Source organism: Streptomyces sp. P9-A2 (genome assembly GCF_036634175.1).
In the GTDB taxonomy this organism is placed as follows: domain Bacteria; phylum Actinomycetota; class Actinomycetes; order Streptomycetales; family Streptomycetaceae; genus Streptomyces; species Streptomyces pratens.
The window spans coordinates 3,947,693-4,004,291 of the sequence record NZ_JAZIFX010000001.1; the positions used below are offsets into that span (position 1 = coordinate 3,947,693).

Annotated in this window: 48 protein-coding genes and 3 pseudogenes (1 of these 51 only partly in view); 27 read left to right on the forward strand and 24 right to left on the reverse strand. The window is 70.9% G+C overall.

Translation table 11 applies throughout. The annotated features are described in order from the left end of the window. Positions 1 to 128: 128 nt before the first annotated feature. Positions 129 to 500 (forward strand): DUF6479 family protein, encoded by a 372-nt coding sequence (locus tag V4Y04_RS17915; protein ID WP_332429182.1) that lies wholly within the window; start codon positions 129 to 131, stop codon positions 498 to 500. 46 nt (positions 501 to 546) lie between these two features. Here V4Y04_RS17915 and V4Y04_RS17920 read toward each other — a convergent pair whose 3' ends face one another. Next, entirely contained in the window at positions 547 to 2,298 is a 1,752-nt protein-coding gene (locus V4Y04_RS17920; protein ID WP_332429183.1) for a glycoside hydrolase family 13 protein, read from the reverse strand. 305 nt (positions 2,299 to 2,603) lie between these two features. Here V4Y04_RS17920 and V4Y04_RS17925 point away from each other — a divergent pair, with 305 nt between their 5' ends. After that, positions 2,604 to 3,572: an LAETG motif-containing sortase-dependent surface protein gene (locus V4Y04_RS17925; protein WP_332429185.1), complete on the forward strand. Its 969-nt coding sequence runs from the start codon at positions 2,604 to 2,606 to the stop codon at positions 3,570 to 3,572. Positions 3,573 to 3,677: 105 nt separating this feature from the next. Here the strand turns inward: V4Y04_RS17925 and V4Y04_RS17930 are convergent. Then, positions 3,678 to 4,699, reverse strand: a pseudogene (locus V4Y04_RS17930) (nucleoside hydrolase). 276 nt (positions 4,700 to 4,975) lie between these two features. On the opposite strand from V4Y04_RS17930, the gene V4Y04_RS17935 reads away from it, so the two are divergent. Beyond that, on the forward strand, positions 4,976 to 5,779 hold the full coding sequence (locus tag V4Y04_RS17935) for a hypothetical protein (protein WP_332429187.1): 804 nt from the start codon (positions 4,976 to 4,978) through the stop codon (positions 5,777 to 5,779). Between the two features lie 63 nt (positions 5,780 to 5,842). Here V4Y04_RS17935 and V4Y04_RS17940 read toward each other — a convergent pair whose 3' ends face one another. Continuing rightward, entirely contained in the window at positions 5,843 to 6,112 is a 270-nt protein-coding gene (locus tag V4Y04_RS17940; RefSeq protein WP_332429189.1) for a hypothetical protein, read from the reverse strand. A 163-nt stretch (positions 6,113 to 6,275) separates the two neighbouring features. Here V4Y04_RS17940 and V4Y04_RS17945 point away from each other — a divergent pair, with 163 nt between their 5' ends. Beyond that, complete coding sequence (locus tag V4Y04_RS17945; protein ID WP_332429191.1) at positions 6,276 to 6,443, forward strand: hypothetical protein; 168 nt, start codon at positions 6,276 to 6,278, stop codon at positions 6,441 to 6,443. Positions 6,444 to 6,496: 53 nt separating this feature from the next. Here V4Y04_RS17945 and V4Y04_RS17950 read toward each other — a convergent pair whose 3' ends face one another. The 5 genes from V4Y04_RS17950 to V4Y04_RS17970 all read right to left on the reverse strand — a co-directional run bounded on the left by V4Y04_RS17950 (position 6,497) and on the right by V4Y04_RS17970 (position 13,526). Then, positions 6,497 to 7,948 carry an extracellular solute-binding protein gene (locus V4Y04_RS17950; protein ID WP_332429192.1) on the reverse strand — a complete coding sequence of 484 codons (1,452 nt, stop codon included), beginning with the start codon at positions 7,946 to 7,948 and terminating at the stop codon, positions 6,497 to 6,499. Next, on the reverse strand, positions 7,945 to 10,629 hold the full coding sequence (locus V4Y04_RS17955) for a substrate-binding domain-containing protein (protein ID WP_332429194.1): 2,685 nt from the start codon (positions 10,627 to 10,629) through the stop codon (positions 7,945 to 7,947). Before V4Y04_RS17955 ends, V4Y04_RS17950 begins: the two co-directional genes overlap by 4 nt. Positions 10,630 to 10,633: 4 nt before the next feature. Beyond that, positions 10,634 to 10,996, reverse strand: coding sequence for an effector-associated constant component EACC1 (locus V4Y04_RS17960; RefSeq protein ID WP_332429195.1), 363 nt, complete (start codon positions 10,994 to 10,996; stop codon positions 10,634 to 10,636). Positions 10,997 to 11,103: 107 nt separating this feature from the next. Beyond that, positions 11,104 to 12,270 (reverse strand): hypothetical protein, encoded by a 1,167-nt coding sequence (locus V4Y04_RS17965; protein ID WP_332429196.1) that lies wholly within the window; start codon positions 12,268 to 12,270, stop codon positions 11,104 to 11,106. Positions 12,271 to 12,341: 71 nt separating this feature from the next. Continuing rightward, entirely contained in the window at positions 12,342 to 13,526 is a 1,185-nt protein-coding gene (locus V4Y04_RS17970) for a PP2C family protein-serine/threonine phosphatase (RefSeq protein WP_332429197.1), read from the reverse strand. A 309-nt stretch (positions 13,527 to 13,835) separates the two neighbouring features. On the opposite strand from V4Y04_RS17970, the gene V4Y04_RS17975 reads away from it, so the two are divergent. The 3 genes from V4Y04_RS17975 (at position 13,836) to V4Y04_RS17985 (ending at position 16,569) form a co-directional block, all read left to right on the forward strand. After that, the gene (locus V4Y04_RS17975) at positions 13,836 to 14,279 is read left to right on the forward strand and encodes a hypothetical protein (protein WP_332429198.1); all 444 of its coding nucleotides are present in this window, start codon (positions 13,836 to 13,838) and stop codon (positions 14,277 to 14,279) included. A 230-nt stretch (positions 14,280 to 14,509) separates the two neighbouring features. After that, a complete protein-coding gene (locus V4Y04_RS17980) occupies positions 14,510 to 15,442 on the forward strand; it encodes a hypothetical protein (protein ID WP_332432894.1) in 933 nt (310 codons plus the stop codon). A gap of 98 nt (positions 15,443 to 15,540) precedes the next feature. Next, complete coding sequence (locus V4Y04_RS17985; RefSeq protein WP_443080043.1) at positions 15,541 to 16,569, forward strand: endonuclease/exonuclease/phosphatase family protein; 1,029 nt, start codon at positions 15,541 to 15,543, stop codon at positions 16,567 to 16,569. Between the two features lie 174 nt (positions 16,570 to 16,743). Here V4Y04_RS17985 and V4Y04_RS17990 read toward each other — a convergent pair whose 3' ends face one another. Beyond that, positions 16,744 to 18,840, reverse strand: a complete 2,097-nt coding sequence (locus tag V4Y04_RS17990; protein ID WP_332429200.1) for a PhoX family protein — start codon at positions 18,838 to 18,840, stop codon at positions 16,744 to 16,746. A gap of 255 nt (positions 18,841 to 19,095) precedes the next feature. On the opposite strand from V4Y04_RS17990, the gene V4Y04_RS17995 reads away from it, so the two are divergent. The 5 genes from V4Y04_RS17995 (at position 19,096) to V4Y04_RS18015 (ending at position 24,887) form a co-directional block, all read left to right on the forward strand. After that, positions 19,096 to 21,156: a VWA domain-containing protein gene (locus V4Y04_RS17995; RefSeq protein ID WP_332429201.1), complete on the forward strand. Its 2,061-nt coding sequence runs from the start codon at positions 19,096 to 19,098 to the stop codon at positions 21,154 to 21,156. A gap of 182 nt (positions 21,157 to 21,338) precedes the next feature. Then, on the forward strand, positions 21,339 to 23,066 hold the full coding sequence (metG, locus tag V4Y04_RS18000) for a methionine--tRNA ligase (protein ID WP_332429202.1): 1,728 nt from the start codon (positions 21,339 to 21,341) through the stop codon (positions 23,064 to 23,066). Positions 23,067 to 23,193: 127 nt separating this feature from the next. Further along, the gene (locus tag V4Y04_RS18005; protein ID WP_332429203.1) at positions 23,194 to 23,559 is read left to right on the forward strand and encodes a PH domain-containing protein; all 366 of its coding nucleotides are present in this window, start codon (positions 23,194 to 23,196) and stop codon (positions 23,557 to 23,559) included. A gap of 102 nt (positions 23,560 to 23,661) precedes the next feature. Further along, complete coding sequence (locus V4Y04_RS18010; protein WP_332429205.1) at positions 23,662 to 24,621, forward strand: hypothetical protein; 960 nt, start codon at positions 23,662 to 23,664, stop codon at positions 24,619 to 24,621. After that, positions 24,618 to 24,887 (forward strand): hypothetical protein, encoded by a 270-nt coding sequence (locus V4Y04_RS18015; protein ID WP_332429207.1) that lies wholly within the window; start codon positions 24,618 to 24,620, stop codon positions 24,885 to 24,887. The genes V4Y04_RS18010 and V4Y04_RS18015 overlap by 4 nt, the downstream gene beginning before the upstream one ends. A gap of 80 nt (positions 24,888 to 24,967) precedes the next feature. On the opposite strand, the gene aspS is transcribed toward V4Y04_RS18015, so the two are convergent. Then, the gene (gene aspS, locus V4Y04_RS18020) at positions 24,968 to 26,731 is read right to left on the reverse strand and encodes an aspartate--tRNA ligase (RefSeq protein ID WP_332429208.1); all 1,764 of its coding nucleotides are present in this window, start codon (positions 26,729 to 26,731) and stop codon (positions 24,968 to 24,970) included. A 155-nt stretch (positions 26,732 to 26,886) separates the two neighbouring features. Here aspS and V4Y04_RS18025 point away from each other — a divergent pair, with 155 nt between their 5' ends. Continuing rightward, a complete protein-coding gene (locus V4Y04_RS18025; RefSeq protein ID WP_332429211.1) occupies positions 26,887 to 29,103 on the forward strand; it encodes a SpoIIE family protein phosphatase in 2,217 nt (738 codons plus the stop codon). A gap of 85 nt (positions 29,104 to 29,188) precedes the next feature. Here the strand turns inward: V4Y04_RS18025 and V4Y04_RS18030 are convergent, their stop codons facing one another. The 3 genes from V4Y04_RS18030 to V4Y04_RS18040 form a co-directional block, all read right to left on the reverse strand. Next, positions 29,189 to 30,286 (reverse strand): AI-2E family transporter, encoded by a 1,098-nt coding sequence (locus V4Y04_RS18030; protein WP_332429213.1) that lies wholly within the window; start codon positions 30,284 to 30,286, stop codon positions 29,189 to 29,191. Positions 30,287 to 30,481: 195 nt separating this feature from the next. Next, positions 30,482 to 31,462 (reverse strand): pirin family protein, encoded by a 981-nt coding sequence (locus tag V4Y04_RS18035; RefSeq protein WP_332429214.1) that lies wholly within the window; start codon positions 31,460 to 31,462, stop codon positions 30,482 to 30,484. Between the two features lie 213 nt (positions 31,463 to 31,675). Continuing rightward, positions 31,676 to 32,170: an SseB family protein gene (locus V4Y04_RS18040; RefSeq protein WP_332429216.1), complete on the reverse strand. Its 495-nt coding sequence runs from the start codon at positions 32,168 to 32,170 to the stop codon at positions 31,676 to 31,678. Between the two features lie 271 nt (positions 32,171 to 32,441). On the opposite strand from V4Y04_RS18040, the gene V4Y04_RS18045 reads away from it, so the two are divergent. From V4Y04_RS18045 to V4Y04_RS18060, 4 genes are all read left to right on the forward strand, one after another. Continuing rightward, the gene (locus V4Y04_RS18045) at positions 32,442 to 34,268 is read left to right on the forward strand and encodes an acyl-CoA dehydrogenase (RefSeq protein ID WP_332432895.1); all 1,827 of its coding nucleotides are present in this window, start codon (positions 32,442 to 32,444) and stop codon (positions 34,266 to 34,268) included. 138 nt (positions 34,269 to 34,406) lie between these two features. Continuing rightward, on the forward strand, positions 34,407 to 35,750 hold the full coding sequence (locus tag V4Y04_RS18050) for a M18 family aminopeptidase (protein WP_332429218.1): 1,344 nt from the start codon (positions 34,407 to 34,409) through the stop codon (positions 35,748 to 35,750). 182 nt (positions 35,751 to 35,932) lie between these two features. Next, on the forward strand, positions 35,933 to 36,181 hold the full coding sequence (locus V4Y04_RS18055; protein ID WP_332429219.1) for a DUF6458 family protein: 249 nt from the start codon (positions 35,933 to 35,935) through the stop codon (positions 36,179 to 36,181). A 145-nt stretch (positions 36,182 to 36,326) separates the two neighbouring features. Continuing rightward, on the forward strand, positions 36,327 to 36,818 hold the full coding sequence (locus tag V4Y04_RS18060; protein ID WP_332429221.1) for an LURP-one-related/scramblase family protein: 492 nt from the start codon (positions 36,327 to 36,329) through the stop codon (positions 36,816 to 36,818). A 275-nt stretch (positions 36,819 to 37,093) separates the two neighbouring features. Here the strand turns inward: V4Y04_RS18060 and V4Y04_RS18065 are convergent, their stop codons facing one another. Further along, positions 37,094 to 37,912 (reverse strand): carbon-nitrogen family hydrolase, encoded by an 819-nt coding sequence (locus V4Y04_RS18065; RefSeq protein ID WP_332429223.1) that lies wholly within the window; start codon positions 37,910 to 37,912, stop codon positions 37,094 to 37,096. Between the two features lie 218 nt (positions 37,913 to 38,130). On the opposite strand from V4Y04_RS18065, the gene V4Y04_RS18070 reads away from it, so the two are divergent. After that, positions 38,131 to 38,955, forward strand: coding sequence for a maleylpyruvate isomerase family mycothiol-dependent enzyme (locus tag V4Y04_RS18070; protein ID WP_332429225.1), 825 nt, complete (start codon positions 38,131 to 38,133; stop codon positions 38,953 to 38,955). Between the two features lie 80 nt (positions 38,956 to 39,035). On the opposite strand, the gene V4Y04_RS18075 is transcribed toward V4Y04_RS18070, so the two are convergent. Both V4Y04_RS18075 and V4Y04_RS18080 read right to left on the reverse strand, forming a co-directional pair. Continuing rightward, the gene (locus V4Y04_RS18075) at positions 39,036 to 40,352 is read right to left on the reverse strand and encodes an MFS transporter (protein ID WP_332429227.1); all 1,317 of its coding nucleotides are present in this window, start codon (positions 40,350 to 40,352) and stop codon (positions 39,036 to 39,038) included. Then, complete coding sequence (locus V4Y04_RS18080) at positions 40,349 to 41,002, reverse strand: GntR family transcriptional regulator (RefSeq protein WP_332429230.1); 654 nt, start codon at positions 41,000 to 41,002, stop codon at positions 40,349 to 40,351. Before V4Y04_RS18080 ends, V4Y04_RS18075 begins: the two co-directional genes overlap by 4 nt. Before the next feature lie 282 nt (positions 41,003 to 41,284). Here V4Y04_RS18080 and V4Y04_RS18085 point away from each other — a divergent pair, with 282 nt between their 5' ends. Next, a complete protein-coding gene (locus V4Y04_RS18085; RefSeq protein ID WP_332429232.1) occupies positions 41,285 to 42,184 on the forward strand; it encodes a D-alanyl-D-alanine carboxypeptidase family protein in 900 nt (299 codons plus the stop codon). Positions 42,185 to 42,243: 59 nt separating this feature from the next. Here the strand turns inward: V4Y04_RS18085 and V4Y04_RS18090 are convergent, their stop codons facing one another. Both V4Y04_RS18090 and V4Y04_RS18095 read right to left on the reverse strand, forming a co-directional pair. Beyond that, a complete protein-coding gene (locus V4Y04_RS18090; protein WP_332429234.1) occupies positions 42,244 to 42,882 on the reverse strand; it encodes a DUF6518 family protein in 639 nt (212 codons plus the stop codon). A 98-nt stretch (positions 42,883 to 42,980) separates the two neighbouring features. Continuing rightward, positions 42,981 to 43,982, reverse strand: a complete 1,002-nt coding sequence (locus tag V4Y04_RS18095; RefSeq protein WP_332429236.1) for a GlxA family transcriptional regulator — start codon at positions 43,980 to 43,982, stop codon at positions 42,981 to 42,983. A 101-nt stretch (positions 43,983 to 44,083) separates the two neighbouring features. Between V4Y04_RS18095 and V4Y04_RS18100 the strand changes: the two genes are divergently transcribed. The 4 genes and pseudogenes from V4Y04_RS18100 to V4Y04_RS18115 all read left to right on the forward strand — a co-directional run bounded on the left by V4Y04_RS18100 (position 44,084) and on the right by V4Y04_RS18115 (position 48,052). Continuing rightward, positions 44,084 to 44,722, forward strand: a complete 639-nt coding sequence (locus tag V4Y04_RS18100) for an HD domain-containing protein (RefSeq protein ID WP_332429238.1) — start codon at positions 44,084 to 44,086, stop codon at positions 44,720 to 44,722. A 162-nt stretch (positions 44,723 to 44,884) separates the two neighbouring features. Then, entirely contained in the window at positions 44,885 to 46,171 is a 1,287-nt protein-coding gene (locus V4Y04_RS18105; RefSeq protein WP_332429240.1) for an amidase family protein, read from the forward strand. A 168-nt stretch (positions 46,172 to 46,339) separates the two neighbouring features. Next, a pseudogene (locus tag V4Y04_RS18110) lies at positions 46,340 to 46,645 on the forward strand (BRO-N domain-containing protein); the annotation flags it as partial. Positions 46,646 to 47,053: 408 nt separating this feature from the next. Beyond that, positions 47,054 to 48,052, forward strand: a complete 999-nt coding sequence (locus V4Y04_RS18115) for a BRO-N domain-containing protein (protein ID WP_332429242.1) — start codon at positions 47,054 to 47,056, stop codon at positions 48,050 to 48,052. 209 nt (positions 48,053 to 48,261) lie between these two features. Here the strand turns inward: V4Y04_RS18115 and V4Y04_RS18120 are convergent, their stop codons facing one another. The 3 genes from V4Y04_RS18120 to V4Y04_RS18130 are packed head-to-tail and all read right to left on the reverse strand — an operon-like array spanning position 48,262 to position 50,007. Further along, the gene (locus V4Y04_RS18120) at positions 48,262 to 48,894 is read right to left on the reverse strand and encodes an HAD family hydrolase (protein WP_443080185.1); all 633 of its coding nucleotides are present in this window, start codon (positions 48,892 to 48,894) and stop codon (positions 48,262 to 48,264) included. A 39-nt stretch (positions 48,895 to 48,933) separates the two neighbouring features. After that, positions 48,934 to 49,119, reverse strand: a complete 186-nt coding sequence (locus tag V4Y04_RS18125) for a DUF397 domain-containing protein (protein WP_332429246.1) — start codon at positions 49,117 to 49,119, stop codon at positions 48,934 to 48,936. A 6-nt stretch (positions 49,120 to 49,125) separates the two neighbouring features. Then, positions 49,126 to 50,007: a helix-turn-helix domain-containing protein gene (locus V4Y04_RS18130; protein WP_332429248.1), complete on the reverse strand. Its 882-nt coding sequence runs from the start codon at positions 50,005 to 50,007 to the stop codon at positions 49,126 to 49,128. 223 nt (positions 50,008 to 50,230) lie between these two features. Here V4Y04_RS18130 and V4Y04_RS18135 point away from each other — a divergent pair, with 223 nt between their 5' ends. From V4Y04_RS18135 to V4Y04_RS18145, 3 genes and pseudogenes are all read left to right on the forward strand, one after another. Beyond that, a complete protein-coding gene (locus V4Y04_RS18135) occupies positions 50,231 to 50,677 on the forward strand; it encodes an ATP-binding protein (RefSeq protein WP_332429250.1) in 447 nt (148 codons plus the stop codon). A gap of 64 nt (positions 50,678 to 50,741) precedes the next feature. Further along, on the forward strand, positions 50,742 to 51,089 hold the full coding sequence (locus V4Y04_RS18140; RefSeq protein WP_332429252.1) for a hypothetical protein: 348 nt from the start codon (positions 50,742 to 50,744) through the stop codon (positions 51,087 to 51,089). A gap of 13 nt (positions 51,090 to 51,102) precedes the next feature. Beyond that, positions 51,103 to 51,444, forward strand: a pseudogene (locus V4Y04_RS18145) (BRO-N domain-containing protein); the annotation flags it as partial. 89 nt (positions 51,445 to 51,533) lie between these two features. Here V4Y04_RS18145 and V4Y04_RS18150 read toward each other — a convergent pair. Genes V4Y04_RS18150 through pdhA form a run of 3 tightly spaced genes read right to left on the reverse strand, consistent with a single transcriptional unit; the run spans position 51,534 to position 55,398 of the window. Continuing rightward, complete coding sequence (locus V4Y04_RS18150; protein ID WP_332429254.1) at positions 51,534 to 53,069, reverse strand: dihydrolipoamide acetyltransferase family protein; 1,536 nt, start codon at positions 53,067 to 53,069, stop codon at positions 51,534 to 51,536. A gap of 15 nt (positions 53,070 to 53,084) precedes the next feature. Then, on the reverse strand, positions 53,085 to 54,077 hold the full coding sequence (locus V4Y04_RS18155; RefSeq protein ID WP_332429256.1) for an alpha-ketoacid dehydrogenase subunit beta: 993 nt from the start codon (positions 54,075 to 54,077) through the stop codon (positions 53,085 to 53,087). 1 nt (position 54,078) lies between these two features. Continuing rightward, positions 54,079 to 55,398: a pyruvate dehydrogenase (acetyl-transferring) E1 component subunit alpha gene (gene pdhA / locus V4Y04_RS18160; protein ID WP_332429257.1), complete on the reverse strand. Its 1,320-nt coding sequence runs from the start codon at positions 55,396 to 55,398 to the stop codon at positions 54,079 to 54,081. A gap of 545 nt (positions 55,399 to 55,943) precedes the next feature. Between pdhA and V4Y04_RS18165 the strand changes: the two genes are divergently transcribed. Continuing rightward, positions 55,944 to 56,599: the 5' portion of a phosphotransferase gene (locus tag V4Y04_RS18165; protein WP_332429259.1), read on the forward strand. 376 nt of this gene lie beyond the right edge of the window; the window shows 656 of its 1,032 coding nt (coding positions 1-656); the start codon lies at positions 55,944 to 55,946; its stop codon lies beyond the right edge, outside the window.

A 56,599-nucleotide genomic window follows, 5' to 3' on the forward strand; every position in this document is an offset into this window, starting at 1 on the left:
GACCCGTCCCGGCCTTCCCTCCGCTCGCAATCTGTCACGGCGCGAGGGCCCTCGCCCGCCGGTGCAGCCGAATGAACCATTAGGACATTCCGGGCGCTTTATCTCATTTTCTCGGCCATACTCAGAACATGAGTACGGCAACGTATGAACTGCTGGCCGCAGACCAGCAGATACTGCATCTACTCGCGGCCTTCATCGGCGGGCTGGTCGTGGCCGGCGCGCTGATCTGGGCAGTAAGCGTCGGCATGAAGGTCATGGACCAGGAGGAACGCCGCCCCCGCCCCGAGGAGCAGCCAAGACTGCCGGAGAGCGGCGCGGTCCACGAGATGCGGGAGATGCGGGAGCCGGACGAGATGCCGACGGCACCGAGGGACGGCGAACGGCTCATGCCCTACCAGCTCCATCACTCCTCCACCAGAACAGGGAAGGACCAGCAGCGGAAGCGCTGGCTGCCCGGGTCGAGCGGCGCCTTCGGCAGTGGGGGCCCGGGACACGTGTGACCGGTGGAACCGGAGTCGGACCGGAGACGGACCGGCTCCGAGTTCGTCAGCGGCTCAGCCAGGCCGTCGTGTCCGGGGCCAGACGGCCGTCCGTCAGGGGTGCGCCGGCCAGCAGAACCTCACCCGGGGGCAGGGGGACCGGGGCGGTCGACAGGTTGGTCACGCAGCGCCAGCCGTCGGTGCGGTCGAACTGCAGCACCCCGGCGGGAGCGTCCTCCTCCCAGGTCAGCGTCTCGCCCTGCTGGAGTTTGCGGCGCAGGCGCAGGGCCGTGCGGTAGAGCTCCAGGGTCGAGCCCGGCACGCCCTCGCGTGCCTCGACCCCGTCCTGCGCCTCGACGGCATACGCGGCGAAGCCGGGCGGCTGCGGCAGCCAGGCACCGCCCGCGCCGAAGCCGTACGACGGTCCGGTCGTCGTCCACGGCAGGGGCACCCGGCAGCCGTCGCGGCCCTTGCGAACATGGCCGGTCTGCTCCCAGACCGGGTCCTGGAGGACCTCCGTGGGCAGGTCGGCGACCTCGGGCAGGCCGAGTTCCTCGCCCTGGTACAGGTAGGCCGAGCCGGGCAGTGCCAGCATCAGCAGGGCCGCCGCGCGGGCCCGGCGCAGCCCGGCGGCGGTGTCGACGGCCGGGGCGCCGCCGCCGGACAGCAGCCAGGCGTTGTCGTCGGTGTCCGGTGGGAGCATCAGGCGCGAGGCGTGGCGTACGACGTCGTGGTTGGAGAGCACCCAGGTCGCCGAGGCGCCGGCCGCTCGGGCGGTCGCGAGCGAGTCGGTGATGACCTGGCGGAGCGCTTCCGCGTCCCAGGGAGCCTGCAGGTACTCGAAGTTGAAGGCCTGGCCCAGTTCGTCCCGCCGGGCGTACAGGGCGCGCCGGGCGCCGGGGACCCATGCCTCCGCGACGGCCGTGCGGGGCGGGGAGTAGGCGTCGAGGATCTTGCGCCAGTCGCGGTAGATCTCGTGCACCTCGTCACGGTCGTAGAACGGGTGGGTGCCGGGCGGGAACTCGGTGAGGGCGGCCTCGCCGCTCAGTTCGGAGGCGCCGAGGTCGCGCAGCGGCTCGCTCAGGTCCTTGGCGAGGGCATGCGCGACATCGACGCGGAAGCCGTCCACCCCCCGGTCGGCCCAGAACCGCAGGGTGGTGCGGAAGTCGGCGCGGACGTCCTCGTTCGCCCAGTTCAGGTCGGGCTGTTCAGCGGCGAAGAGGTGCAGGTACCACTGTCCGTCGGACACTCGCCGCCAGGCGCTGCCGCCGAAGACGGACCGCCAGTCGGTGGGCGGGTGTTCGCCCCGCGGGCCGCGCCCGTCGCGGAAGACGTAGCGCTCGCGGGCCGCGGAGCCGGGGCCGGCCCGCAGCGCCTCCTGGAACCAGACGTGCTGGTGGGAGGTGTGGTTGGGGACGATGTCGACGATCACCTTGAGGCCCAGGCGGTGGGCCTCGGCGACCAGCGCGCCGAAGTCGTCGAGGGTGCCGAGGCGCGGGTCGACGTCACGTGGGTCGGCGACGTCGTAGCCGCCGTCGGCGAGCTCGGAGGGGTAGAACGGGCTCAGCCAGAGGGCATCCACGCCCAGGGCGGCGAGGTGGGTGAGGCGCCGGGTGATGCCGCACAGGTCGCCAAGACCGTCGCCGTCGGCGTCGGCGAAGCTGCGGGGATAGACCTGGTAGACGACGGCCTGCCGCCACCAGTCGGGGTTGCGCGAGGAGAGGTCGGGCGCGGCGTCGGAGAGAACGTCTGTGCCGGGTGTGACGGGTGCAGTGGAGGCGGAGGCCGACGGGGCGGGCGGATTGATGCGGTCGGTCACGCGGTCTCCTCCGGGCGGGTGCGGATGACAGCATGAATCTGTCCAGAACACCGTAAAAATGAACACATGAGCGGAGCGGAGGCATTCCTTCCTTGCGTGAAGGAGGCGTGAAGGGTGCGCAACTTCCCTTACTCCGCCGCAGGTTGACAGGGTGATGTGGCGCGGCCACCATGAAGGCGCACTGAGGCACATGTGACCAATGAGCTTCGTGTTCCTTCGACCACTCATACCCGGGCCGGCCGGCCGCCGCGTGCTGTCCTGCCGCCGTGCCCCGGTTTCCGGCACACGCCAAGAATGGGATCCGCATGTCCATAGCGAGACGTGTCCTCACCCGCCGCCTGCTGGGGACGGGCGCCGCGACCCTCGCCCTCTGCGCGGCCACCACCGTCGCCGCGACCTCCGCCTCCGCCCACGGCAACCCCGGCGGCGACGGCTGGAAGTCGGGCGGCGACTACCGGCCCGGGACCGGTGCCGGCACGGTCACCGAGACCGACCGCTGCCAGTTCTCGCTCGACGGCGCGAACTTCTTCGACTCCGTCAAGGTCGACGACCAGAACCTGCGGCCCAGCGAGGACGGCAAGGTGCACATCAAGGTCCGCGCCGCCGGCGACGCGACCACCTGCACCGCCTCGCTCGCCTCCTACCTGGCGCACGGCGCCACCTTCGCCTCCTCCGGCGAGCAGGTCTTCGTCGACTTCGCCACGGTGACGGTCAAGCCCGGCAAGACCGACTCCCTCGACATCGCCATCCCGGACAAGGGCTGCTTCGCGCAGATCGACCTCTACCGGGGCGCCGTGAAGTTCGACGGCAAGCTGGACGCGAACGACGGCTTCGAGCACGGTGAGCTGCCGAAGGGGCCGGACCGTCCGGTCATCAAGGACAAGCTGATCGCGGCCTGGAACGGCGGCACGAAGGACTGCACCGCCGACACCCCGCCCGAGGAGGAGACCCCCGAGCCGTCCGCCCCCGCGCCGTCCACCCCTGCGCCGGAGCCGTCCGAACCCGCCGAGGACACCACTCCGCCGGCCTCCGAGACGCCGGGCGAGCCGTCCACGACGCCCAGCACCGACGCACCCGCCCAGTCCCCCTCCGAGCCGGCCACCGAACCGGGGGCCTCGCCGAACGGCGGCAGCGACAACCTCGCGGAGACCGGCGCCGACAGCAACACCGGCCCGTTCGCGATCGGCGCGACGGTCCTGCTGGCAGGCGGCGCGGCGCTCGTCGTGGCCACCCGCCGCAAGCGCGCCGGCACCAGCAGCAGCAACAGCCAGTAGCCAGTAGCGCCCCCATACGCGCCCGGCCCGTCCCGCGGGCCGGGCGTTCGGGTTCCGGGGGCAGCACCGCGGGGGCGGCAGAGATGTCCGCGACGGACAGCGGGCCTACTGCCGTGTCCCGGGCCCGCCTCCCTCGACGGTCGCCGGATAGAGCGCCACATAGCGCTGTTCGTCCACGTCCAGCCCGACGTCCACCAGGCACTGCTCGCGCACGCCCTCGTGGAGTTCGGGCTCGCCGACGCGGGAGCGGCGGTCGACGACGGTCTGTCCACGGGCCGGGCCCGGGGCCAGGGAGACCTCGACGGGGAGCCGGTAGGTGGTCAGGCCCTCCGGGTCGACGACCGCGCACAGCGCGCCCGCGTCGCCGAGTCCGCCCGCCTCCTCGTCGGGGCCGGCCACGCAGGCGGGGCCGTCGGTGCCGTCGGCGGTGGCGCCCGGGGCCGCGGGGCGGTGGGCGAGCAGATCACCGGCCAGTCGGACGCCCGGTTCGGTGCTCGCGCGCAGCCTGCGCACCTCGGCCGCCGGGACGACGACCCGGTTGAACACGTCCAGGCCGTACATCGTGATCGGCACTCCGGCGGTGAGCAGGATCGCGGCGGCCTCCGGATCGTGCCAGACGGTGAACCCGGCGACCGGGGTGGCGTTGCCGGCGCCCGCCGCGCCGCCCATGAACACGATCCGCCCGATGGTGCGGGTGACCTCGGGATGCGTCCGCAGCAACAGGGCGATGTCGGTCAGCGGGGCGGTGGGCACCAAGGTGACCGGGCGCGGGGAGGCGAGGATCTCGCGGCGCAGCAGGGTCACCGCGTCCACGTCGGCGGGGATGCGCCGCGGAGCGGGCAGGCCGAGGTCGCCCATCCCGTCGTGGCCGTGTACGTGGGCCGCGGAGCGCGGGGCCTCGATCAGCGGGCGCTCGGCCCCCGCGCGACAGGCACGGCGGGCGCGCCCGCCGTCTCCAGCACGGTGAGGGTGTTGCGTACCACGCCGTCCACGTCCGTGTTGCCGGCCACGCAGGTCACCGCGCGCAGGTCGATCCCGGGGTGACGGACGGCGAACAGCAGGGCGAGGGCGTCGTCGACACCCGTGTCGCAGTCGATGATCACCGGAATGGGCGGACCGTACGTCACGGGGAGGGCTCCTTCGGGGCGTGGCGCAGAGGGCGGGGCAAGGGTGCGGTACATGGGGGTGGGCGCGGGGCGAGAACATTTTCCCTCGTCGTACTCACCCGGACGGACCGCCGCACTGGCGGGGCAGGCGGCACGATGGTGCCGTATGAGCACGTGTCGCTGCCCCGGACCGGCCCCGGTCCGGGGCCGGTCCTGTCCCGGTCCCGGTCCCGTGCCGGACGGCCAGCGCGCGGTCGCAGCCACATCCACAGTCCGGCTCCACCAGGAGGCACCCCGATGACGCATGCCCCGGCCGCCGCCCGCGCCCTTCTCGCCTCCGTGCTGTCGGTGTCCGCGCTGCTGACCACGGCAGCCTGTTCCGTCCTCGGGAGCGACACGGCCGGACCGGCGGCCCCGGCCTCCGCCTCCGCCTCGCTCTCCACCGCCACCCCGGCCGCCGAGCAGTCCTCGTCGGCGACGCCCGAGCCGGGTCTGAGCGAGGAGCAGCTGCGGGCCGCGCTGATCACGGAGACGGACCTGGGGCAGCCCTGGGTGCCGACGCGGGGCGCGGCGACCTGGCGGGACGGGCTGCTCAAGTCGAGTACGAAGAACGCCGACTGCCGGCGGCTGCTCGACGCCCTCTACACCGAGGAGCTGTTCGGTGCGCCGGCCGGGCCGCGGGCCGTGGTCGCCCTGGACGACGCCTACAGCGGCGCCCAGCTGCGGTACCAGGTGGCCGCGTACCGGTCCGCCGACGTGGACCGCACGCTGAAGTGGCTGGGCGGTCTGCCGAAGAAGTGCGGGGAGTTCACCGCCACGGCCAAGAAGGACGGCGTCCAGAAGGTCGAGGTCGACGCGCTGACGCTGCCGGAGACCGGGGACGCCCGGCAGGCACTGCGGGTCACCATGACCGGCGAGACGCCCGACCACCAGCTGACGCGCCTCACCCTGGACGTGGCGGTGGTCCGGGTCGGCGAGGACACCATCACCCTCACCAACGGCGGCTTCGGTGACGTGGCGTCCGAACTTATTCAGGTGGTCGTGGAGTTCGGGGTGAACCGGCTGACGGAGATCCAGAAGCAGGGCCGGGTCCGGGTCTGACCGTCACGGGCCGAACCGGCACGACCCCGGCCGGCACGACTCCGACCGGCACGGCTCCGGCCGTCACGTGAGGCGGTCCACGGCCTGCTTGGCTTCGAGCAGACCGGCCCCGGTGGCCTCGCGGTAGGCCTTGACCGCCTGGACCGTCCTGCCCTCCCGCACGAGCGCGACGATCGCGTCCTTGCCCGGGATCTCCTCATGCAGGTCCAAGTGCTGGAGCACCAGGTCGAGTTTGCGTTCGACGCGCGCGGCGGTGCGCTCTGCCCGGGAGACGTTTTTCTGGACGGCCCAGATACCGAGAATCACAAGGCAGGCGAGGAAGAGTATGTCCATGGCCGACAAGCGTAGGGACCGAGGAGCACCCGCCCGACACCCTGCCCGGACCGTGATGCTCGCACGGCCAACCCTCCTTGTGCCCCTTGCCGTTCGAGTCCGGCAGCCCTTAGGTTCAACCGCGGATTCACCGTGTCCACCCCATCGCTGCTGCGAGGTCGCCGTGCCGGAACGCATTCGCACCGCCAGGCGTTACGCCAGAGGCCTCGTCGCGGCCGTCGCCGCGGTCACCGCACTGGTCCTGGCAGCCAACGCGGGCCCTGCCAAGGCCACCCACCCCGAGAAACCGGACCACCGCACCACGAACCCGGTGGAAGCCGCTGTCCGCTAGGGCGTGTCCGCGGCCCCTCCGTGCAGCCCCCTCCGCGGTCAGCACCGCCGGGCCTAATGCGGGAGGGCCTTGCGCAGGGCCTTGTCCAGTTGTTCGGCCAGGGCCTCGTCCGACTGCACGTCGTCGCCGTGCAGCGGGCCGAGCCGGGTGGTGAACGTCTGGGTGAACGCGCCGTACAGCGGGGTCCTCGGCCGGTGGACCGCGTTGCGCAGGGCCGGCAGGAGGATGTCACGGGCGTAGGCGGGGCGGCCACCCTCGTCGCGCGGGACCGGGTCGGCACCCTCGCCTGTGGGGGACGCCGAGGGCCCGGGGCCGACCGCGGTGCACCGCTCGCCGTCCGCGTCGCCCTCGTAGGCCGAGGTGCGGGTCGCCGCGAAGCCCGCCTCCAGCAGGCAGCGCTCGCTCTCCTTCCCGGTGAGGAACCGGATCAGCTCGGCCGCCTTGTCCTTGCGCTGCGACACCCCGGTGACCGCGAGGTTCTGCCCGCCGAGCACCGCCCGGCCGGGCATCGGGACGACCTCGAGCTGCTTCTCGGAGAAGGTCCGGTACAGGGTGCGGTACTCCGACGGCCAGTGCCGCAGGAACGCCGTGCGGCCCTCGACGAAGTCGCTCAGCGACGCGGCCTCGTCGGAGGAGTGGGCGTCCTGGAGGGTGTACGCCGTCTCCGTGCGGCGGCGCAGCTCCGCGATCCCCTCGGTCAGCTCGTCGACGTCGCCGGTGTAGCGGCCTTTCTCGTCAACCAGCTCGAGGCCCGGCACCGCGGACGCGAACGCCTCCACCGCGTTGACCGTACGGCCCTCGTAGGCGGCGAGCTGGGTGGTCCAGCCCTTCTCGTAGGTGCCCGGCGCGAGCTCGGCGTCCAGCTCGTCGACGAGGCCCCGCAGCTGGTTCCAGGTGAGGCCGGCGCCGAGGTCGGGCTGCTCGACTCCGGCGTGCTTCAGGTAGTCGCGCCGGTAGTACAGCAGGCCGACGTCGCTGTTGAACGGCACCGCGTACACCTCCCCGTCCCACCGGGCCGTGCCGGCCACGGACGGGATGATGTCGTCGTCGACCAGGTCGCGGGGCAGCGGTTCGATCAGGCCGGCGGTGGCGAACTCGGGCACCCAGGTCACGTCCAGGTTGACCACGTCGTAGGCGGCGCTGCGGGACTGCAGGGCGCCGAGCAGCTGGCTGCGCTGTTCGTCGGCGCTGCCCGGGAGCTCGACCAGGCGGGCCCGGAAGTCGGACTTCTTCCGCTTCTCACGCAGGTTCCAGGCGTCGATGAGCTGCTGGCGTATGCCGTTCTTGCCGGTGACGTCCCGGCCGCTGGCGATCACGATGGGGCCGGTCACGTCGCCCGGGGCGGTGGATCCGGCGGAAGCACCGGCGCCGTCCCCGCCGCCTGTACCGCGGGAGCCTCCGCCGGTGCAGGCGGCGAGGACGACGACCAGCAACAGGGCGAGCGCCAGGGCGAACCGCGGGGCCGCCGGCCCGCCGGTGAGCCGGCGGGGCCGGGCCGTCGTCATTCATCCCCCGTTCCGGTGCGGGCGACCTCGTCGCGCAGGGCCGTGCCGGGATCGTCGCCGCTGTCCAGGCAGCGCCCCTTACTGGCGTCGGTGATCTGACGGTCCGGTCTGCCCGGGTCGCAGCCGCCGTTCTTCAGGGACACCACGGTCACCGGCACCTCGGCCCGCCGCGCCCCGGAGAGGATGTCCCCCAGACGGTCCCGGGTGAGCTGGTCGCTGTCCTCGCTGTCGGTGATGTACACGATCAGCCGCCGGCGGTTGTCGCCCTCGGACCGTTCCATCTCCTCGAACGCGGCGTCCAGGGCGTCACGCGGATCGGCCCCGGCGTCCCGTACCCGGGCGCGGGCGTCGAGGGCGCGCTCGGTGTCGGCCCGCCGGTGCGAGCCGGACTTCAGCAGTTGCTCGTACGACCGGTCGCCGGTCTCCGCCACCGCCCACACGCCGTACTCGTCCTGTCCGCCGAGGCCGCCCAGCGACTGCTTCAGCAGTCCGGGGGCCCCGCTCGACCCCTTCCACACATTCCCCATCGAAAGGGAACTGTCCAGCAGATAGAGCACCCGTCCCGGGCCGCCCGCCGCCCGGTACTCCTTCAATGCCTCTTCCATCTTGTCCTGCCGGGCGAACCGGTCGAGAGCGGGGGACGCGACCAGCACGCCGTCGACCTTCGTGTCCCGGTCCAGCAGCTCCCACTTGTACGGATTGCGGAAACCTTTCTCGGCGAACACCGCTTGACCCTCCTCACCGGTCAGCCAGTCCTGGAAGGAGGCGGCCGACGCGTCGCGGGCTTCCTTGTCCCGGTCCGCGCCCTGCCAGGCGACCCGGACGAACACCGGGGCCACGCCGGGGACGTCCTTGGGGTACTGGGCCGTGCGGCGGGTGCGCGTGGTGCTGTCGCAGCCGACGCCGCTGCGCATCAGGAACTCGGGGACCAGGGCGGCCGTCTGGTTGTCCACATCGTCGCGGTCGGGCAGCGTGCACAGCAGTTCGGCGGCGGTGGGGGAGGGCGGGCCCGTCTGGTCGACCAGCTGTTCGGCGGCGGCGACGGACTCGTCACCGGCGTACAGACCGATCGTGGCGAGCAGCCCGACGTCGGTGAACTCCGGGTCGGGGCGCCGCACCTCAGCCTTCTCGTTCCGTTCGGACAGGTCCTCGATCATGCGGTTCAGGGTCAGGCCGGTACGGCTCTCCATGGTGTCGGCCGCGATGGCCCGCGGAACGGCCAGTACGACCGGGGAGTAGGCGAGCGGCTCGTCGGCGGCCTTCAGGACGGCCCACGCGTCGGTGTCCCGCTCCTTCATGACCCGGGCGAAGTCGGCGCGGGAGGCGGGAATCCAGATGTCCGGCTGCGGACCGATGTCCCGCTGCGGGTTGACGTCCTCGTCCGGGGGCTCCCGCCAGGCGGCGGTCTGCCTGTGCAGCGCGGTGACCACGTCGGAGGAGCCCGCGCTGTAGACGGTGATGCCGGTGCGGCGGCAGCCGTCGTCCAGGGTGTTCGCCGCCGAGGTCAGGTAGGCGTCGGCGGCGGCGCGGATCGTCGGCTCCAGGTCGGGGTCGGTCAGGACGCGCTGCTCCAGTGCCGGGGCACAGACGGTGGCGGTGTCGTCCCGGAGGTGCCCGACGAGTCCGATCACTCCGTAGGTGCCGGCGGTGAGGACGGTGAGGGAGAGGAGGCCGAGGAGGGGGACGGCCCAGGGGGTGCCCCGCCACCCCGCTCCACCCGTCGTGCCTGATTGGTCTGATCGGCCCGTCCGGCCCCTTCCGCGGAGGCCGCGAAGACGGCCGAGGAGCCGGACCGCGAGCGAGGTCCGTGGCACGTCGGCGTCTGTGCCGTCGGGCGTGGGCGCGGGCGTGGTGACGGGCGCGGGCGTGGTGACGGGCGCGGGCGTGGTGACGGGCGTGGGCGGATCTACGCCAGTTTTCTTCGGCTGCGGGGTCGGGGCCGGAGTCGGCTTCGCCACCAGCAGGACGTCCTCGCCGGGCTCCGCGCGGCACAGCGGCTCCCACGCTTCGCGACGCACGGTGCTGAGGTCGCGGACGGCCATCCGCTCCCGTATCCGCTCGGAGAGGTCCAGGAAACCCGTCTCGCCCTCCTCGTCGAGGAGCCGGACGAGTTCGGCGGTGTACGGCGTCGGCGTCCACGGATCGCCCGCGTCGATGCGGTGGTTGGCCTGGACGCTCATCATCAGCAGCAGGCGGTGCTTGTCGTCGAGGGTCTCCCGGACCCAGGCCGCGTTGCCCGCGAAGCAGCAGTCCAGGATCACCACGATCCGCCGGGCCGGGCTGGTGGCCAGCATCGTCAGCACGGTGGTGAAGGGCGCCGCACCCGGGAACACGGCTTGCCCGCCCGCGACCACGCGCGCGTTGCGCATCTGCAGGAACAACTCGTCGCCCGCGCTGGGGATGGCACCGTGCCCGGCGAAGTAGAGCAGCAGCACCCCCTTCGCCTCCGCGGCCAGGAGCAGCGCCTGCTCGAAGTGCTCCAGGGACGGTGAGTGGGCGACCGTGATCTCGTGCTCGTCGAACACCTGCCCGCGCGCCAGTACCTCGCGCAGGCGGTTCACGTTGTGCTCGGTCGCCGGGATGGGACCGGGCACGCCGTGCGGCGGCTCCGTGTGGTCGTACTCGGACACGCCGACCAGCAGCGCCCTGTTGGACTTCCCCCGTGGGTCGAAACGGATCACCGGCCTACCTGTCGTCGAGGTTCACCGATTCGACTCTGCCCTGGGGCGGTGCGCCGTCCTCGACGTCACGCCGGTTGGCCCGCCAGGCCGACACGGCCTTCTTGACCTGGTCCAGCAACTCCGTGGCGATCGCGCCCGCACCCGCACCGACCATCAGGACGACGATGTCCATCCCGACCCCCATCGGGGTGCCGGACTCGTCCGTCCTCGGCCTCTCCTGGATCCGCAGATCGCCGGCGCGCACCCGCTCGTCGAGCGGTTTCTCCCGCTCCAGCCACTTGCGCAGCGCGCCGATGTCGCTCGTGCTCGCGGTGTCGTCCAACCGGATCCGAATGCCCTGATCGGCCACACTGTCCCCCTCAGCCATAACTCACCATCATGGCACCGCCGTTGCTCCACGGGGAGGGGTCGACAACAGTCACTTCCTCCCGGTCGGAAACGGAAGGACACGGGCGGATCCGGTCGGGCGCCGGTTCAGTTCTGCGTCTGCAACTGATCGAGCTGCCGCCGCACATGGTCCAGGGCGCCCTCCCGCCGGCCGGGCACACGACTACGCAACTCCGCCAGCGACAAGCCGAGTTCGCGGGCCCGATCCGGGTCGCCGATCCGGCCCCACTGGTGGTGCGCCCGGTCCACCGCGGTTTCGACGGAGGAAGCGTCCGCCGCCTGCCCGGTGTTGAGCCGTGCGGCGGCCACCGCCAGCCAGATGTGGCAGCTGAGTGCCGCGTCCCCGGCCAGCATCGCCAGATCCGCGCGCACCTCGGCCCAGTGCAGCGCCTCCTCGGAGGCGGGCCCGTGGGCGAGGGCGGCGCTCCGCTCGTGCCGCGTGGCGAGCGCGTGGGCATCGGCGTGGCGGCCGGACCGTACGGCCTGGGTGATGACCGTGTGCGGGTCTCCCGGCACGGGTCCGGTTCCGCGCCGCGCCAGAACGAATCCGGGGTGCGCGCCCTCCGCGGCGGCCCGGACCAGCGCCTGCTGGTGCAACTCCTCGTCCGGCGGGCGCCGTCCACTGCGCAGCAGCGTCCCGACCGCTTTCATGTACACCGGTTCCGCGACCGTACGACGGGAGCGGGAGGGCGGCGGCGCGATGCGGCCGTAGACGGCGGTGTCGCGACCGGAGTCGAGCGCGGGCGGGAGCGCGAGCGGGACCGAAGCCGGCGCCGGACCCGGCGGACCCGGCGGTTGCGTGATCCCCAGTGCCTGCCAGGTCTCCTGGTCCGCGTGCAGGTCGAGGATCAGCGTCGTGACACCCGGGGGACGCAGTCGCAGCTCGTCCCGGAACCAGTGCCACGGGAACGCCGTGTAGCGCACGGTCGACGCGGTGGTGCGGGCCAGCGCCAGATGGGGCAGCCGCTGGCGGCGGTCGAGCAGCAGTTGCCCCACGACGTACAGGGTGAGCGGTCCGGGTGCGATCGCGGCGGCGCGCAGCCGGGTCAGGACCGCCTGCGGCTCCAGCGGGTCGGCGAGCTCGACGACGTTCGCGGTCTCCGTGCCGGACAGGACGGCGGGCGGCACGGCCGCGAGGACGGGAAGCACGGACGCCGCGTCCACCAGCCGCCCCCGCCCGGACGGCGAGGCCGCCAGCAGCAGCACGGTTCCGGGCGCGGCCCCGGGCGCGCTTCCGGGTGTGGTCCCGGGCATGTTCCCTCCCCCTGTCGATCACGACCCAGAGCAGCACCGTAACCGCTGCGGCTCCCACAAGGGGCCTCGGATCAATGAACGTCCCCCTTCGAGGCGTTCGCCCTCGGCCCACCGGTCCGGCGCACCGCGAAGACCGTGGTGTCGTCGTCCAGGCGGCCGCCGCTGTGCCGGAGCGTCCCGTCCCGTACGACGACGGCCAGCCGGGCCGGTTCGGCGGCGCGCGCGTCCCGTGCGACCGCCCGCGCCACGTCCTCGGCGAGCGGGTAGAACGTCCCGGCGGCATCGCGCGCCTCGGTCACCCCGTCGGTGACCACCAGCAGCGTCTCGTCGGCGGCCAGCGGCAGCCGGTGCACGCGCACCGGTGCCGGATCCAGCTCGCGCAGGCCCAGCGGAAGCCCACCGGTCGCCGGCAACGGCCGTACACCGCCGGGGCCGACGGCCAGCGGCGGTTCATGGCCGAAGACCACGGCCTCCACCGTACCGGGACCCGCCGGGGCCGAAACCGCCGTGCCGGGACCCGCCGTGCCGGAACCCGCCGGGGCCGGGCGATCCGCCGGGAAGCCGAGCAGTACGGCGGTGGCGAAGCGGTCGCCGTCGGCCCGGCCGAGGGCCGCGGTGTAACCCCGGTGCCTCAGCATCCGCTCCTCCAGGCGCTCGGCCACGGCCGCCAGTTCCGGCTCGTGAAAGCCCGCCTCGCGGAACGTGCCGAGCAGTACCGCCGCCGTCTCCACCGCACCCAGCCCCTTGCCCTGCACGTCCCCGACCAGGACCCGGGTGCCGTACGGGCTCGGCTGGATGTCGTAGAAGTCGCCGCCGACCCGGGCACCGGCGTCCGCGGCGAGATAGACGCCGGCGTGCTCCAGACCGCCCCAGGACGGCGGCAGGGGGCGCAGCACCGTACGGCGGACCGTGTCGGCGACGTTCCGCATGTGCAGCGCGCGACTCTCGCCGCGGACCCGGACCGCGCATGCCAGCGTCGCCAGGACTCCGCCGACGGCGACGAGGATGAAGTCGGGCAGCCCTGTCTGGAACTCGTGCGGCCAGGCGTTGTCCATGATCGTGAAGGCGGCGAGCGAGAGCGCCGCGAACGCGGCCGTGCCCCACACCCCGCAGATCGCGGCCGCGATGCCCGGGACCAGCACGATCCAGGAGATGATCCGGAACTCGCCGGTGGTGTGGTAGCCGATCACCACGATGGCGACCAGCAGCAGGAGCGGCGGCACCCACGCGACACTGCGCCCTTTCACGTACAGCATTTCGTGCCGGTACGTGATCTTCCGGCGGCCGGCCCGGGGGTACCGCCGGCCGTGCGGGCCGAGTCCCCTGTTGCCCTGGCGCACCGCCCCAGCGAAGCACGCGGACGCACGGCCCGCATCCGGCCTGTACGGAATGCAGGGCGGGAGCAGGGCAGGAGCAGGGCAGGAGCAGGGCAGGAGCAGGGCAGGAGCAGGGCAGGAGCAGGGCAGAATCGAGAATATGTTCGAGATAAGTTCGGGCGGCCGAGTTGCCGGGTGACCCGCACAGGTGTGCGCTGGAGGCGGGGGCGAGGAGAGAGGAGTGCGCTCATGGCTCATGCGGCACCCAGACCCCGGATCATGCCCAGGCAGCGGCCGGACAGGATCCGCGTCTTCAGTGAGCGGGCCCACGCCGTCGCCAAGCTGGCGGTGCCCGTCGCCCTCGGGCTCGTCTACGGCTACTGGGCGGCGGCCAACCGGCGTTATGGCGGTCCCGTCACCGGTTGGAACATCCTGTTCGGCTTCCTCACCGCGCTGGCGTTCGCCGCCCTGTGCATGGCCCTGCTGAGCATCGGGCCGAAGCTGCGGCGCGAGGTGCACGCCGTGCTGTGGGGCGCCTTCTCCGGCGCCGCGGTCGGCTTCCTGGTCAGCCAGTCCAACATGAGCGTGATGCGGTCGACCGGGCTGGGAGTGGCGGCGGCGGCGGGCGTCTTCGCCTTCCTGTTCTACCGGTACTACACGCACGAGGACGCGCAGGGCCACCGCATCGAGTGACGCGATCGTTCCGCCGGGCTGACGGCCTGCCGTCCTGACCGGCTGATGGCCTGACGGGCCCACGACCTGACGGGCCGTCAGGTCGTGGGCATCCGGACACCTCGGGTACTCCGGATGCCCGCCCTGCGCTCGCGTACATGTCCCCCCGCGCCTTGGCTGAAGGGGTGCCGCCCCACGCCGTACCGCCGGAACCGCCGAAACCGCCCCGCCGCGAGCGGACGCCCGCGCGCCTGCGCAACGCCCTGTCGGCGGCGCTCGTCACCCTGGCGTGCCTGCTCGTGCCCTGTGGCGCGCTCGCGGCCTGGGCGGTGCACGGGCCGGCCGACACCGAACGGTACGTAGGCGCCATGGCGCCGCTGTCCGCCGACCCCGCCGTGCGCGACGCGGTCGCCGACGCCGTGGGGGACGGGGTCGTACAGGAACTGGACGCGGGGCCGGCGCGCGACCTGCTCGGGCCGTTCGTACGGGACGCCGCCCGCTCGTTCACCCGCACCGAGGCGTTCGGCACCGTGTGGGAGACGGGGAACCGGGCCGTCCACGAGGCGGTCCTGCACGCCCTGCGCGACGGGCGGGCGGACCCCGGCCCGGTCACCGTCGACCTCGCGCCCGTCACCGCCGAGGTGAAGCGGCAACTCGTCGCCGACCGCATGCCGTTCGCCGACCGCATTCCGGTCGAGCACACCCGGATCGTGGTGGTGCCGGCCGGGGAGACGGCCGGGCTCCGGACGGGGTACCGGCTGCTGGACGCCGCGGCCTTCCGGCTGCCCCTCACGGCCGTCGTCCTGGCCGTCGCCGGGATCGCCGTCGCCGTCCACCGCCGCCGCGCGCTCACCGCGACCGGGCTCGGCGTCGCCCTGGGCGGCGGCCTGCTCGCCGTCGCAGTCGCGGTCGGCCGCCGGCTCACCCTGGCCGACGTGCCCGAGCCGGTCCACCGCCCCGCGGTGGGCGTGGTCTACGACGCCCTCACCGCCACGTTGCGCACCGCGTCCTGGACCCTGCTCGCCCTGGGCCTGACGGTGGCCCTCGCCTGCCTGCTGACAGGCCTCCGCGGGCGCGGTCCCAGCCGGGGTCGGGGGGCGGGAGCGCGGGCCCGCGGTACGGCGTTCGCGGGAGTGGCGGACGAGGACCCAGGCCGTTGCCGGGACTGCGCCAGCGGCCTGTGACGAGGCGTGGGACGGATCACCGCAACCCCCCGTCGCCGGTCCTCGTCCTTGAGGGAAAATCTCCACGGAACGATCCACCGCGAGCGGAAGGCCGGACGTTGGACACAGTGACTGCCGAGACAGCCGAGACGGCCGAGACGGCCGAGTGGGCGGACGCCCGGGAAGGGGCCGGACGCCGCAGCGGGAAGCGCCGGTCCGGCGGCTGGTCGGCGGCACTGCTCTTCGCCGGGGTGAGCGTGATCGTCGGCTGCCGGGCCGTCGGTACCGACGCGGTCACCCCCGTGCCCCAACTGCTCGCGTTCCTGCCCTGGCTCCTCGTGCCGACCGCCTTCGGGCTGCTGTTCACCCTGCTCGCCCGGTGGTGGACCGGCGCGGTCTGGGGCGTCGTCCTGCTCGGACTGCTGGCCTGGTTCATCGAGCCGTACGGGAAGACCGGCGCGCCCGCCGGGCCGCCCGTCGCCGAGTTCCGGGTGATGACGTCCAACGTCGAGTTCGGCCGGGCCACCGCCGGGCTGGTCGACGCCGTGCGCCGGCTGAAGCCGGACGTGGTGTTCGTCCAGGAGTGCGAGTACACCTGCGACGCGCTGCTGCGACGGGAACTGACGGCGGACTACCCGCACCGCCGGGCCGTGGCGGGCGGTGGCTCCGAGGGCTCCGTCATCCTCAGCCGCTTCCCGCTCAAGGGCACCGCCGGCGTCCCCGGCACCATGGGCATGCCCGGCGCCGTCGCCGACGTCGACGGGCACGACGTACGGCTCCAGCTCGCCCACCCCATGCCCCCGATCCCCGGCCAGGTGGACGTCTGGGAACGGGAGCTCCGCGGGCTGCGCGACGTCGTCACCGCGGACCCGACGGCCCCGATGGTGCTCGCCGGGGACTTCAACGCCTCCCAGGACCACGCCGCCTTCCGGCGCCTCCTCGACTCCGGGCTCGTCGACGCCGCCCGGCTCGGCGGCGCCCACCGGGTCCCGACCTGGCCGGCCAGGACCATGCCGGCGTTCGGCACCCAGATCGACCATGTGCTGGTGTCCCGGCAGTTCGCCGCGGACCGGCCCCGCTTCCTCGACCTTCCCGACACCGACCACCGCACCCTGGTCGTCGACCTCGCACTGCACCACGGCGGCTGACCTCCGGCCGACACCTTGCCGCACCCGGACACGGTGGTGGGGGCGCGGACACCCCGCAGGGTGCCCGCGCCCCACCGCGACCGAAGCCGAATCCGTACCGGAATCCGTACCGGAATCCGTACCGGAATCCGTGATGGTGCCCGGTCCCGGTGCCGGTGCCCTTGTTCTTCGGCCTCAGACGCCGATGTCGCGGCCGTCGGTACGCCACACGGCGACCACGGCGGGCCGGGGGTACGTGCCGGGTCCGTCGGGCCAGGTGCTGCCCGGGTTCTCCACCGACGCACCGTCCACCTCACCGGGGTGCTGCACGGCGACGAGCACCCGCCGGTCCTGGACGATCGGACCACAGGTCTCCGCGCCCTTCGGCACGGTGAGGAACTGCTTCAGCTCACCGCGGCGGTCGCCGCGGGTGGCGACACCGAAGAGCCCGTCGTGCGAGCCGAGGGCGGCGCCGTCGGTGGAGATCCACAGGTTGCCGTGGTCGTCGAAGGCGACGTTGTCCGGGCAGGAGATGGGGCTCACGGAGTCCTTCGGGAAGCCGGCGAAGTACGTCGCCGGGTCCTTCGGGTCGCCCGCGACCAGGAACAGCGACCAGGCGAACCGGGTGCTCTCCGGCCGGTTCCACTGCTCGGTCAGCTCGAGGATGTGGCCGTGCTTGTTGGCGTTGCGCGGGTTGGCCTCGTCCGCCTTCGGGTGCGCACCGACACCGCGGTTGGTGTTGTTGGTCAGGGCGACGTAGACCTTGCCGGTGACCGGGTTGGGCTCGACGTCCTCGGGGCGGTCCATCTTGGTGGCGCCCACCTTGTCGCCGGCGAGCCGCGTGAAGACGAAGACCTCCTCGGCGGTCATGCCGTCGACGTGCGAGACGGCGCCCCTGGCGGTGGCGGTGGCCAGCGGGATCCACTGGCCGCTGCCGTCGAACTCGCCGTCCTTCGGGAGCTTGCCGGTGCCGTCGATCTCGATGGCGGGCGAGTCACCGGTGATCCTGGCGACGTAGAGGGTGCCCTCGTCGAGCAGCGTGAGGTTGTGCTCGCGCGCGGAGCGGCTGTCGCCGTGCCGCATCCGCTTGCTGCCGACGAACTTGTAGAGGTAGTCGAACCGCTCGTCGTCGCCGGAGTACACGACCGGGCGGCCGTCGTGCGTCAGGCGCACGGTCGCGCCCTCGTGCTTGAAACGGCCGAGCGCGGTGCGCTTGCGCGGGACGGAGTCCGGGTCGTACGGGTCGAGTTCGACGACGTAGCCGAACCGGTGCGCCTCGTTGGGCTCCTGGGCGAGGTCGAACCGCTTGTCGAACCGCTCCCACTTGCGCTCGGTGGCGCCGGTGCCGATGCCGTACCGCTTGTCGGTCGCGCGGCCGCTGTTGGCGAAGTACTGGTTGAAGTTCTCCTCGCCGTGCAGGGTCGTGCCCCACGGGGTGGTGCCGCCGGCGCAGTTGTTGAGGGTGCCGAGCACCTTGCGGCCGGTCGGGTCGGCGGAGGTCTTCACCAGGGCGGAACCGGCGACGGGGCCGGTCAGCCGGAACTCGGAGGTGGCGGTCAGACGCCGGTTGAGGTGGTGCCGGGTGACGGGCGTGAGCCTGCCGCTCCTGCGGTCCTCCTCGACGACGACCACGCCCAGACCGTGCGCGGCCCAGCCGATCTCCACCTGTTCACGGGTGGGGTTGTCGGAGTCGTAGCCGCGGAACATCAGCACCTCGTCGGTGTACTCGTGGTTGGCCACGAGCACCTGACGGCCGCGCTCACCCTTGAGAGGGAGCAGGGCGAGGAAGTCGACGTTGTATCCGAACTGCCCGGCCTGCGCCTCGGCCGTCTGGTTCTCGGGGTCGAAGGCGGGCGCGCCGCGCAGGATGGGCTCACCCCAGCGGATGACGACGTTCTGGCCGTAGCCCTCCGGCACGGTGACGGCGTCGGCGGTGTTCGGCGCGACGGGCGTGAACCGCAGGCCGCGGGCCCCCTTCGGCTTCTGATGCCCGTGACCGTGCCCGTGGCCCTGGCCTCCCTTGCCGGCGACGGGGGCCGCCTGGGCCTCGGGAACACCCGCGAGGTTGACCGCGCCGGCACCGGCCGCGACCACCGTGACAGCGGCGGCGGCCCGCATCATCGACCGGCGGCTGAGAGCGTCGGAGATGACGTCACCGACGTATGCGTTGGAGCTGGTGTTGGGCACCTCGTGGAAGCAGGCGTCACCACACCGGAAACGGCAGGTCATGGCGGACCGGCCGCCGGGGTGCGAACCGGACGGCGTCCCGATCAACGGAAGCAGCTTGCGCACGTGTTCTCTCCTTGGATACCCGGGGTGTCAGCGTGACCGTAGGGGTACATACGTGCGGCAGCCGGGCGCCGGGGTGAACGGAGAGTGAACCTGCGGCAGCACGAGAAGAGTTACCTGCTTCACTGCACTGCGGCCCACCGGGGCCGAATGGCGCCCTTGACACCCTGCCCAAGATCACCCACAAGGGCGGCTAACCTTACGTGTCCGTCCTGGCCAGGTATTGACGGGCTACAACTCACGCGAAGGGTTGCGCACATGGGCATTCTCACTCTCCTGCGGAACGCGTTCGGCCGGTCACGCAAAGCGAGCACGGCAGAGGTAGAGGGTGCGACGCCGGTCGCGGAAACGGACGATGCGGAACAAACCGCCCGCCCGGACACCGCGACCGCGGCCACCCCGACGCCGTCCGAGCCTGCCGACGAGTCGGCGGCGGCCGTAACTCCGCCCCCCCGACTTCCGTCACCCTCCCCCGAACCGACACCGCGGGCCACCAAGGCCTCCGTCCCGGAACCCCGCACCGACGCACACGACCTCGTCTCCGCGGCCTTCAACAACACAACGCCCCCCACCCCCGCCGACTCCCCGGAACCGACCCCGGAACCGAAGACGGAGACCGGCCCCGCCCCGGAGCCGACCCCCGAAGCCGCGGCCGAAACCCTCGAGCCGAAGCCGGCGACCACCCCCGACACCCCTCAGCCCGAGGCCGAGGCAAAGGCCGAGAGGAACCCCGAGCCCACGGCCAAGGCCGAGCCCGACAGCGCCGCCGAGCCCCAGGCCGACCCGGAGCCCAAGGCCGACACCGCTTCCGAGCCCGAGACCGAGCCCGGCCCCGAGCCGGTGACCGAGGCCACCCCGAAGGCCCAGCCCGAGGCCAAGACCGACTCTGCGGCCGAGCCCCAGCCGGTGGCCGAGGCCGAGCTCGAGCCTGACACCAAGACCGAGCCGGTGACCGAGGCCGCACCAGAGCTGAAGCCGCAGACCGAGGCCCAGCCCCAGCCGGTGACCGAGGCCAAGAGCGCCCCCGAGCCCCAGGCCGACCCGGAGCCCGAGGCCGAGCCCGACCCCGAGCCGGTGACCGAGGCCACCCCGAAGGCCCAGCCCGAGGCCAAGACCGACCCTGCGGCCCAGCCCCAGCCGGTGACCGAGGCCAAGAGCGAGCCTGAGCCCAAGGCCGACACCGAGCCCGAGGCCGAGGCCGACCCGGAGCCCAAGGCCGACCCCGCTTCCGAGCCCGAGGCCGACCCCGAGCCGGTGACCGAGGACAAGCCCGAGGCCAAGACCGAGGCCGCGATCGCCCCGAAGGCAGAGCCCGAACCGAAGCCCGAGGCCAAGGCCGACCCGAAGGCAGAGCCGGAGCCGGAGCCGGCGACAGAGCCGGAGCCGGAGGCGCAGCCCGCGGCGGCGACGGCCCCGGAGCCGGTGGCAACCCCGGAGCCTCAGCCCGAGGCCGCCACCGAAACCGAGGCCGAGCCCACGGCCGAAGCCGAGTCGAAGCCGAAGCCGGATGTGGCGGAAGCGCAGCCGGAGGCAGCCCCGGAGTCCCAGCCCGAGGCCGCCGACGGCGAGGACGCCCCTCAGGGGCCACCCGCACCCGACGACGAAAACCGCACGGGTGGCGCGGGTGGGAACACGACCGAGGCCGAGGGCGAAGCCGAGGCCGAGGCCACCCCCCTCAAAACGCCGGAGGCACTCCGCACGGCCTACGAAGCCGCAGGCCAGGCCCTTGCGGAGCGCGGCCTTACCGACACTCGCGCCAAGGTCTACCTCGTCCTGGACCGTTCCGCGTCGATGCGCCCGTACTACAAGGACGGTTCCGCGCAGGCGCTCGCCGAGCAGACTCTCGCTCTCGCGGCCCACCTCGACACGGACCCCGGGTCCGTCACGGTCAAGGTCGTCTTCTTCTCCACCGAGGTCGACGGAACCGGCGAGCTGACCTTCGCCGACCACGAGAACAAGATCGACACCCTGCACGCGTCCCTCGGCCGTATGGGCCGGACCAGCTACCACGCGGCTGTGGCCGAGGTCCTCGCCCTGCACGACAAGGCGGCGCCCGGCGCGCCCGCCCTGGTGGTCTTCCAGACGGACGGCGCGCCCGACGCGAAGACCCCCGCGACCCAGTCCCTCACGGAGGCCGCGAAGACCCACTCCTCCGTCTTCTTCTCGTTCGTCGCCTTCGGAGACCCGGACAACAAGGCGTTCGACTACCTCCGCAAGCTGAAGACACCGAACACGGCCCACTTCCTCGCCGGCGCGTCTCCCCTGGAGCTCACCGACAAGGAGCTCTACGAGGCCGTACTGGAGTCCTGGCGCCCCTGACCCTGGGCCGCCTCGGCCCCCACGGGTGCCAGACGGATGCCAGCCACATGCCGGACGGGCGACAGCCCTCCCGTACACCCCGCGCCGCCCGCTTCTCAGCCCGTAAAACGAGAAGCGGGCGGCGTACCCGTGTCGGCTACGATTTGGAGATTCCGTACGTTTCAACCTGGGAGCAGCCCCCGATGGCTCGACACCTCATCACCAGCGCCCTTCCGTACATCAACGGGATCAAGCACCTGGGCAACATGGTGGGGTCCATGCTCCCGGCGGACGTCTACTCCCGTTACCTGCGCCAGCGCGGCCACGACGTCCTGTACATCTGCGCGACGGACGAGCACGGCACCCCGGCCGAGCTGGCCGCGAAGGAGCAGGGCCTGCCCGTCGACGTGTTCTGCGCGCAGGCGCACGACGCGCAGAAGGCGGTCTACGACGGCTTCGCCCTCGCCTTCGACCACTTCGGCCGCAGCTCCTCGCAGCAGAACGTGGAGATCACGCAGCACTTCGCCCGCCGCCTCAAGGAGAACGGGTTCATCGAGGAGCGCGCGATCCGGCAGGTCTACAGCCCGGCCGACGGCCGCTTCCTCCCGGACCGCTACGTGGAGGGCACCTGCCCGCACTGCGGCTACGACAAGGCGCGCGGCGACCAGTGCGAGAACTGCACCCGGGTGCTGGACCCGACCGACCTGATCGACCCGCGGTCGGCGATCTCCGGCTCCACGGAGCTGGAGGTCCGCGAGACCAAGCACCTCTTCCTCCTCCAGTCGAAGCTCCAGCAGGAGGTCGAGGAGTGGGTGGCCCTGCACGAGGAGGAGTGGCCCCAGCTGGCCGCCTCCATCGCACGCAAGTGGCTGACCGAGGGTCTGCACGACCGCGCGATCACCCGTGACCTGGACTGGGGCGTTCCGGTGCCGGCCGACACCTGGCCGGAGCTGGCGGCCGAGGGCAAGGTCTTCTACGTCTGGTTCGACGCCCCGATCGAGTACATCGCCGCGACGAAGGAGTGGGCGGACTCCGCGCCCGACGGTGAGACGCGCGACTGGAAGTCGTGGTGGTACGAGGCGGACGACACCGTCCGCTACACCGAGTTCATGGCGAAGGACAACGTCCCGTTCCACACGGTGATGTTCCCGGCCACCCAGCTGGGCGTCCGCGAGCCGTGGAAGAAGGTCGACTACGTCAAGGCCTTCAACTGGCTGACGTACTACGGCGGCAAGTTCTCCACCTCCCAGAAGCGCGGTGTCTTCACCGACCAGGCGCTGGACATCCTCCCGGCCGACTACTGGCGGTACTTCCTGATCGCCAACGCGCCCGAGTCGGACGACTCGTCCTTCACCTGGGAGCACTTCACCGCCACGGTGAACAAGGACCTGGCCGACACCCTCGGCAACTTCGTCAACCGTGTCCTGTCCTTCTCGAAGAAGCGCTTCGGCGAGGAGGTCCCGGCGGGCGGCGCGCCCGGCGAGGCCGAGACCAGGCTCGGCCAGGAGATCGCGTCGCTCCTCGCGGAGTACGAGACCCAGATGGAGGCGCTGCAGTTCCGCAAGGCGGCGGCCGCGCTGCGCGCCCTGTGGTCCGCGGGCAACTCCTACCTGGAGGAGAAGGCCCCCTGGCTGGAGATCAAGACCGACCAGGAGGGCGCCGCCCTCACCCTGCGTACGGCGATGAACCTGATCCGCCTGTACGCGGTGGTGTCGGAGCCGTTCATCCCGTCGACGTCGGCGGCGATGCGCCAGGTCTTCTCCCTGACCGGTGACACCGCGGCCTGGGTCTCCGCCGAGGAGGCCCACGCCCTCACCTCCGTCCCCGCCGGCACGCCCTTCACCGTCCCGCCGGTCCTCTTCGCCAAGCTGACGGACGACGACCTGGACGCGTACAAGGAGCGTTTCGGCGGCGAGCCGCAGTCCGCGTAACGACCCCGCACCACCGACGTCAGGGCCCGGGAACAAAGGTTCCCGGGCCCTGACGCGTTCAGCAATGTCCGATAACGTCCAGGAAAGATCACTTCATACGAAGACCACTTCACGCAGGGGACCTTCCATGGCACTGTTCGGCAACGCGCACAGCATCGACCCGGCGCAGGCGCAGCAGGAGTACGCCCGCCTCCTGGGCCACGGCGAGCAGGTGCACGCCGCCTACCTGCTGATCCGCGACACCATCCTCTTCACCGACCGCCGGCTGATCATGATCGACAAGCAGGGGATCACCGGCAAGAAGACCGAGTACCACTCCGTCCCGTACCGCAGCATCACCCACTTCGCCGTCGAGACGGCCGGCACCTTCGACCTCGACGCCGAACTCAAGATCTGGCTCTCCGGCACCGCCACCCCGGTGCAGAAGACCTTCACCAAGGGCGTCGACATCTACGAGGTGCAGGCGATCCTCACCCAGTTCGTGGCCCGCTGACCTCCCCCCGGGGACGGCCTGAACGTTTCCCCCGTTCCCGAACGGGTGAATGAGTCCGCATATGCCGGGTGCACCGGCCCTGAGCGCGCCTAGTTTGCGCTCATGGTCACATCGACACACGAGGCCCCTCACCGGCTCTTCCAGGAGCACCCGGAGGCCCTCGCACCCGTCTTCGAGGCACTGGGCCTACCCCCGCCCTCGAAGCCGGACTTCCACGAGGTCTCCCCCGACGCCACCGAGATCCGGCCGCTGGAGCGCCGCGTGGACACGGTGCTCAAGTTCGAGCCCGACATGGGGGAGAGCTTCGTCCTGGCGGTGGAATCGCAGACGAAGAAGGACCCCGACAAGGCGAAGAGCTGGTCGTACTACGTCTCGTACCTGCGCGCGAAGTACGACATGCCGGTGCTGCTGGTGGTGGTCTGCCGGTACCGGTCCACGGCGGCCTGGGCGATGGGCCCCTTCGAGTGCGCCGTGGGTCCGTGGACGACCCAGGTCACGCACCCGTTCGTCCTGGGCCCGCAGACCGTCCCGGAGATCACCGACGAGACGGTCGTGGCCCGGCAGCCGGCCCTGGCCGCGCTCTCGGCCATCGTTCACAGCCAGAGCCGACGGGCAGCCGCCATACTGGAAACGGTCGCCCGCGGGCTCGTGGCCTTCGAGCCGGTCACCACCGGGTACTGGTTCGAAGTGGTGGAAGTCGGTCTGGTGGACACACCGACCAGGGAGAACTGGAGAACCACGATGCAGGACGTCGTCACCCACTTCCCGGGGCACAGGACACTCTTCGAGGAGAAGTACCTGGACGGCAAGGCCGAGGGGAAAGCCGAGGGGAAAGCCGAAGGCAAGGCCGAGGACATCCTGCGCGTGCTCAAGGTGCGTGGACTCGCCGTCTCCGACACCGTCCGCGAGCGCGTCACCGCCTGCGCCGACCTCGACACGCTCTCCGTCTGGTTCGACCGTTCCCTGACAGCCACCACGGCCGAGGACGTCTTCCAGGAGGAGCCGCAGTCCGACACGGACACACCGACGGACACGTCGGCGGACACCTTCGGGCAGTCGTGACGCCCCACATCGTTCTGGAACCCGAACTGGAGGCGGAGCTCTGGGACGTCTGTATCGCCCTGCTCCAGGCGGTGGCGATCGCGTGGGTTCCCGTGCCCACGGCCCAGGCCGCTTTCAAGGAGAGATTCACGGAGATCGGCGGCCGTGCGGGCCTGTCCTCCAGAGAGATCGGCCTCGTGTGCCTCGGCTTCAAGTGCTGGCTTCTGACGCACCAGGACGAATACACGGAGCAGTACGCCAAGGGGAACACCAGACGCCTCTGGTGAACCCCTCCGTGCACAGAGGAGAGGGCCTGGAACCGATGCCGGCCGGCATCGGTTCCAGGCCCTCTCCTCTCTCTGTGGTTCTACTTCGCCTGCGGCTTGCGCACCGTCAGGTGCAGTTCCTTCAGGCGGGCCTCGTCCAGCTCCGTCGGGGCGCCCATCATCAGGTCCTGGGCGTTGCCGTTGAGCGGGAAGGCGATGGTCTCGCGAATGTTGGGCTCGTCGGCGAGGAGCATGACGATGCGGTCGACGCCGGGGGCGATGCCGCCGTGCGGCGGGGCGCCGAAGCGGAAGGCGCGCAGCATGCCGGCGAACTTGTCCTCGACCGTCTCACGGTCGTAGCCCGCGATCTCGAAGGCCTTGATCATGATGTCCGGCTCGTGGTTCCGGATCGCGCCCGAGGACAGCTCGACGCCGTTGCACACGATGTCGTACTGCCAGCCCAGGATGTCCAGCGGGTCCTGGGTCTGAAGGGCCTCCAGACCGCCCTGCGGCATCGAGAAGGGGTTGTGCGAGAAGTCGATCCGCCCCGTCTCCTCGTCCTTCTCGTACATCGGGAAGTCGACGATCCAGCAGAAGCGGAAGACGTTCTCCTCGAACTGGCCGGCCCGCTTCGCGGCCTCGACCCGGACGGCGCCCATGATCTTGGAGACCTCGTCGAACTCGCCCGCGCCGAAGAACACCGCGTGGCCGGGGGCGAGGGACAGCCGCTTGGTCAGCTCCGCGATGTTCGCCTCGGTCAGGAACTTCGCGATCGGGCCCGTCAGCGAGCCGTCCTCGGCCACCCGCACCCAGGCCAGGCCCTTGGCGCCCTGCGAGACCGCGTAGTCACCGAGCTGGTCGAAGAACTTGCGCGACTGGCCGGAGACGTCCGGCACCGGCAGCGCGCGCACGTGCTTGCCGGCGAACGCCTTGAACTCCGAGCCCTCGAAGACGTCGGTGATGTCGACGAGCTCCAGCTTGGCGCGCAGGTCCGGCTTGTCGGAGCCGTACTTCAACATCGCCTCGCGGAACGGGATCCGCGGGAACGGCGAGGTGACGTGACGACCGTTGCCGAACTCCTCGAAGAGCTCGGTCATGAGCTTCTCGATGGGCTGGAAGACGTCCTCCTGCTCGACGAAGCTCATCTCCACGTCGAGCTGGTAGAACTCGCCCGGCGAGCGGTCCGCGCGGGCGTCCTCGTCACGGAAGCAGGGCGCGATCTGGAAGTAGCGGTCGAAGCCGGAGACCATCAGCAGCTGCTTGAACTGCTGCGGCGCCTGCGGCAGCGCGTAGAACCTGCCCGCGTTGAGGCGCGACGGGACGACGAAGTCGCGGGCGCCCTCGGGGGAGGTGGCGCTGAGGATCGGCGTCGCCATCTCGTTGAAGCCCAGCGCCGTCATCTTGTGGCGGATGGCCGAGATCACCGATGTCCGCAGCAGGATGTTGCGGTGCATGCGCTCACGGCGCAGGTCCAGGAAGCGGTACTCCAGACGCCGCTCCTCGTTGACCCCGTCCTCGGCGTTGATCGTGAAGGGAAGCGGGGCCGCCGCGCCCAGCACCTCGACCTCACCGACCTCGACCTCGACCTCACCGGTCGGCAGCTCGGCGTTGACGTTCTCCGTACCGCGGGAGACGACCTTGCCGTCGATCCGGACGACGGTCTCCTTGGAGAGCCGGTCCAGGGTCTCGTAGGCGGGCGTGCCGGGCCGGGCCACGAGCTGCGTGATGCCGTAGTGATCGCGCAGATCGATGAAGAGGATGCCGCCCAGGTCGCGCCGATTGTGCAGCCAGCCGCTCAACCGGACGTCGGTTCCGACGTCAGAGGCGCGGAGCTCGCCGCAGGTGTGGGACCTGTACCGATGCATCGTCGTTCATCCAGCCTTCGCGGATCGGGGTTTTGTTTCACGTGAAACTCACCCAAGCCTACCGGCCGGCCCAAGATCGCCGCCCCAGGATTACCGGCCGGTCCCGCCGAAACCGTCGGTAGCATTTTCCTCCTGAACCTCCATAAAGTGGGGCAATGCGCACAGGTGAGCCCCTGCCGTCCCTGGGGGACGTCCTCGCCCTCCTCGACACCGGCCGGTGGCACTGGGACACGACAGCCGGGCTGGTCACGGTCGACGAGGTGACGGCACGGCTCCTGGGGCTCCCCGCGGAGCAGGCCACCCTCACGGAGGCCCAGGTGCGGGCGCGACTGCACCCGGCCGACTGGAACGAGGTCACCGGAGTGGTCCGGCTCGCCGCCGCCGAGGACACCCTCGCCGAGGTGCGCATCCGGATCATGGACGACCGGGGACGGGTCGTCCGGATGGTGCGCAGCCGCTCCAAGCCGACCTTCGATCCCCTGCGCAAGGCGTACCTGCTCACCGGAACCCTTCAGGAGGTCACCGAGCCGGCACCCGGCACCCCCGCCGGCCGCAGGGCGGTCACCGGCGACTGGCGCCGGTCCCGGGAGGCGTTCCTGCTGGACGCGGGCAGGGCGCTGGCCGAGGCGCGGTCGACGCAGGAAGTGCTGCGGGTCACGGCGAACCTCTCCATGCCGGGCTTCTCACCGGACGGACTCGCGGTGTTCGGCGTGGCGGGCGACCGGCTCACCATCATCGGCCACCACGGGCAGGAGTCCGACGACGAGGACGCCTTCACCATGCCTCTGGACACGGCCTACCCGGCCGCCGAGGTGGTACGGACGGGCCACGCGATCTACCTGTCCACCCCGCAGCAGTACCAGGCCCGCTATCCCCTCACCTGGCCGCTCGCCGAGCGCTTCGGCCGCCACTCCTGGGCGTTCCTGCCGCTGGTCGTGTCCGGCCGCACGATGGGCACCTGGATGGCGGCCTTCACCTACCCGGTCGCCTTCACCCCCGACGAGCGGTCGGTGCTGACCACCGTGGCACGGATGCTGGCCCAGGCACTGACCCGCGCGGGCACCGCCGAGAACGAGCGGGCCCTCACCGACGGGCTGCAGCGCTCGATGCTGCCGAGGATCGGCCCCCAGCGCATCCCCGGAATGAGCCTCGCCGCCCGGTACATCCCCACCGGCGGCGGCCTCCAGGTGGGCGGCGACTGGTACGACGTGATTCCCCTGCCGAACGGCCGGTTCGCCCTGGTCATCGGGGATGTGCAGGGCCACGACGTACGGGCCGCCGGGCTCATGGGCCAGCTGCGGATAGCCCTGCGGGCGTACGCGTCCGAAGGGCATCGGCCCGACGCCGTACTCTCCCGCGCCTCCCGCTTCCTGTACGGGATCAACGAGGTGGACCCCGTCGATCCGCGCTTCGCGACCTGCCTGTACGTGGAGGTCGACCCTGCCGGTGGAATGCTGGACGTCGCCCGCGCGGGACACCCCAACCCGGCGGTCCGCATGCCCGACACGACCGTACTGATCCGGCAGACGGCCGGCGGACTTCCGCTGGGCATCGACCCGGACGCCGACTACCCCACCACCCGCATGGTCCTGGAGTGCGGCGAGACCCTGCTGATCTGCACAGACGGCCTGATCGAGACCGGTGGCCATGACCTGGACACCGGCTGGCAGCGGCTGCGCGGCATCCTCGAACGCCACAGGGGCGACCTGGAGGAACTGGCCGATGCCCTGGTCCAAGCGGTCCACGGTCCCTCCTCGCACCACACCCCCGGCCCCCTGATCGACCGCCGCGAGGACGACATCGCCCTGCTGCTGCTCTCCCGCCGGGCCGAGGGCCGCGGTGCCGGTACGGGTCGGGACACGGTACAGCCGTCGCTGCGCCGCACCATGCTGACGGTGGAGCAGGCCGAGCCGGAGCGGGTCGCGGAGGCCCGGCGGCACCTGCGCGAGCTGCTGCACGACTGGTGCTCGCCGGACCAGGTCGACTCGGCGGTCCTGCTCCTGTCGGAGGTGCTCACCAACGTCCTCGTGCACACCGACGCCGCCGCCCTGCTCGAAGCCGAGATCACCGACGGGCCCCAGGGCCGCCGGATGCGCATCGAGGTCACCGACGCGGGCGACGACCTCCCGCACCTGCGCACACCGGGCGAGCTGGCGTCCTCCGGCCGCGGTCTGCTCCTGATCGAACTGCTGGCCCACGCCTGGGGGATCGCCCCGCGCGGCAAGGGCAAGAGCATCTGGTTCGAACTGGACGAACCGGACGAGCCGGAGGCCCCGCCGGACGGGGCCGACGGGGCTGCTGCCCCGAAGCCCCACGAGGACCGCACCGCTCATGAGGACCGCACCGCTCCTGAGGACCGCGAGTATCCCTAGGACCGCAAGCCCACGAGACCCGCAAGTCCGCAAGTCCCACGAGACCCGCAAGCCCCACGAGGGCCGCCTCGCCCCGTGAAGGACCTCACGACGACGACGGCTCGGGCTCCGGGGGCGACTTCGAGGGCGGTTCCGTCGACGCGTTGTGGCGTTGGCGCAGTTCGTCCAGGACTCCGAAGACCGCCGCCGTCACCGGTACCGCCATCAGCATGCCGACGATTCCGGCGACCGAGGCACCGGCGGTGATGGCGATCAGGATGACCGCCGGATGCATCTGCACGGTGCGGCTCTGGATCATCGGCTGGAGCACGTTCCCCTCCAGCACCTGCACCGCGAGCACCACGCCGAGCACCCACAGGGCGATGAGGAATCCCCGGTCGGCCAGCGCCACCAGGACGGCCACCGCCCCGGAGATGAACGCCCCGAGGTAGGGGATGTACGCCCCGACGAAGACCAGCGCGCCCAGCCCGACGGCGCCCGGCACCTCGAGGATCAGCAGTCCGACGGTGATGCAAACGGCGTCGATGAGGGCGATGAGGGTGGTCCCCCGCATGAAGCCCTCGACCCCGTCGAAGGCCCTCCGGGCCATGGCCAGCACCACGTCCCCGGAGTCGCCCGGCGCGAGCCCGCGCAGTTTCTCGCCGGCCCGGTCGGAGTCGCGCAGGAAGAAGAAGACGAGCAGCAGCGCGAGCACCGCCATGGTGAGCACCTGGCCCACCACGCCGACCCCGCTGATGACACCCGACGCGGCCGTACCCCCGAACTTGGACAGCAGATCGCGCGCGTTCGCCGCGATGTCGTCCAGGGAGGTGCCGGCCGCCCCGAAATGCCTGCTGAGATCGCGCGCCGCGGTCCTGAGCGAGGCGATGATCTGGTCCCCGGAGTCGATCAGCGCGGACACGACGATGTACACCGCACCGCCGACCACCGCGACGACGGCGACACAGGTCAGCCCCGCCGAAAGGGACCGCTGCACGCCGGCCCGCACCATCCACCGGTGCAACGGCCGCAGCAGGGCCGTCCCGAGCAGGGCGAGCAGAATGGGAATCACGGCCGTCCGGAACTGCACGCACAGCAGCACCCCGACGTAACCGACCCCGCAGGCGAGCAGAATGACGACACACCAGGCGGCGAAACGCCGAACGGCTTCGGGCAGCAACGGAGATGACGACGAGTCCTGCATCGTCTCAGCCGATCACGCCGAGCACACCCTGTCCAGCCGCCGACCCGCCCGCACCCCGTCACCGCACCGGAAACGGCAGGCCGCCTCGGTCACGGTGCCAGGAACGGTGAACGGCCCCGCCCGGGGTCGGACGGGGCCGCCACATGCTCGGCCGGTCGGGGCGCCCAAAATTCCCGGAAACCCCGGGAACCCCGGTCAGGACTCCCGCGGTCCCGATGCCGACATACCGTGCACGGCCGGGACGGTGCCCAGGCGGCCCTTCTGGAAGTCGTCGAAGGCCTGCTGGAGCTCCTCGCGGGTGTTCATCACGAACGGCCCGTAGTGCGCCATCGGCTCCCGGATCGGCTGTCCGCCGAGCAGGACGACCTCCAGGTCCGGCGTGTTGGAGTCCTGCTTCTCGTCCGCGCGGACGGTCAGCGAGCCACCGGCGCCGAAAACGGCCGTCTGCCCCAGGTGGACCGGACGGCGGTCGGTGCCCACGGACCCGCGGCCGGCCATCACGTAGGCGAGTCCGTTGAAGTCCTCGCGCCAGGGCAGGGTGATCTCGGCGCCCGGTGCCAGGGTCGCGTGGACCATCGTGATCGGCGTGTGCGTGATGCCGGGACCCTCGTGGCCGTCCAGTTCACCGGCGATGACCCGCAGCAGCGCGCCGCCGTCGGGGGAGGTGAGCAGCTGGACGCTGCCGCTGCGGATGTCCTGGTAGCGCGGCGCCATCATCTTGTCCTTGGCCGGCAGGTTCACCCACAGCTGGAGGCCGTGGAACAGCCCGCCGGACATGACCAGGGACTCCGGCGGCGATTCGATGTGCAGCAGACCGCCGCCCGCGGTCATCCACTGGGTGTCGCCGTCGGTGATGGTTCCGCCGCCACCGTTGGAGTCCTGGTGGTCGAAGATCCCGTCGACGATGTAGGTGACGGTCTCGAATCCGCGGTGCGGGTGCCAGGGGGTCCCCTTCGGCTCCCCGGGCGCGTAGTCCACCTCGCCCATCTGGTCCATCATGATGAACGGGTCGAGATGGCGGTAGTTGATCCCGGCGAACGCCCGGCGCACCGGAAAGCCCTCGCCCTCGAAACCGCTCGGCGCGGTCGTGACGGTGAGCACGGGGCGTGCCACGGCGTCGGCCGAAGCGGTCACACGGGGGAGCGTCAGCGTGTTCTCGACGGTCACTGCAGGCATGTCGGTACCTCCTCTTTGTACGACCATTTTAGTTGAGCATTGAACTTTCTGCCAGCGGTAACAGAGAAAGCCCGGAGGGCATTCCCTCCGGGCTCGGCAGGTTCCGGGGCGTGCGGAGATCACCCGCCCGTCACACGGCGACGGCAACCTCGACGACAGTGACACCGGCGACGGCACCGGGCGTACCCGCGGCCGGGGCGTCAGGGGCAGGCCCTAGCCATACATGCGCCGCATCGCGAACTCGACCATCTGCTCCACGGCCTTCGCGTCGAACACCATCCGGTGCTCGCCCTCCATGTCCAGCACGAAGCCGTAGCCGGTCGGCAGCAGGTCGATCATCTCGGCGCCGGTGATCACGAAGTACTTGGACTCCTTGCCCGCGTACCGCCGCAACTCCTTCAGCGAGGTGAACATCGGGATCACCGGCTGCTGGGTGTTGTGCAGGGCGAGGAACCCCGGGTTGTCGCCGCGCGGGCAGTACACCTTGGACGTCGCGAAGACCTGCTGGAAGTCCTCGGCGGTCACCTGACCCGTGGTGAAGGCACGCACCGCGTCCGCGAGCGACGGCGCTGACGGCTCCGGGTACAGCGGCGGCTGTTGCTGCTGTTGCTGTTGCTGTTGCTGCTGCCCGTAGCCGCCCGGCATCTGCTGCTGCTGCGGCGGGACATACCCCTGCTGTGCCCCTACGTTCTGGTCGTAGCCGTACATGCGCGCAAGCGTACCGAGAGCACCGGAGGGGCGGGCGGGTACGGGCGGATAAGGCGGGGCGGACAAGGCGGGGCGGGCAGGGGATCCTTCCCGGCGATCCGCGGCCGGGCGCTCCGGGGAGCCCTCGGGGGCGTATCTCGTCACAGATGGCCGGATCGGGCTTGCTTCTTATTACTGGCGGGTAGCATCATCGTAGCCACTTGTCGGAATGCAAACCTGTGCGAGGAATCAAGTGCCTCGCCGATCTCTCTACGGACCGGGAGCCGTCACCATGGGGCACTACAAGTCCAATCTCCGCGACATCGAGTTCAACCTGTTCGAGGTCCTCGGGCGCGACAAGCTGTACGGCACCGGACCGTTCGAAGAGATGGACGTCGACACCGCGAAGAGCGTCCTCGAGGAGCTGGCCCGCCTCTCGGAGAACGAGCTGGCCGAGTCCTTCGCCGACGCCGACCGCAACCCGCCGGTCTTCGACCCGGAGACCAACACCGCGCCGGTTCCCGCTTCCTTCAAGAAGAGCTACCAGGCCTTCATGGACTCCGAGTACTGGCGGCTGGGCATACCCGAGGCCGTCGGCGGCACGCCGGCGCCCCCCACCCTGATCTGGGCGTACGCCGAGCTGATCCTGGGCGCCAACCCGGCCGTGTGGATGTACTCCTCCGGCCCCGCCTTCGCCGGGATCATGTACAACGAGGGCAATGACGCGCAGAAGAAGATCGCGCAGATCGCCGTCGAGCGGCAGTGGGGCTCCACCATGGTGCTCACCGAGCCGGACGCGGGCTCGGACGTGGGTGCCGGCCGCACCAAGGCCGTGCGGCAGGAGGACGGCTCCTGGCACATCGAGGGCGTGAAGCGGTTCATCACCTCGGGTGAGCACGACATGTCGGAGAACATCTTCCACTACGTGCTCGCGCGTCCCGAGGGTGCCGGCCCCGGCACCAAGGGCCTGTCCCTCTTCCTCGTCCCGAAGTACCTCTTCGACTTCGAGACCGGCGAGCTGGGCGAGCGCAACGGCGTCTACGCCACGAACGTCGAGCACAAGATGGGCCTGAAGGCGTCCAACACCTGCGAGATGACCTTCGGCGACCGGCACCCCGCCAAGGGCTGGCTGATCGGCGACAAGCACGACGGCATCCGCCAGATGTTCCGCATCATCGAGCTCGCCCGCATGATGGTCGGCACGAAGGCGATCTCCACCCTCTCCACCGGCTACCTCAACGCGCTGGAGTACGCCAAGGAGCGCGTCCAGGGCCCGGACCTCGCGAACTTCATGGACAAGGCCGCGCCCAAGGTCACCATCACCCACCACCCCGACGTGCGCCGCTCGCTGATGACGCAGAAGGCGTACGCGGAGGGCATGCGCGCGCTCGTCCTGTACACCGCCTCGGTGCAGGACACGATCGAGGTCAGGACGGCCGCGGGCGAGGACGTCTCTGCCGAGCACGCGCTCAACGACCTGCTCCTGCCCATCGTCAAGGGCTACGGCTCCGAGAAGGGCTACGAGCAGCTCGCCCAGTCGCTGCAGACCTTCGGCGGCTCCGGCTTCCTGCAGGAGTACCCGATCGAGCAGTACATCCGCGACTCCAAGATCGACACCCTGTACGAGGGCACCACCGCGATCCAGGGCCAGGACTTCTTCTTCCGGAAGATCGTCCGCAACCAGGGCGCGGCCCTGAACTCGATCGCCGAGGACATCAAGCAGTTCCTCGCCCTCGGCACCGGCGGCGAGGAGCTGTCGGGCGCCCGCGAGCACCTGGCCAAGGCCACCGTCGAGCTGGAGGCCATCGTCGGCCTGATGCTCACCGACCTCGCGGCCACCGAGCAGGACGTCAAGAACATCTACAAGGTGGGCCTGAACACCACCCGCCTGCTGATGGCCTCCGGTGACGTGATCGTCGGCCACCTGCTCCTCAAGGGTGCCGCGGTCGCCGCCGAGAAGCTCCAGACGGCCTCCGCCAAGGACGTCCCCTTCTACACCGGAAAGATCGCCGCGGCGAAGTTCTTCGCGGCCAACGTCCTGCCCGGCGTCACCCTGGCACGCAAGGTCGCCGAGGGCGTCGAGCTGGACCTGATGGAGCTGGACGAGGCCGCCTTCTAGGACCTTCCGGCACAGATCACGCGGGAGCGGACGGAACCGTCCGATCCCGCTCCCGATCCCGTCCGATCCTCTCCGCGCCCGTACGAGGGCCCGCTTCCGCACCGGGAAGCGGGCCCTCGCCCTCGTTATGGTGAACTCATGAGCGAACCCGCCCGCCCGTCTGCCGCCGCCCCTCCACGGAGCGCCGCGCGCGCGCCCCTCACCTTCGACCGCGGCCACACCGACGACCTCATGACCTTCCTCGCCGCCTCACCCACGCCGTACCACGCGGTGGCGAACGCCGCCGAGCGGCTGGAGAAGGCGGGCTTCCGGCAGGTCATGGAGACGGACGCCTGGGACGGGGCCGTCGGCGGCAAGTACGTCCTGCGCGGCGGCGCGATCATCGCCTGGTACGTCCCCGAGGGCGCGGCACCCCACACGCCGTTCCGGATCGTCGGCGCCCACACCGACTCCCCCAACCTGCGGGTGAAGCCGCGGCCCGACACCGGGACGCAGGGCTGGCGCCAGGTGGCCGTGGAGATCTACGGCGGTCCGCTGCTCAACTCCTGGCTCGACCGTGACCTCGGCCTGGCCGGCCGGCTGTCCCTGCGGGACGGCTCGACCCGGCTGGTGAACGTCGACCGGCCGCTGCTGCGCGTCCCGCAGCTCGCCATCCACCTGGACCGCTCGGTGAACGCCGACGGCCTCAAGCTCGACAAGCAGCGCCACATGCAGCCGGTCTGGGGCCTGGGCGAGGACGTGCGCGACGGCGACCTCATCGCCTTCCTGGAGGACACCGCCGGGATCCCGTCCGGCGAGGTCACCGGCTGGGACCTGATGGTGCACTCCGTGGAGCCGCCGGCGTACCTGGGCCGCGACAAGGAGCTGCTGGCCGGCCCGCGCATGGACAACCTGCTGTCCGTGCACGCCGGTACGGCCGCGCTGACGGCGGTCGCCGCGTCCGGCGGGCTGCCCTTCATCCCCGTCCTGGCCGCCTTCGACCACGAGGAGAACGGCTCCCAGTCCGACACCGGTGCGGACGGACCGCTGCTCGGCGGCGTGCTGGAGCGCTCGGTGTTCGCCCGCGGCGGCTCCTACGAGGACCGGGCGCGTGCCTTCGCCGGCACCGTCTGCCTCTCCTCGGACACCGGTCACGCCGTCCACCCCAACTACGCGGAGCGGCACGACCCGACACACCACCCGCGCGTCGACGGCGGCCCGATCCTCAAGGTCAACGTCAACAACCGCTACGCGACGGACGGTTCGGGCCGGTCCGTGTTCGCGGCGGCCTGTGAGAAGGCGGGCGTGCCCTTCCAGTCGTTCGTCTCCAACAACTCCATGCCGTGCGGCACCACGATCGGCCCGATCACCGCGGCACGGCACGGCATCAGGACCGTCGACATCGGCGTGGCCATCCTGTCGATGCACAGCGCGCGCGAACTGTGCGGCGCGAAGGACCCGTTCCTCCTGACGAACGCGCTGACGGCGTTCCTGGAGGGGTAGGGGCGCCTGCCCCGTCACCGGCCGCGTGCGCCGGGGAACGAGTCGGCCTCCCGCGGGAGCTCCGCGTCTCCCGACGGGAGGTCAACTCGGCGCCGAAGCATGAGTGATGGCTCTCCGGGTACCCGGAGGCAACCGGAAGGACCGGGGAAGAACCGGAAGAACCGGATGGGAAGGCGGCACTCATGGGACTCGGAGGGTGCATCATCCTGATCGCCGCAGGGGCGATCCTCACCTTCGCGACCGACTGGGACATGCAGGGAGTCAACCTGAACCTGGTCGGCGTCATCTTCATGATCGTCGGTCTGATCGGCGTGGCGACCTTCAGCAGCATCGCCCGGCGCAGGCGTGTCGTCGTTCCGCCGGCCACACCGGTCATCGACGACACCCGCCCGCGCGGCCGCGACGGATACAGCGACGGATACGGGGTCTGAGCGAGCGTCACCGGGACCCGTACGCCACGCTCATGCCATGTACACCACTCATGCCATGTACACCGCATGTGCCGGGGTACGCCGCATGCCGACAATCGGCCTAGTGACGGCGTCGGGAGGCGGACCGCGGGGCACCCGTGATGGCATGAGATTCCTCGTACGCGACCGGCTCCTCGGAATCGGTGACGACTACTGGATCGAGGACGACCAAGGCAACAAGGTCTTCCTCGTCGACGGCAAGGCCATGCGGCTGCGGGACACCTTCGAACTGAAGGACGTCCGGGGCCGGGTGCTCATCGACATCCGCAAGAAGATGTTCGCCCTGCGCGACACCATGGTGATCGAGCGGGACGGCGAGGCGCTGGCGGCGATCCGGCGCAAGCGGCTGTCCCTGCTGCGCAACCACTACCGGGTCGCCCTGGCCGACGGCACCGAACTGGACGTCAGCGGCAAGATCCTCGACCGCGAGTTCGCCGTGGAGTACGACGGCGAACTACTCGCCGTGATCTCGCGGCGCTGGCGGCACATCCGGGAGACGTACGGCGTCGACGTCGTACGGGACGACGCGGACCCGGCGCTGCTGATCGCGGTGGCGGTGTGCGTGATCCACCTGGCGGAGAAGGAGCGGGAGGGCTAGGGACCGGCGAACAGGAGAGCCGGGGACCGGCAAGCGGCAAAACTGCGGACCGGCGAACAGGAGAGCCGAGGACCGGCAAACGGCAAAACTGCGGACCGGCGAACAGGAGAGCCGAGGACCGGCAAGCGGCAAAACTGCGGACCGGCGAACAGGAGAGCCGAGGGCCGGCAAACGGCAAAGCTGAGGGCCGGCGAACAGGAGAGCCGAGGACCGGCCCCAGGGCTCGCCCCGGAACTGCTCGGGGCCCGCCCGGGTCCGTTCCCCGGGGCGGGGGCTCAGCGGTGCGGGCGGTCCAGGCCGAGGACGCGGTCCTTGAGGACCGGGAACCGATCGCGGGTCTTCGCCACCTCCGCCGGGTCGAAGTCCACCGTGAGGACCTGCTCCCCGGGGCCGGCCTCCGCCAGGACCTCTCCCCACGGATCGACCACGATCGAGTGACCCGCCTGCGGAACTCCGGCGTGGGTCCCGGCCGTTCCGCACGCGAGGACGTACGCCTGGTTCTCCACGGCCCGCGCCCGCGCCAGGAGCGTCCAGTGGGACCGGCGGCGCTCCGGCCAGCCCGCCGGGACGACGAGCGTCTCGGCACCGGCGTCGACGAGGGCGCGGAAGAGTTCGGGGAAGCGCAGGTCGTAGCAGGTCGCGACGCCGAGCGTGGTGTGCGGCAACGGCACGGTCACCGGCGTGTCGCCCGCGCTCATCAGGACGGCCTCGCCCCGGTCGAAGCCGAAGCGGTGGATCTTGCGGTAGACGGCGGCCAGGTCGCCGGCGGGGGAGAGGACGAGCGAGGTGTTGTAGAGCGGTCCGTCGCCCGTGGCGGAGCCACCGTCGACGGCGGCCCGCTCCGGGACGGAGCCCGCGTGCAGCCACACTCCCGCGTCGCGCGCGGCCGCGGCCATGGCCTCCAGGGTCGGCCCGTGGAGGGGTTCCGCCTCGCGCGCGAAGTCCTCGTGGGCGAACGCGCCGGTCGTCCACAGCTCCGGCAGGACGACGAGGTCGGCCCCGGCCTGTTCCCGTACCAGAGCGGCGACCCTGCGCCGACGGGATTCGACCGATTCGCCCTCGTTCACGGCGACTTGGAGCAACGAAGCGCGCACAATACCACCGTCCTGGCATTCGACTCGTCGGCACGGCCTACGATCGTCACACGAAAGCACTGCCGGGGTGCCTCACAGCAGCGTAACTTGGGGGCCCTCCCGGTTCGAGCGTAATCGAGAACCGGGGGAGTCCCCAGACGCCCGCCGAGCGCAGCCACCGCCCACTGGCACCGCCGCCACAACCTGCCCGTGTACCGACCGCCGAGGGGTCCCGTTCCGTGAGTCTGCATCCCACCCTCCAGCCCTACGCCGACGCCTGGAACCAGTCCGTCGAGGCGATATCCGAGCTGGTGCAGCCGCTCGTGGAGGCCGACTGGAACCGGCGGACGCCGTGCCCGGGGTGGTCGGTCCGCGATGTGGTCTCCCACGTCATCGGTCTGGACAGCGAGATGCTGGGCGACCCGCGCCCGATCCACACACTGCCGCGCGACCTGTTCCACGTCACCAACGACCAGCAGCGCTACACGGAGATCCAGGTCGACGTACGCCGCCACCACACGGCGCCGGAGATGACCTCCGAGCTGGAGTACACGATCATCCGCCGCAACCGCCAGCTGCGGAACGAGTCGCGTGAGCCGGGCAGGACGGTGCGCGGCCCGCTCGGCTCGGAGCTCACGCTGGAGGAGTCCATGCGCCGGCACGCGTTCGACGTGTGGGTGCACGAGCAGGACCTGCGCGCGGCCCTCGGCCGCCCCGGCGGCCTCGACTCCCCCGGCGCGCACATCGCCCGCGACGTGCTGCTCGCGGAGCTGCCGCGGGTGGTCGCCGAGAAGGCCCAGGCACCGCGCAGCTCGGCCGTGGTCATCGACGTCCACGGGCCCGTGGAGTTCCTGCGCACCATCCGCGTCGACATCCAGGGCCGCGGCACGCTGGAGACCGCCCCGGCGCTCGGCCCGGCCGTCACGCTCGGCCTCGACTGGGAGACGTACGTCCGCCTGGCATGCGGCCGGGTGACGCCGGACGCGGTGTCGGACCGGCTGAAGACGGAGGGCGACCCGGACCTGGCGGCGGCGATCCTGCGGCACTTCGCGGTGACGCGGTAGGACCTGCCGGCGGAAGCGGGGGCCGCCGGGGCCCCGGACGGCACCCGGGGGACGGGTGCCCGGGCCCCGGCCACCCGTCCCTACACCGGCACGTGCACGCTCTCCACCCGGCCGACGACCAGCCGTTCCCGCTCCCTGCGCGCCGCCTGCCCGCGCAGCCGCAGGATCTGGGTGAGCCCGAAGGCCTGGAGGACGAAGACGGCGGCGAAGGCGACGCCGTAGTCCCCGCCGGTGGCGTCCAGCAGCACGCCGACGGCGAACAGGGTGGTCATGGACGCGATGAAGCCGCCCATGTTGGTGATGCCGGACGCCGTGCCCTGCCGCTCCGGCGGGTTCACCGGGCGGGAGAAGTCGAAGCCGATCATCGAGGCCGGGCCGCAGGCACCCAGCACCGTGCACAGCACCACCAGCAGCCACATCGGCGCCGTCTCGCCCGGGTAGGCCAGCGTGGCCGCCCACAGCAGGGCCGTCACCCCCACGGTCCCGAGAACGAGCGGCAGCCGCGCGCCGTGCCGCCGGGCGATCAGCTGGCCGTAGACGAGCCCGAAGACCATGTTGGACAGCACCACGAGGGTGAGCAGTTCACCGGCGGTGGCCCGGGACAGTCCCTGGGCCTCGACGAGGAACGGCATGCCCCACAGCAGCAGGAACACCATCGCCGGGAACTGAGTGGTGAAGTGCACCCACATGCCGAGCCGGGTCCCCGGTTCGCGCCAGGAGGCGGCGATCTGCCGGCGTACGTAGACGGCACCCCGGTGCCCGACGGAGTCCGGCTCGTGGCCCTCGGGATGGTCCTTCAGGAACAGCAGGAGCAGGACGAACACCACGACACCGGCGAACGCGCTGCCCCCGAAGGCCGCCGTCCAGCCGATGCCGTGCAGCAGCCGGGCCAGCACCAGGGTGGAGACCAGGTTGCCCGCCATGCCGGCCAGCCCGGCGAGCTGCCCGACCAGCGGCCCGCGCCGGGCCGGGAACCACCGGCTGCCCAGCCGCAGCACGCTGATGAACGTCATGGCGTCCCCGCAGCCGAGCAGGGCGCGGGAGGCGAGCGCCATGCCGTACGACGGGGAGAGAGCGAAGCCGAGCTGTCCGAGCGTGAACAGCACGACACCGATGCCCAGCACCTTCTTGGTGCCGAGCCGGTCGACGAGCAGGCCGACGGGTATCTGCATGCCCGCGTAGACCAGCAGCTGGAGGATGGAGAAGGTGGACAGGGCGGAGGCGTTGACGCCGAAGCGGTCGGCGGCGTCGAGGCCGGCCACCCCCAGGGACGTACGGAAGATGACGGCGACGAAGTAGACCGAGACACCGATCCCCCACACCGCCAGGGCACGCCGCCCGCCCGGGGGGTCCGCGGGCAGCACGCTCCCGCCGGTCACCCGGCTCCCGCCGCTCATCGCACTCCTCCCCGGGCCAGGTGGGAGAACCAGCCGACATGCCGGTCGACGACCTCGGCAGCCGCGTCCGGGTCCCCCGAGCGCAGCGCCTCGAGGATCTCCTGGTGCTCGGAGAGGGTCTTCGCGATGCGGTCGGGGTGCGAGTACATGACGGCGACTCCCATCCGCAGTTGTCGGTCGCGGAGCTGGTCGTAGAGGCGGGAGAGGATCTCGTTGCCGCCGCTGCGGACGATCTCCGCGTGGAAACAGCGGTCGGTGACGGACGCGGCGGCGAAGTCGCCCGCGGCGGCCTGTTCCCTCTGCCGGGCGAGCAGCGCCTCCAGCCGCTCGATGAGCCCGGGGGGCGCGGGGACGGCCTTGCGCACCGCGTGCTCCTCGACGAGCAGCCGGGTCTCGACGACGTCGGCGATCTCCTGCGCGGAGACGGGCAGGACGAGGGCGCCCTTCTTCGGGTAGAGCCGGATCAGACCCTCGGCCTCCAGCCGCAGCAGCGCCTCGCGCACCGGGGTGCGCGAGACCCCGGCGGCGTCGGCCAACTCCCCCTCGGTCAGCAGGGTGCCGCCCTCGTAACGGCGCTCGAGGACGCCCTGCTTGACATGGGCGTAGACGCGCTCGGCGGCGGGGAGTTGCTTCACGGGGGCCGGACTCATGCCGACAGGATAGATACAACGCGTACGCATGGACGCATCCGTCCACCCTCCGGACCGACCGCACCCCCTCACCCCGGCCCGTCCAGCCCCCGGTCCACCCCTGACCCCGGCTCCTGCTCTGTCTCACCGCCCGCCCCACCGCCCGCCTTGCCGACGAAAAGTCGCCCCGTCCCGGCGCACAACCATCCGTGCCGCCTACGCGTCAGACTCGTGCGACCGCTCTCGGTCGCGCCTCAACTCGGCCGCAGCAATGGGGCATTCAACACAATCGGGGTACCTCACTTGAATATCGGCATTCAGGGCATCAGGATCCGTAGAGCCGTCGGCGTCGCCGTGACCACCGGCGCCGTGCTGGCCTCCGGCGCCCTCTACGCGGCACCCGCGCAGGCCGCCGCCAAGCCCACGATCGCCGCCAAGGGCGGCTTCGTGATGAACAACGCGAACGGCAAATCCCTCTACACCAAGGCCGCGAACACCCGCCTTCCGACCGGTTCCACGACGAAGATCATGACCGCGAAGGTCGTGCTCGCGCAGAAGAACCTGAACCTCGACGCCAAGGTCACCATCCAGATGGCCTACAGCGACTACATCGTGGCGAACAACGCGTCGTCCGCGCGCCTGATCGTGGGCGACAAGGTGACCGTGCGCCAGCTGCTGTACGGGCTGATGCTGCCGTCCGGCTGCGACGCGGCGTACGCGCTGGCCGACAAGTTCGGTACGGGCTCGACGCGGGCCGCCCGGGTGAAGTCCTTCGTCGGGAAGATGAACGCCGACGCGAAGAAACTGAAGCTGAAGAACACCAACTTCGACTCGTTCGACGGCATCGGCAAGGGCAATAACTACTCCACGCCGCACGATCTGACGAAGATCACCAGCAGCGCGATGAAGAGCGCCAACTTCCGCGCGATCGTCAAGACGAAGAAGTACACGGCGAAGACCGTCACGAAGACGGGCAGCACCCGCACCATGGCGCCGTGGACCAACACCAACGGCCTGCTCAGCAGCTACAGCGGCACGATCGGCGTGAAGACCGGCTCGGGCCCGACTGCCAAGTACTGCCTGGTCTTCGCCGCGACGCGGAACGGCAAGACCGTCATCGGCACGGTCCTCGCCTCGACCAGCTCCGCCCAGCGCGAGACGGACGCGAAGAAGCTCCTGGGCTACGGCTTCGGCCAGATCTGACCCTCGGGGACACACCGCAGGGGCTCACCGTTCGCGGTGGGCCCCTGTCCCATGCGGGGTCAGACCGTTCCGATCAGGGCGTCGAGGATCAGCTTCTCGGCGAAGTAGAAGGCGACACCGCACACGGGGGCGAGTACGGCACACAGCCAGAACCGGGGCTCCCGGGCGCGGGCGAGACGGTACGTCAGGAACGCGGTGAGCAGCACACCGGCCACCAGGAAGACGACCGCCTCCGCCCAGTAGCCGAGCGCCAGGCCCAGCCAGAGCCCTTCGCCCAGCACCACCATCGCGATGACGGCGCCGGCCGCCGCCCGCACGTCCCCGCGCCCGCGGCGCACCGTCCATCCGGCCCACCCCAGCAGGGGCCCTCCGGCCAGCCCCGCCACCGACCACACGGCGGCGGTACCGAGGCCTCCGGCCCCGAAGGTGTTCCCGAGCGTGGACGTCGCGTAGTAGCCACCACAGGTGGCGAGCATCATCAAGGCTCCACCCCAGACGGCGAGTTGCCGGCTGCGGATCAGCGCCCCGGCCGCGGCGGTCCACAGGATCCATGCGGACACCGAGTTGGTCGCCCGCTCCAACAGGGGTGTCGTCCCGTGCAGGGTGTACGTCGCCCAGCCGAGCAGCAGCCCGAAGGCCAAGGTCGCGGTGAGGACGGTGGCGGGGGTGTCGCGGCGCAGGGCAGTCGCGGTGGTCATGCCCGGCACTATACACATGAGGTATACATGCAGTGTATACGTGCGGTGCATACTCGTCGGGATCCGCGTTCGAGGGCCGTTCTCGGAGGCACCGGCGTTCAGGTCCCGCGGTGCTCCACCGCGTCCTCGGCTTCGGGGATCGCGGCCCGGACCGTGCCGGTGGTGGTGAAGCGCTGGCGGTAGGCGGTGGGGGTGGTGCCGAGGTGGCGGACGAAGACGCGGCGGAGCGTCTCGTCGCTGCCGAAGCCGCTGTGCCGGGCCACCGAGGTGACGCTGTGTCCGTCGAGGAGGAGTTGTCGGGCGTGGTCGAGACGGACCCGCTCGACCCAGCGGGCGGGGGTGGTGCCCAGCTCCGCGTGGAACAGCCGGGTCAGGTGCCGGGAGCTGACGGCCGCGGCACGGGCCATGGACGGCAGGTCGTGATCAGCGGCCGGGTCGGCCAGCACGGAACCGATCAAGGTCCGCAGGAGGCCGTTGCGCGCGGGCGCGGTGGCGGCCGCGGTGAACTGCGACTGCCCACCCGGACGCCGCAGGAAGACCACCAGTTCGCGTGCGATGCGGCGGGCCGCGTCGGCTCCGTGGTCGTCCTCGACGAGGGCCAGTGTCAGGTCGATACCCGCGCTGATGCCCGCGGAGGTGACGAACCGCCCGTCGCGGACATGGATCGCGTCCGGCTCGACGCGTACCCGGGGGTGACGACGGGCGAGCGTGTCGGCATGCCGCCAGTGAGTGGCCGCCCGACGCCCGTCGAGCAGGCCGAGTTCGGCCAGGACGAAAGCGCCGGTGCACACCGAGGCGACCCGCGTAGCCCGCGCGGCCACCGTACGGGTCGCCGCCAGCAGCTCCGCGTCCACCGGCTGCTCGGCCAGGCGGTCGCCCCCAGCCACGAGCACCGTGTCGATCCGTCCGGCCTCGGCCGCCGTCACGGTGCCGCTCAGCGGCATCCCGGTCGAGGTCATGACCTCTCCGCCGCACGCCGAGATCATGACCAGGTCGTAGGGGTGGCCGAGCCGGCCCGCCTGGTGCAGGACCTCCGCGGGGCCACTGACGTCCAGCATGGTCACACCGTCGAACACCACGAAGCCCACCCGGTGCGTCATGTCCGAATCTGTGGTTTCTCTGTCAGGAAGGACATGGCGCCATGGTACGCACCGGGAGACCCTGGAAGCCGGTCCCCGGAACGAGGAAGTGGAGAGAGACCATGAGCGAGACGATCGCGGACGTGCGGATCCCGGACAGCGCTCTGGCGCGGGAGGCGACCGAACTGGTCCGTGAGGCGGCCTCACCGCTGCTGTTCGACCACTCCCGGCGCGTGTTCCTCTGGGCCGCGCTGCGCGGGCGCGAACAGGGGCTTTCGTTCGATCCGGAGCTGCTGTACGTCGGGGCGATGTTCCACGACCTGGGACTGACCGAGCGGTTCCGCCGCACCGACCAGCGTTTCGAGATCGACGGCGCCGACGAGGCACGGCGGTTCCTGCACACCCACGGCGTCACCGGCGAGGCGGCCGACCGGGTCTGGACGGCGATCGCCCTGCACACCACGCCGGAGATCCCGCTGCACATGGCCCCCGAGATCGCCCTGGTCACCCGAGGGGTGGAACTGGACGTGCTGGGCATCGGCTACCACGCGGTCTCCGACGGACAGCGTGCGGCCGTGGTGGAGGCCCACCCCCGCCCGGACTTCAAGAACCGGATCCTGGCCGCGTTCACCGAGGGCATCAAGGACCGCCCCGAGACTGCGTTCGGCAACGTCAAGGCCGACGTGCTCGCCCACTACGTGCCCGGATTCGTCCGCGGCGACTTCGTCGAGGTCATCAAGAACTCCGCCTGGGCCGAATAGCCCCCGGCCCTCGTCCGCCGGGGGCCGGCCGGCGCCGCAGGTCGGGCGACAGCGTCGTCGCCCGACCTGCGGCGCCGGCCGGTTCACCCCCGCGCGAACGGTCGTACGCTCCTTCCTCCCGATCCCATCTCCCGTCTTCTCCCGATCCCGTCGAGGTCACTCATGTCCGCGCAGCAGCCGAGTCCCGCCGTTGCCGACGCGCCGCCCCTGGCCCCACCCCGCCACCACAGCGACGACACGGCGGGTGCCCCCCGCGATGACGTCCCGGCTCCGGGGGAGACCGGCGCGTCGGTCTGGCGTGTCGTCGGTGACCCGCTGGTCGCGGCGACCCGGGAAGGCGTACTGTCCGGCTCCCGGGTAGCGGTGAAGGACGTCTTCGCCGTCGCCGGCCACGCGATCGGGATGGGAAATCCGGCATGGCTGCGCGGGGCCCCGATCGAGCCGGCCCACTCCACCGCCGTCCGGGCCCTGCTGCGGGCAGGGGCGGACGTCACCGGGATCGCGCACACCGATGAGCTGGCCTACGGCCTGTCCGGGCTCAACACGCACTACGGGATGCCACCGAACCCCGCGGCGCCCGGACGGGCCCCCGGGGGCTCCTCGAGCGGCCCGGCCAGTGCCGTCGCCCTGGGTCTGGCCGACATCGGTCTGGGCACCGACACGGCGGGCTCGACGCGGGTGCCGGCCTCCTACTGCGGGCTGTACAGCCTGCGGCCGACCCACGGTCTGGTCCCGGACGCCGGCCAGACCGGTCTCGCGCCCTCGTTCGACACCACGAGCTGGATCACCCGGACACCGCGGCTGCTCGACCGGGTGACCGACGTACTCCTTCCGCAACGCCCCGCACAGCCGATCGAACGGCTGATCCTGGCCACGGACCTGTTCGATCTCGTGGACCCGTCGCTGCGGCTGCCGCTGTACGACGCGGCACACGCGTGGGCGGACCGGCTGGCCGTCCCGCTGCAGCCGAGGGAGAACACGTGCGCCGCACATCTCGAGGAGTGGGCGGAGGCTGTGGGCGTCGTCCAGGCCGTGGAGATGTGGCAGGTGCACGGCAGTTGGCTGCAGGCGCATCACGAGGCCGTCTCGCCCGGGGTCGCACACGCCGTCGCCGCGGGCGAGGACATGCCGGCCGAGTACCTGGCATGGGCCCGGGACACCCTGAGCCAGGCGCGGATCGTGCTCGCCGAACTGATCCCGCCGGGGACCGCGCTCATGCAGCCGGCGACCCCGACCGCGGCTCCCCCGCCCGGCCCGGCCGGCGCCGGCCTGGCACTGCTTACCGCGACGGTGCGGCTGGTCTGCGCCGCGAGCGCGGCGGGCCTGCCGGTGCTGACCCTGCCCGGAGTGCGGAGCCCGGCCGGCCCCGTCGGGCTCAGCCTCCTCGCGACCGCCGGCAGCGACCGCGCCCTCACCGCCGCGTTCGCCCCTCACGTCGACGCGCCATAATTCCCCCTGGGTTCCCTGTCCCGGGTCCCGCACCGTCGTCCGCCCTACACGCTCCCATCAGCCGGTACAGCGCTTTTCGATCTTCTTCGCCCATGATCGTGAACATCCTCGAACCGGCTGGCATATGCGCTCCGCCCCGCTCTACGTTCCGCAGCGGAGGTGGTTCACTTGAACGAACCGAGCAAGCAGCCCGACTCCGCCGCCGAAAGCTTTGAGCGGACCGGGGCCATCGACATCAACAACTTCGTCTACGCGGCGTCCGGAGAGCGGGTCCGGAGGCTCACCATGCCGAACGGAAGCCACTGGTTCCCGGCGGTGGACGTCTGCAATTCACTGGGGTACACCACCCCCCGCAAGGCACTCCTCGACCATGTCCCGGAAGACCACCGAGACAATCTCGAGACAGTGACTGGAAGTCACGGTCTCAGCATTCCCGCAGGTCGGAGCTGGCGCCGAGACTTGCAACTCATCGATGAACGGAGCTCCGGTGTATGTGCTCCACCGGGCCTGAGGCTGGCACAGCAGGAGGGGCGTCGCAATCCGAACTTGCGGCGCCCCTCCTGTGGTGAACCTACCCAGTTCGTGGTCCTCACGCCCAGAACATCAACCGCTTCGACTGCCGGCGCTCCTCGGGCGTTACACGGCCAGAAGGATGCGCGTCTGGTCCGCCCAAGGCCTGTCCCGTAACTGCTCCTCGAGACGCGAAAGGGGTCCACCACTCCAGGTGGGCCCCTTTCCGATACCTCGCACCACCGCCGCATACACACTCCCGTCGGCCGGTACAGCAGTTTCGATCTTCTTCGCTCGCAGTCGTGAACATCCTCGAACCGGCTGGCATATGCGCTCCGCCCCGCTCTACGTTCCGCAGCGGAGGTGGTTCACGTGAACGAACCCAGCAAACGAAAGAGCTCCGCCGAACGGCATGAGGCGATCGACGTCAGCGACTTCGTGTACGCGGCGACCGGCGCCCGGGTGCGGAGGCTGAGCATGCCGGACGGGACGCACTGGTTTCCGGCGGTGGACGTCTGCAAGGAACTCGGCCACACCAACTCTCGGCAGGCACTCTCAGATCATCTTCCCCATGAGCACCGAGAGATTCTCGAGACCGTAAGTGGAGCTTACGGTCTCAGCATTCCCGCAGGTAGAGAGTGGCGTCGAGACCTGAATGTCATCTCTCTCCAAGGTCTCATCCTGCTCGTCAACGCCTGCACCAAACCGGCCTGCGCACCCTTCAAGCAGTGGGTGGCCGAGGTGATCGAGACCGTGCAGCGCGAGGGCTCGTACTCTCTCGACAAGGCAGAAGTACAGCCCGCCGAGCCCGGTGCCCCCATCGCCTACGCCATGCCGGAACAGGTCGCCGAGGCCATCGTCCGGCTGGAGGCGCACAACCTTCAGCTAGACGAGGAGCTCGCTGACGGTCAGCGCGAATCGATCGCTTTGCAGAAGGAGACGCTGGCCACGCAACAGGACGCACTCGCCGCGCAACAGTCGACTCTCTCCGTGCAGCAGTCGACTCTCGCTGTCCAGCAGGCCATGGTCCGGGCGATGGAACGCATCGCGGACCGGTTCGACACCCTCGTCCTCGAACGCCATCCGATCAGGGGACACCTCACCGCGCTGCCCACCACCGAGTCGGTACTGGCCGACTGGCGGCAGCGGCTGTCTGTCACGGAGGACGTATGGGCGGTGGCCGTGATCATCGCCCCGGTACTCGTCGAAGCGGGTGAGCTGCGCGAACCGTTGGAGACCATCGCCGCCCGTACCGGACTTTCCGTACACCGCGTCAACGAATGCCTCCGGCTGCTGCGCAAGCACGCCTGCATTCGCTCGCGGGGCGGGGCCGAGGACGGGGCTCCGGTGTATGTGCTCCACCGGGCCTGAGCCCGGCACAACCGAGACCGGCACAGCAGGAGGGGCGTCGCAATCCGAATTTGCGGCGCCCCTCCTGTGGTGAACCTAGTGGTTCGTCGGGTCCCACGCCCAGCCGATCAACCGTTTCGGGTTCTCCAGGATCGTGGCAGGACGGCCACCCACACGGCACGCCCTGGCCGCCGTCAGGCCCCTTTCACACGCGGGCTACGGCATTGCCCTCAGCCGCCGAACACGAAGCCCAGCGCCTTTTGGAGATCGGCGGGCTCGCGGTAGTGCACACCGGTCATCCCTAGCGCGATGGCGGCCTCGACGTTCTCCAGCCGGTCGTCCACGAACAAACACCGGCCGGTGACGGTGCCCGCCCGCCGGGCTGCGATCTCGTAGATCTTCCGGTCGGGCTTGGCCACTCCCACTCGCGCGCTGCTGACGACGTGGTCCGCGAGATCCGTCAATCCCATCGATTCGAGGTCGCGCTCCAACTCCAAGGCCGCGTTGGTCACCAGGACCAGGGGGATATGCTTCCTCACCTGGCGCAGCAGGGTCACCACCGCGTCATCGGCCCGGAACGGGGCATCGGCAAGCGCCCTGCCCAGCCGACGGGCGTACGCCTGCGGCACTCGGCCGGAGAGTGCCGACGCGATGGAGTGCACCCACTCCTCTTTTGTGATCTTGCCGAGCAGGAGCGGCAGGTCCACATCAGGTGCGTAGGCCACGCTCGTGGTGGTGCCCTCGGCCAGTCCCGCGGCACGTTCCAACTCGGCCAGTGGAGCCGTGTCGTAGAAGCGGATCACGTTGTCGAGGTCGCACAGCACCGCGTCAAAGGGGCTGCTGGAGATACCGGAAGCCGTCACCGGCCACAAGTAGCACAGCGTTCGGCCGCTGTCCGGAGTTCACTCCGTGACGGCGTCCGCGAGGAACGCCGCCCAGGCGGAGGGCGCGAGCCGGAGTATCGCGCCGGCGGTGTCCTTGGAGTCCCGGACGGCTACGGTGCCGGGTATGTTGCGGGCGACCTCGACGCACTCGCCGTGAGCATCGCCGCTGCTGTATGTGGACTTCTTGAAGTCGAACTCAGACACGGTGTCCTACGCCTCCTTGCGGATGCTGTCGATGAACCTGACCGAGCTGCTGTGCGCCAGCCCCAGCCGCGTGATGCGGTCGAAGACAGCGCCGTGATGCGCGGCATCAGTCTCGCTCTCCAGCCAGACCTTCGTCGACAAGGTATCCACCTGCACAACATCCAGCGCACCGGGCTCCGCAAAGGACACCGCGGTGAAGGCACAGGTCATGCCAGGGTGAGCGCCGGCCATGAACGGAACAACCTGCACGCGCACGTTGGGAAGGCTCGTCACCTCCAGCAGGTGCTCCAGCTGCGCCCGCATGACATCTCGGCCACCCACGAGTTGACGCAAAACCCCTTCGTGCAGCAATGCCCAGAGCTGTAGCGGACGCTCACCGGCGAGTCTCGCCTGCCGGGCCATCCTCGCCTCGACGAAAGTCTCGATCTCGTCGAGGTCTTGCCAGGCCCCATTGCCGACTGCGAGAGCCCGCGCATAGTCGGCGGTCTGCAAGAGGCCGGGTACGAAGGTCAGTTGCCAGGTGCGGATCTCCGTGGCGATGTCCTCCAGTGCGACGTATTCGATCTGCGCCGTCAGTTGCGGGTACTGGTTCCACCACCCCTTGGCCTTGCGCCGGTCCCTGTCCGCCTTCGCCAGAGCCAGCAGCTTTCCGATCACCACCTCGTCGTTCTCGCCGTACAAGTGGCACAGTGCCCTGACGTCGGGGTCTCTCATGGGCACTTGGCCGCGTTCGATCTTCGCGACCTTGGTGACCGATGCCGTCAGCGCCTCAGCCGCATGCGTCTGACGCAGACCGCACACCTCCCGCATCCGCAATAGTTCCCCACCGAGCCGTCGTCCCAGCACGGTCGTGATCGTCTTGCCGCGATTGGGGTCATTGCCCGCCATCTTGCGTTCCTTCCCGGTCAATCGCACCAGTTTGAGGCTCGGAGCGATCCACTCACAAACAGGGCAGCGATATTGCTGCCCTGTTCGATTGCTGCCCAACTTCAAAAAAGCTACCTTCAGTATCCAACCGCTTACCCAAAGGCATCATTTGGCGGAAGTGCACCGTGCTGCCCTCGTCCGCACGGCAGAGCCACCGCCACCTCGCACAAGGAGGTGTGTCCCCATGACCGATTCCTGTCCGCCCCCGCTCTCCAAGGGCTACGACCACTACGACCGCTATGACACCGTCAGTTACACGCCCTACCCCCAGAACATCCCCCGCGCCCGCAGGCACGTCGCACGACTCGTCGCCGGCTGGGGGCACCCCGGGGCCGCTGGGGACACGGCGCTGGTCGCGAGCGAATTGTGCACGAACGCGCTGCTGCACGGATGCCTGCGGGACCGGCTGTTCCGGGTGGAGACCTCTCTCACCGGCACCGCCCTGCGCATCGCCGTCACGGACCCGAAGGGCGAGCGCCTGCCGCAGGACCGGCCGGCTGACCCCGAGGCCCAGTTCGGGCGCGGACTCCTCATCGTCCGCGCCCTGGTCGACAGGTGGGCCGTGGAACACCTGGCCGTGGGCAAAACGGTGTGGGTGGAAATGGCTGTGCCGGGGAGGGCTGATGCGTAGCCCGATCAGCCGGTTGCTGACGCGGTGCCGCAGTACTGTGACCACCCGGAGGAAGGAGGCTCGGATGGCAGCCAAGTGGCAGGACGCGATTGCTGAGGCGCAGGAAGTCACCGGGTTCATCGGAGAGGTCGTTCCTCGTACGGTGGACGCGATCGGTACGGCACTGCGCATCGACCGCCGCACCGAGTTCTACACGGAGCTGGGCGCCCTGGGCGACGCCGACCGCTTCGAGTCCTTCCTGAACCATTGGTGGGCCCAGGCCCTCGCCGACTCCGCGCTGGACGAGGACACACGAGAGCAGGCGATCGAATTCGCCGACACCTCCGTGTCCCTCCACTCGCGGGCCGTGGACGGCCCCACGGTCACCCAGGCCGAGATCACCGCCCTCGTCATGGGGGCGGAAGCCTCGTGAGCTACACGATCAGATGCCGGACGGGACGCACTGGTTTCCGGCGGTGGACGTCTGCAAGGAACTCGGACACACCAACTCCCGGAAGGCTCTCGCAGACCATGTTCCCGACGAGCACCGAGAAATACTCGAGACCGTAACTGGAGGTTACGGTCTCAGTATTCCCGCAGGTAGAGGGTGGCGTCGAGACTTGCACGTCATCTCTCTCCAAGGTCTCATCCTCCTCGTCAACGCCTGTACCAAACCGGCCTGCGCCCCCTTCAAACAGTGGGTCGCCGAGGCCATCGTCCGGCTGGAAGCACACAACCTTCAGACGGACGAGGAGCTCGCCGACGGGCAGCGCGAATCGATCGCGTTGCACAATCTGAGGAACCCGTACGGCAGGAGGGGCGCCGCAACTCGAACTTGCGGCGCCCCTCCTGTGATGAACCTAGTGGTTCGTGGGCGTCACGCCCAGCTGATCAACCGTTTCGGCTGTTCCAGGATCGCGGCCACGTCGGCCAGGAACCTGGAGCCCAGTTCGCCGTCGACCAGGCGGTGGTCGAAGCTCAGGGCCAGGGTGGTGACCTGACGGGGCTTCACCTTTCCCTTGTGCACCCACGGCTGGAGCTTGATCGCACCGACCGCCAGGATCGCCGACTCGCCGGGGTTGAGGATCGGCGTGCCCGTGTCGACGCCGAAGACGCCGACGTTGGTGATGGTGACCGTGCCCGCCTGCATCGCCGAGGGGGAGGTCTTGCCGTCCCTCGCCGTGGACACCAGTTCACCCAGGGACTCGGCCAGTTGCGGCAGCGTCTTGGCGTGGGCGTCCTTGATGTTCGGGACGATCAGGCCGCGTGGGGTGGCCGCCGCGATGCCCAGGTTGACGTAGTGCTTGACCACGATCTCCTGGGCCGCCTCGTCCCACGAGGCGTTCACGTCCGGGTTGCGCCTGATCGCGACCAGCAGGGCCTTGGCGATCAGCAGGAGCGGGTTCACGCGCAGGCCCGTGAACTCCTTGTCCTGCTTCAGCTCCTCGACCAGCTTCATCGTGCGCGTCACGTCGACCGTCACGAACTCGGTGACGTGCGGCGCGGTGAACGCCGAGCCGACCATCGCCGCCGCCGTCGCCTTGCGCACCCCCTTGACCGGGATACGGGTCTCCCGGGCGGTGTCGTACGAAACCGGCGCGGGAGCGGCCGCCGGGGCGGAAGCGGTCACCGGGACGGGAACGGCCGTCGGCTCCTCCGGTGCCTTCGGCGCTGCCGCGACCGCCGCCACGGCCGCGTGGACGTCCTCGCGCGTGACGATGCCGTCCGGGCCGGTCGGGGCGACCGTCGCCAGGTCGACGCCGAGGTCCTTCGCCAGCTTGCGCACCGGTGGCTTGGCCAGCGGACGCTGCGCGCCGGTCACCGGCACCGGACCGGCGACGGGCGCCGGGGCGGCCGAGGCAGCCGGGGCGTGGCCGTTCAGTTCCGCCTGGCTCCCTGCCACCGCCTGCCGGGCGAAGCCGTCCGGGGCGGACTTGCGCGGGCGGCGGCGCGTGGCGGATGTCGATACTCCGTAACCGACCAGCACGGGCTGGCGGCCCGAGCCCAGCGCCGTCGGCTCGGCTTTCGCCGACTGCTCGGCGGGTGCGGCAGCAGCGGGTGCGGCAACCGCAGGTGCGGCAGCGGCGGGTACGGATTCGGCGGCCGGGGTTGCCGGGGCGGCCGCGGGGGCCTCCGGCTCCGGGGCCGCACCGCCCGAGACGTCCACCGCGATGATGGACATGCCCACGTCCACCGTGGTGCCCTCGGGGAAGTGCAGCGCGCTGACCACCCCGTCGTAGGGGATGGGAAGCTCCACGGCCGCCTTCGCCGTCTCGACCTCGCACACCACCTGGCCGTCGGTGACCGTGTCACCGGGCTGTACGTACCACTTGAGAATCTCGGCCTCGGTCAGTCCCTCGCCCACGTCGGGCATCTTGAACTCACGGACGGGCGCTTGCGTCATCGTCGTCACGACCCTCCCTTTCCCTCAGTACGCCAGCGAGCGGTCGACGGCGTCCAGCACCCGGTCCAGGTCCGGGAGGTAGGACTCCTCCAGGCGGGCCGGCGGGTACGGGGCGTGGTAGCCGCCCACCCGCAGGACCGGGGCCTCCAGGTGGTAGAAGCAGCGCTCGGTGATCCGCGCGGCGATCTCCGCGCCCGAACCGAAGAACACCGGCGCCTCGTGGACGACGACCAGGCGGCGGGTCTTCTCCACCGACGTCTGGATCGCGCCGAAGTCGAGCGGGGAGACCGAGCGCAGGTCCAGGACCTCCAGGGAGCGGCCCTCCTCGGCGGCCGCGTCCGCGACCTCCTGGCAGAGCTTCACCATCGGGCCGTACGCCACCAGCGTCAGGTCGGTACCCTCCCGGACCACGCGCGCGGTGTGCAGCGGGCCGGGAATCGCCTCGGTGTTGACCTCGGCCTTGTCCCAGTAGCGCCGCTTGGGCTCGAAGAAGATCACCGGGTCGTCGCTCTGGATGGCCTGCTGCATCATCCAGTACGCGTCCGACGCGTTCGACGGCGAGACCACCTTCAGGCCCGCCACGTGCGCGAACAGCGACTCCGGGGACTCGGAGTGGTGCTCCACCGCGCCGATGCCGCCGCCGTAGGGGATGCGCACGACGACCGGGAGCTTCACCTTGCCCAGCGACCGCGCGTGCATCTTCGCGAGCTGCGTGACGATCTGGTCGTACGCCGGGAAGACGAAGCCGTCGAACTGGATCTCGACCACCGGGCGGTAGCCGCGCAGGGCGAGGCCGATCGCCGTGCCGACGATGCCCGACTCGGCGAGCGGGGTGTCGATGACGCGGCTCTCGCCGAAGTCCTTCTGCAGCCCGTCCGTCACCCGGAACACGCCGCCGAGTTTGCCGACGTCCTCACCCATGACGAGGACCTTGGGGTCCGTGTCCAGGGCGCGGCGCAGCGACTCGTTGATCGCTTTGGCCAGGGCCATGTTCTTGAATGTCACGGTCTCCGCCATGTCACTTACCCCCGTCCGCGTCGGCGAACGACGCCTGGTAGGCGGCGAACTGCGCCCGTTCCTCGTCGACGAGGGCGTGTCCGTCCGCGTACGCGTTCTCGAAGATGGCGAAGTGGTCGGGGTCCTTCATGGCACGGACCGCTTCGCGCACTCGTTTGCCCAACGTCTCGCTCTCGGTCTCCAGTTCCGCAAAAAATCCCTCGTCCGCGTGGTGGGCGGACTCCAGGTGGCGGCGAAGGCGCAGGATCGGGTCCTTGGCCTCCCAGGCGGCCCGCTCGTCGTCGTGGCGGTAGCGGGTGGGGTCGTCGGAGGTGGTGTGGGCGCCCATGCGGTAGGTGAACGCCTCGATCAGCGTCGGCCCCTCACCGGCACGGGCCCGCTCCAGGGCCCACCGGGTCACGGCCAGGCTCGCCAGCACGTCGTTGCCGTCCACCCGCACGCCCGGGAAGCCGTAGCCCTGTGCGCGCTGGTACAGCGGGACGCGGGACTGCTTCTCGGTCGGCTCGGAGATCGCCCACTGGTTGTTCTGGCAGAAGAACACCACCGGGGCGTTGTAGACCGCGGAGAAGGTGAAGGCCTCGGCCACGTCGCCCTGGCTGGAGGCGCCGTCGCCGAAGTAGGCGATCACCGCGCTGTCCGCGCCGTCCTTGGCGACACCCATCGCGTAGCCCGTGGCGTGCAGCGCCTGGGAGCCGATGACGATCGTGTACAGGTGGAAGTTGTTGCTGTTCGGGTCCCAGCCGCCGTTGTTGACGCCGCGGAACATGCCGAGCAGGTTGGTCGGGTCCACCCCGCGGCACCAGGCGACGCCGTGCTCGCGGTAGGTGGGGAAGACGTAGTCGTCGTCGCGCAGCGCGCGCCCTGAGCCGATCTGCGCCGCCTCCTGGCCCAGCAGCGAGGCCCACAGGCCCAGCTCGCCCTGGCGCTGGAGCGCGGTGGCCTCGGCGTCGAAGCGGCGGGTGAGCACCATGTCGCGGTACAGGCCGCGGAACTCCTCGGAGGTGATGCCGGAGACGTACTGGTCGAACTCCGCGTTCTCCACCCGCTCGCCCTCGGGCGTCAGCAGCTGTACGAGGTGGGGTTCGGCGCTCCGCGGCTTCGTGCCGCCGGTCTTCCCGGCCGCCGGGGCCTTCTTCGCGGCGGGCGCCTTCTTGGCCGCGGATGCCTTCTTGGCCCCGGTCACCTTCTTGGCCGCAGGTGCCTTCTTGGCCGGGACCGCCTTCTCGGCGGTGGTGCTGGTGGTGCGCTGGGCGCCGGTGGCGCCGGCATCACTTCCGGCTCCGCGTCGCGGTGTGCGCGCGGCAGTGCTCTCCACGGTCACGTGTGCTCCTCCGTCGGTCCGACCCCCGGGATTGCCGGTAGGTCTGGGGTCCCCCTCCAGCTGCTCGAAGCCTGGGGGAGGCTCACCTCTTCTCGACCACGGGCACGGGGTGGGTGCCGCTCGGCCGGGAACAGGCGTGACAGGTGCCCCGGCCGGCGACCTGCAAATAGCACGTTACCCAGTGCGCCACATTTCTGGGAAACCATTCCTGACCTGGGATTTTGCTTGGATATCCAAGTAAATCGGAAAGGCTGGAAAGGCGCGCTGGTCACAGCCTTGCAGGAGGCCGGAGCAACGGCACGTTATCCCGCCGACCCCGGACTCGGGAAGGGCCGTGTCCCGCGCGCGCCCGGCCCACCGCCCGGCGGCGGACCGGGCGCGCCCTCCGGAATCCCGCCGCACTCCCTCCGGACCTCGCCCGCGCCCCCTCCGGCACCCCGTCCGGACCCCCGCCCGAGACGGATCCGGCACACAGTGCGACCGGAAATGACTTGCTGTGACAAGCCGCAGTTCACGGGCCCGCGCGGTGCCCTAGCATCTGGCGCGTGTCGCCCTTACGTGTACCACCCCCTGTTCCTTGTGCGCCCCCGCTGGGCGCCCTGCTGCGCCGGTACGCCGCCGGTTCCGCGGTGACCTGCGAGCCCGTCGACGAGGGCCTGCTCAACCGCGGCTACCGTCTGCGCACGACCCACGGCCGCTACTTCCTCAAGCACCACTTCGACCCCGAGACCGCCGATCCGGCCGCGATCGTCCGCCAGCACCGGGCCACCCGGCGCCTGGCGGACCTGGGCGTGCCGGTCGCCCCGCCGCTGCCCGCCCGGGACGGGCGCACGGTCACCGTGGTCGACGGCCACGCGTACGCCCTGCATCCCTGGATCGACGGCCGGCACCGGCACGGCGGGCAGCTCACCCCGGGACAGTGCGCACGGCTCGGGGCGCTGCTCGGCGCGGTGCACGCCGGTCTGGAACGCGTGATGCCGGCCCACGCGCGGACCCACAGCGCTCCGGCGGAGAGCGCCGATCCGGCCGACACCCTCACCCTCATCGACGAGCTGCTCGGCCGCGTCCGGCGGCACCGCCCCGCCGACTCCTTCGACACCCTCGCCCGCCGCCGGCTCCTGGAACGGCGGACCCTGCTGGAGCGGCACGCCGACCGGCGCCCACCGCGCGGGGGCGCGGTGGGCTGGGTGCACGGCGACTT

Excerpts from the sequence above, each read along its gene's own strand:
- V4Y04_RS18050 (WP_332429218.1), top strand. The coding sequence starts at position 34,407 with ATGAGCGAACCCGCCCGCCCGTCTGCCGCCGCCCCTCCACGGAGCGCC.
- V4Y04_RS18095 (WP_332429236.1), bottom strand. The coding sequence starts at position 43,982 with ATGACGCACCGGGTGGGCTTCGTGGTGTTCGACGGTGTGACCATGCTG.
- V4Y04_RS18030 (WP_332429213.1), bottom strand. The coding sequence starts at position 30,286 with ATGCAGGACTCGTCGTCATCTCCGTTGCTGCCCGAAGCCGTTCGGCGT.
- V4Y04_RS18080 (WP_332429230.1), bottom strand. The coding sequence starts at position 41,002 with ATGAGTCCGGCCCCCGTGAAGCAACTCCCCGCCGCCGAGCGCGTCTAC.
- V4Y04_RS18130 (WP_332429248.1), bottom strand. The coding sequence starts at position 50,007 with ATGGCGGGCAATGACCCCAATCGCGGCAAGACGATCACGACCGTGCTG.
- V4Y04_RS18005 (WP_332429203.1), top strand. The coding sequence starts at position 23,194 with ATGGCACTGTTCGGCAACGCGCACAGCATCGACCCGGCGCAGGCGCAG.
- V4Y04_RS18140 (WP_332429252.1), top strand. The coding sequence starts at position 50,742 with ATGGCAGCCAAGTGGCAGGACGCGATTGCTGAGGCGCAGGAAGTCACC.
- V4Y04_RS17940 (WP_332429189.1), bottom strand. The coding sequence starts at position 6,112 with ATGGACATACTCTTCCTCGCCTGCCTTGTGATTCTCGGTATCTGGGCC.
- V4Y04_RS17950 (WP_332429192.1), bottom strand. The coding sequence starts at position 7,948 with ATGACGACGGCCCGGCCCCGCCGGCTCACCGGCGGGCCGGCGGCCCCG.
- V4Y04_RS18100 (WP_332429238.1), top strand. The coding sequence starts at position 44,084 with ATGAGCGAGACGATCGCGGACGTGCGGATCCCGGACAGCGCTCTGGCG.
- V4Y04_RS18035 (WP_332429214.1), bottom strand. The coding sequence starts at position 31,462 with ATGCCTGCAGTGACCGTCGAGAACACGCTGACGCTCCCCCGTGTGACC.
- V4Y04_RS18025 (WP_332429211.1), top strand. The coding sequence starts at position 26,887 with ATGCGCACAGGTGAGCCCCTGCCGTCCCTGGGGGACGTCCTCGCCCTC.
- V4Y04_RS18045 (WP_332432895.1), top strand. The coding sequence starts at position 32,442 with ATGGGGCACTACAAGTCCAATCTCCGCGACATCGAGTTCAACCTGTTC.
- V4Y04_RS17935 (WP_332429187.1), top strand. The coding sequence starts at position 4,976 with ATGACGCATGCCCCGGCCGCCGCCCGCGCCCTTCTCGCCTCCGTGCTG.
- V4Y04_RS17970 (WP_332429197.1), bottom strand. The coding sequence starts at position 13,526 with ATGCTGTACGTGAAAGGGCGCAGTGTCGCGTGGGTGCCGCCGCTCCTG.
- V4Y04_RS18060 (WP_332429221.1), top strand. The coding sequence starts at position 36,327 with ATGAGATTCCTCGTACGCGACCGGCTCCTCGGAATCGGTGACGACTAC.
- V4Y04_RS18010 (WP_332429205.1), top strand. The coding sequence starts at position 23,662 with ATGGTCACATCGACACACGAGGCCCCTCACCGGCTCTTCCAGGAGCAC.
- V4Y04_RS17915 (WP_332429182.1), top strand. The coding sequence starts at position 129 with ATGAGTACGGCAACGTATGAACTGCTGGCCGCAGACCAGCAGATACTG.
- V4Y04_RS17975 (WP_332429198.1), top strand. The coding sequence starts at position 13,836 with ATGGCTCATGCGGCACCCAGACCCCGGATCATGCCCAGGCAGCGGCCG.
- V4Y04_RS18055 (WP_332429219.1), top strand. The coding sequence starts at position 35,933 with ATGGGACTCGGAGGGTGCATCATCCTGATCGCCGCAGGGGCGATCCTC.
- V4Y04_RS17960 (WP_332429195.1), bottom strand. The coding sequence starts at position 10,996 with ATGGCTGAGGGGGACAGTGTGGCCGATCAGGGCATTCGGATCCGGTTG.
- V4Y04_RS18040 (WP_332429216.1), bottom strand. The coding sequence starts at position 32,170 with ATGTACGGCTACGACCAGAACGTAGGGGCACAGCAGGGGTATGTCCCG.
- V4Y04_RS17965 (WP_332429196.1), bottom strand. The coding sequence starts at position 12,270 with ATGCCCGGGACCACACCCGGAAGCGCGCCCGGGGCCGCGCCCGGAACC.
- V4Y04_RS18075 (WP_332429227.1), bottom strand. The coding sequence starts at position 40,352 with ATGAGCGGCGGGAGCCGGGTGACCGGCGGGAGCGTGCTGCCCGCGGAC.
- V4Y04_RS18105 (WP_332429240.1), top strand. The coding sequence starts at position 44,885 with ATGTCCGCGCAGCAGCCGAGTCCCGCCGTTGCCGACGCGCCGCCCCTG.
- V4Y04_RS18090 (WP_332429234.1), bottom strand. The coding sequence starts at position 42,882 with ATGACCACCGCGACTGCCCTGCGCCGCGACACCCCCGCCACCGTCCTC.
- metG (WP_332429202.1), top strand. The coding sequence starts at position 21,339 with ATGGCTCGACACCTCATCACCAGCGCCCTTCCGTACATCAACGGGATC.
- aspS (WP_332429208.1), bottom strand. The coding sequence starts at position 26,731 with ATGCATCGGTACAGGTCCCACACCTGCGGCGAGCTCCGCGCCTCTGAC.
- V4Y04_RS18155 (WP_332429256.1), bottom strand. The coding sequence starts at position 54,077 with ATGGCGGAGACCGTGACATTCAAGAACATGGCCCTGGCCAAAGCGATC.
- V4Y04_RS17995 (WP_332429201.1), top strand. The coding sequence starts at position 19,096 with ATGGGCATTCTCACTCTCCTGCGGAACGCGTTCGGCCGGTCACGCAAA.
- V4Y04_RS17925 (WP_332429185.1), top strand. The coding sequence starts at position 2,604 with ATGTCCATAGCGAGACGTGTCCTCACCCGCCGCCTGCTGGGGACGGGC.
- V4Y04_RS18135 (WP_332429250.1), top strand. The coding sequence starts at position 50,231 with ATGACCGATTCCTGTCCGCCCCCGCTCTCCAAGGGCTACGACCACTAC.